This is a genomic window from Bacillota bacterium (assembly GCA_013178415.1).
GTDB lineage: Bacteria > Bacillota > SHA-98 > Ch115 > Ch115 > Ch115.
Genome location: JABLXA010000018.1, coordinates 1 through 57,671 on the forward strand (window position 1 = coordinate 1; position 57,671 = coordinate 57,671).

The 57,671-nt window shown below is 51.1% G+C and carries 49 protein-coding genes, 2 pseudogenes, 2 riboswitches and 1 other annotated feature (1 of these 54 running past the window's edge); of the genes and pseudogenes, 16 read left to right on the top strand and 35 right to left on the bottom strand.

Annotated features, from left to right (window positions below):
* Positions 1-206: 206 nt before the first annotated feature.
* Together HPY52_13120 and HPY52_13125 are read left to right on the top strand one after the other, a co-directional pair.
* Entirely contained in the window at positions 207-926 is a 720-nt protein-coding gene (locus tag HPY52_13120) for a nucleotidyl transferase AbiEii/AbiGii toxin family protein (protein ID NPV81191.1), read from the top strand.
* Complete coding sequence (locus HPY52_13125) at positions 923-1,243, top strand: hypothetical protein (GenBank protein NPV81192.1); 321 nt, start codon at positions 923-925, stop codon at positions 1,241-1,243. The genes HPY52_13120 and HPY52_13125 overlap by 4 nt, the downstream gene beginning before the upstream one ends.
* Before the next feature lie 93 nt (positions 1,244-1,336).
* Here the strand turns inward: HPY52_13125 and HPY52_13130 are convergent, their stop codons facing one another.
* The 11 genes and pseudogenes from HPY52_13130 to HPY52_13180 form a co-directional block, all read right to left on the bottom strand.
* Positions 1,337-2,245 carry a radical SAM protein gene (locus HPY52_13130; protein ID NPV81193.1) on the bottom strand — a complete coding sequence of 303 codons (909 nt, stop codon included), beginning with the start codon at positions 2,243-2,245 and terminating at the stop codon, positions 1,337-1,339.
* Positions 2,246-2,328: 83 nt separating this feature from the next.
* Entirely contained in the window at positions 2,329-3,315 is a 987-nt protein-coding gene (locus tag HPY52_13135; protein ID NPV81194.1) for a radical SAM protein, read from the bottom strand.
* 116 nt (positions 3,316-3,431) lie between these two features.
* Positions 3,432-4,835, bottom strand: coding sequence for an FAD-dependent oxidoreductase (locus HPY52_13140; GenBank protein NPV81195.1), 1,404 nt, complete (start codon positions 4,833-4,835; stop codon positions 3,432-3,434).
* A gap of 319 nt (positions 4,836-5,154) precedes the next feature.
* Positions 5,155-5,949 (bottom strand): annotated as a pseudogene (locus HPY52_13145) (radical SAM protein).
* A gap of 84 nt (positions 5,950-6,033) precedes the next feature.
* Positions 6,034-6,339 (bottom strand): hypothetical protein, encoded by a 306-nt coding sequence (locus HPY52_13150; protein ID NPV81196.1) that lies wholly within the window; start codon positions 6,337-6,339, stop codon positions 6,034-6,036.
* Positions 6,340-6,375: 36 nt separating this feature from the next.
* Positions 6,376-7,929, bottom strand: coding sequence for an aminomethyl-transferring glycine dehydrogenase subunit GcvPB (gene gcvPB, locus HPY52_13155; GenBank protein ID NPV81197.1), 1,554 nt, complete (start codon positions 7,927-7,929; stop codon positions 6,376-6,378).
* Complete coding sequence (gene gcvPA / locus HPY52_13160) at positions 7,926-9,338, bottom strand: aminomethyl-transferring glycine dehydrogenase subunit GcvPA (GenBank protein NPV81198.1); 1,413 nt, start codon at positions 9,336-9,338, stop codon at positions 7,926-7,928. The genes gcvPB and gcvPA overlap by 4 nt, the downstream gene beginning before the upstream one ends.
* 2 nt (positions 9,339-9,340) lie before the next feature.
* Entirely contained in the window at positions 9,341-9,727 is a 387-nt protein-coding gene (gene gcvH, locus HPY52_13165; GenBank protein ID NPV81199.1) for a glycine cleavage system protein GcvH, read from the bottom strand.
* An 85-nt stretch (positions 9,728-9,812) separates the two neighbouring features.
* Positions 9,813-10,946 (bottom strand): glycine cleavage system aminomethyltransferase GcvT, encoded by a 1,134-nt coding sequence (gene gcvT / locus HPY52_13170; protein ID NPV81200.1) that lies wholly within the window; start codon positions 10,944-10,946, stop codon positions 9,813-9,815.
* A 729-nt stretch (positions 10,947-11,675) separates the two neighbouring features.
* Positions 11,676-11,810, bottom strand: a riboswitch (glycine riboswitch).
* A gap of 209 nt (positions 11,811-12,019) precedes the next feature.
* Positions 12,020-13,357: a xanthine permease gene (locus HPY52_13175; GenBank protein NPV81201.1), complete on the bottom strand. Its 1,338-nt coding sequence runs from the start codon at positions 13,355-13,357 to the stop codon at positions 12,020-12,022.
* Positions 13,358-13,621: 264 nt separating this feature from the next.
* A complete protein-coding gene (locus HPY52_13180) occupies positions 13,622-13,843 on the bottom strand; it encodes a hypothetical protein (GenBank protein NPV81202.1) in 222 nt (73 codons plus the stop codon).
* A gap of 300 nt (positions 13,844-14,143) precedes the next feature.
* Between HPY52_13180 and HPY52_13185 the strand changes: the two genes are divergently transcribed.
* The 5 genes from HPY52_13185 to HPY52_13205 all read left to right on the top strand — a co-directional run bounded on the left by HPY52_13185 (position 14,144) and on the right by HPY52_13205 (position 20,490).
* Positions 14,144-16,093, top strand: a complete 1,950-nt coding sequence (locus HPY52_13185) for an ABC transporter substrate-binding protein (protein ID NPV81203.1) — start codon at positions 14,144-14,146, stop codon at positions 16,091-16,093.
* Between the two features lie 114 nt (positions 16,094-16,207).
* Positions 16,208-17,194 carry an ABC transporter permease gene (locus HPY52_13190; protein NPV81204.1) on the top strand — a complete coding sequence of 329 codons (987 nt, stop codon included), beginning with the start codon at positions 16,208-16,210 and terminating at the stop codon, positions 17,192-17,194.
* A gap of 25 nt (positions 17,195-17,219) precedes the next feature.
* Complete coding sequence (locus tag HPY52_13195; GenBank protein ID NPV81205.1) at positions 17,220-18,308, top strand: ABC transporter permease; 1,089 nt, start codon at positions 17,220-17,222, stop codon at positions 18,306-18,308.
* A 37-nt stretch (positions 18,309-18,345) separates the two neighbouring features.
* Positions 18,346-19,386: an ABC transporter ATP-binding protein gene (locus HPY52_13200; GenBank protein ID NPV81206.1), complete on the top strand. Its 1,041-nt coding sequence runs from the start codon at positions 18,346-18,348 to the stop codon at positions 19,384-19,386.
* A gap of 45 nt (positions 19,387-19,431) precedes the next feature.
* Positions 19,432-20,490: an ATP-binding cassette domain-containing protein gene (locus HPY52_13205; protein NPV81207.1), complete on the top strand. Its 1,059-nt coding sequence runs from the start codon at positions 19,432-19,434 to the stop codon at positions 20,488-20,490.
* A gap of 218 nt (positions 20,491-20,708) precedes the next feature.
* Here HPY52_13205 and HPY52_13210 read toward each other — a convergent pair whose 3' ends face one another.
* From HPY52_13210 to HPY52_13240, 7 genes are all read right to left on the bottom strand, one after another.
* Positions 20,709-21,560: a sulfatase-like hydrolase/transferase gene (locus HPY52_13210; GenBank protein ID NPV81208.1), complete on the bottom strand. Its 852-nt coding sequence runs from the start codon at positions 21,558-21,560 to the stop codon at positions 20,709-20,711.
* A gap of 167 nt (positions 21,561-21,727) precedes the next feature.
* On the bottom strand, positions 21,728-23,098 hold the full coding sequence (locus HPY52_13215; GenBank protein NPV81209.1) for a sulfatase: 1,371 nt from the start codon (positions 23,096-23,098) through the stop codon (positions 21,728-21,730).
* A gap of 285 nt (positions 23,099-23,383) precedes the next feature.
* A complete protein-coding gene (locus tag HPY52_13220) occupies positions 23,384-24,781 on the bottom strand; it encodes a sulfatase (GenBank protein ID NPV81210.1) in 1,398 nt (465 codons plus the stop codon).
* A 46-nt stretch (positions 24,782-24,827) separates the two neighbouring features.
* Positions 24,828-26,285 carry a sulfatase gene (locus HPY52_13225; protein ID NPV81211.1) on the bottom strand — a complete coding sequence of 486 codons (1,458 nt, stop codon included), beginning with the start codon at positions 26,283-26,285 and terminating at the stop codon, positions 24,828-24,830.
* 477 nt (positions 26,286-26,762) lie between these two features.
* Entirely contained in the window at positions 26,763-27,029 is a 267-nt protein-coding gene (locus HPY52_13230; protein NPV81212.1) for a type II toxin-antitoxin system HicA family toxin, read from the bottom strand.
* Complete coding sequence (locus tag HPY52_13235) at positions 27,026-27,238, bottom strand: 2-oxoisovalerate dehydrogenase (GenBank protein NPV81213.1); 213 nt, start codon at positions 27,236-27,238, stop codon at positions 27,026-27,028. The genes HPY52_13230 and HPY52_13235 overlap by 4 nt, the downstream gene beginning before the upstream one ends.
* A 235-nt stretch (positions 27,239-27,473) precedes the next feature.
* The gene (locus tag HPY52_13240; GenBank protein NPV81214.1) at positions 27,474-28,679 is read right to left on the bottom strand and encodes an anaerobic sulfatase maturase; all 1,206 of its coding nucleotides are present in this window, start codon (positions 28,677-28,679) and stop codon (positions 27,474-27,476) included.
* Between the two features lie 398 nt (positions 28,680-29,077).
* Between HPY52_13240 and HPY52_13245 the strand changes: the two genes are divergently transcribed.
* On the top strand, positions 29,078-30,178 hold the full coding sequence (locus HPY52_13245; protein NPV81215.1) for a hypothetical protein: 1,101 nt from the start codon (positions 29,078-29,080) through the stop codon (positions 30,176-30,178).
* A 193-nt stretch (positions 30,179-30,371) separates the two neighbouring features.
* On the opposite strand, the gene HPY52_13250 is transcribed toward HPY52_13245, so the two are convergent.
* A complete protein-coding gene (locus HPY52_13250) occupies positions 30,372-31,484 on the bottom strand; it encodes a DUF362 domain-containing protein (GenBank protein NPV81216.1) in 1,113 nt (370 codons plus the stop codon).
* Positions 31,485-31,775: 291 nt separating this feature from the next.
* Here HPY52_13250 and HPY52_13255 point away from each other — a divergent pair, with 291 nt between their 5' ends.
* The 5 genes and pseudogenes from HPY52_13255 (at position 31,776) to thiL (ending at position 36,738) form a co-directional block, all read left to right on the top strand.
* Positions 31,776-32,882, top strand: coding sequence for a DUF763 domain-containing protein (locus HPY52_13255; protein NPV81217.1), 1,107 nt, complete (start codon positions 31,776-31,778; stop codon positions 32,880-32,882).
* A gap of 47 nt (positions 32,883-32,929) precedes the next feature.
* Positions 32,930-33,051: riboswitch (TPP riboswitch) on the top strand.
* 206 nt (positions 33,052-33,257) lie between these two features.
* On the top strand, positions 33,258-34,058 hold the full coding sequence (gene thiD, locus HPY52_13260; GenBank protein ID NPV81218.1) for a bifunctional hydroxymethylpyrimidine kinase/phosphomethylpyrimidine kinase: 801 nt from the start codon (positions 33,258-33,260) through the stop codon (positions 34,056-34,058).
* A gap of 74 nt (positions 34,059-34,132) precedes the next feature.
* Positions 34,133-34,957 (top strand): annotated as a pseudogene (thiM, locus tag HPY52_13265) (hydroxyethylthiazole kinase).
* A 30-nt stretch (positions 34,958-34,987) separates the two neighbouring features.
* Entirely contained in the window at positions 34,988-35,683 is a 696-nt protein-coding gene (thiE, locus tag HPY52_13270; GenBank protein NPV81219.1) for a thiamine phosphate synthase, read from the top strand.
* Entirely contained in the window at positions 35,680-36,738 is a 1,059-nt protein-coding gene (gene thiL / locus HPY52_13275) for a thiamine-phosphate kinase (protein NPV81220.1), read from the top strand. Before thiE ends, thiL begins: the two co-directional genes overlap by 4 nt.
* A gap of 11 nt (positions 36,739-36,749) precedes the next feature.
* Here thiL and HPY52_13280 read toward each other — a convergent pair whose 3' ends face one another.
* The 13 genes from HPY52_13280 to HPY52_13340 form a co-directional block, all read right to left on the bottom strand.
* Positions 36,750-37,304, bottom strand: a complete 555-nt coding sequence (locus HPY52_13280; GenBank protein NPV81221.1) for an amidohydrolase family protein — start codon at positions 37,302-37,304, stop codon at positions 36,750-36,752.
* On the bottom strand, positions 37,193-38,146 hold the full coding sequence (locus tag HPY52_13285; protein NPV81222.1) for an amidohydrolase family protein: 954 nt from the start codon (positions 38,144-38,146) through the stop codon (positions 37,193-37,195). The genes HPY52_13280 and HPY52_13285 overlap by 112 nt, the downstream gene beginning before the upstream one ends.
* 111 nt (positions 38,147-38,257) lie before the next feature.
* Entirely contained in the window at positions 38,258-39,217 is a 960-nt protein-coding gene (locus tag HPY52_13290) for a phosphoglycerate dehydrogenase (GenBank protein ID NPV81223.1), read from the bottom strand.
* The gene (gene nagA / locus HPY52_13295) at positions 39,196-40,485 is read right to left on the bottom strand and encodes an N-acetylglucosamine-6-phosphate deacetylase (GenBank protein NPV81224.1); all 1,290 of its coding nucleotides are present in this window, start codon (positions 40,483-40,485) and stop codon (positions 39,196-39,198) included. Before nagA ends, HPY52_13290 begins: the two co-directional genes overlap by 22 nt.
* Positions 40,486-40,777: 292 nt before the next feature.
* The gene (locus HPY52_13300) at positions 40,778-42,484 is read right to left on the bottom strand and encodes a hypothetical protein (GenBank protein NPV81225.1); all 1,707 of its coding nucleotides are present in this window, start codon (positions 42,482-42,484) and stop codon (positions 40,778-40,780) included.
* Positions 42,481-43,278 (bottom strand): ABC transporter ATP-binding protein, encoded by a 798-nt coding sequence (locus tag HPY52_13305; GenBank protein ID NPV81226.1) that lies wholly within the window; start codon positions 43,276-43,278, stop codon positions 42,481-42,483. The genes HPY52_13300 and HPY52_13305 overlap by 4 nt, the downstream gene beginning before the upstream one ends.
* A gap of 189 nt (positions 43,279-43,467) precedes the next feature.
* On the bottom strand, positions 43,468-44,247 hold the full coding sequence (locus HPY52_13310; GenBank protein ID NPV81227.1) for a glucosamine-6-phosphate deaminase: 780 nt from the start codon (positions 44,245-44,247) through the stop codon (positions 43,468-43,470).
* A 189-nt stretch (positions 44,248-44,436) separates the two neighbouring features.
* Complete coding sequence (locus HPY52_13315; GenBank protein NPV81228.1) at positions 44,437-45,444, bottom strand: DUF4921 family protein; 1,008 nt, start codon at positions 45,442-45,444, stop codon at positions 44,437-44,439.
* 328 nt (positions 45,445-45,772) lie between these two features.
* Positions 45,773-46,441: a DUF554 domain-containing protein gene (locus HPY52_13320; protein NPV81229.1), complete on the bottom strand. Its 669-nt coding sequence runs from the start codon at positions 46,439-46,441 to the stop codon at positions 45,773-45,775.
* 90 nt (positions 46,442-46,531) lie between these two features.
* Positions 46,532-47,518, bottom strand: coding sequence for a tryptophan--tRNA ligase (trpS, locus tag HPY52_13325; GenBank protein NPV81230.1), 987 nt, complete (start codon positions 47,516-47,518; stop codon positions 46,532-46,534).
* Positions 47,519-47,580: 62 nt separating this feature from the next.
* Complete coding sequence (locus HPY52_13330) at positions 47,581-48,114, bottom strand: tryptophan transporter (protein NPV81231.1); 534 nt, start codon at positions 48,112-48,114, stop codon at positions 47,581-47,583.
* A gap of 52 nt (positions 48,115-48,166) precedes the next feature.
* Positions 48,167-48,571: a binding site (T-box leader), on the bottom strand.
* A gap of 219 nt (positions 48,572-48,790) precedes the next feature.
* Positions 48,791-50,122, bottom strand: a complete 1,332-nt coding sequence (gene glnA, locus HPY52_13335; protein NPV81232.1) for a type I glutamate--ammonia ligase — start codon at positions 50,120-50,122, stop codon at positions 48,791-48,793.
* A gap of 18 nt (positions 50,123-50,140) precedes the next feature.
* Positions 50,141-50,590: a MerR family transcriptional regulator gene (locus tag HPY52_13340; GenBank protein NPV81233.1), complete on the bottom strand. Its 450-nt coding sequence runs from the start codon at positions 50,588-50,590 to the stop codon at positions 50,141-50,143.
* Between the two features lie 179 nt (positions 50,591-50,769).
* Between HPY52_13340 and HPY52_13345 the strand changes: the two genes are divergently transcribed.
* The 3 genes from HPY52_13345 (at position 50,770) to HPY52_13355 (ending at position 54,308) form a co-directional block, all read left to right on the top strand.
* Entirely contained in the window at positions 50,770-51,465 is a 696-nt protein-coding gene (locus HPY52_13345; protein ID NPV81234.1) for a response regulator transcription factor, read from the top strand.
* A 6-nt stretch (positions 51,466-51,471) separates the two neighbouring features.
* The gene (gene phoR, locus HPY52_13350) at positions 51,472-53,274 is read left to right on the top strand and encodes a phosphate regulon sensor histidine kinase PhoR (protein ID NPV81235.1); all 1,803 of its coding nucleotides are present in this window, start codon (positions 51,472-51,474) and stop codon (positions 53,272-53,274) included.
* A gap of 203 nt (positions 53,275-53,477) precedes the next feature.
* Entirely contained in the window at positions 53,478-54,308 is an 831-nt protein-coding gene (locus HPY52_13355) for a phosphate ABC transporter ATP-binding protein (GenBank protein ID NPV81236.1), read from the top strand.
* Here the strand turns inward: HPY52_13355 and HPY52_13360 are convergent.
* The 3 genes from HPY52_13360 to HPY52_13370 all read right to left on the bottom strand — a co-directional run.
* Positions 54,289-55,572, bottom strand: coding sequence for an MFS transporter (locus tag HPY52_13360; GenBank protein NPV81237.1), 1,284 nt, complete (start codon positions 55,570-55,572; stop codon positions 54,289-54,291). The two genes, HPY52_13355 and HPY52_13360, sit on opposite strands and share 20 nt — an antisense overlap.
* 164 nt (positions 55,573-55,736) lie before the next feature.
* Entirely contained in the window at positions 55,737-56,936 is a 1,200-nt protein-coding gene (locus tag HPY52_13365) for an anhydro-N-acetylmuramic acid kinase (protein NPV81238.1), read from the bottom strand.
* Positions 56,933-57,671 carry the 3' portion of a serine hydrolase gene (locus HPY52_13370; protein ID NPV81239.1) on the bottom strand. It continues 449 nt past the right edge of the window, so only the last 739 of its 1,188 coding nucleotides appear in the window; the start codon falls outside the window, past its right edge — the gene reads right to left on this strand; it ends in the stop codon at positions 56,933-56,935. Before HPY52_13370 ends, HPY52_13365 begins: the two co-directional genes overlap by 4 nt.

Genomic DNA, 57,671 nt, shown 5'->3' on the forward strand with positions numbered 1-57,671 from the left:
GCTTGCAGGTTTCAGGTCGGATATATATGTGGTCGTCCGACCGAGCCCGTACCAGCGTGAATGAAGAGATAGAAAATGATTCCGAAGAAAAATAAGTAACATCAGGGGCAGGGGTGCGAAATGTAGGCTGGCAATATAACTGGAATGATATAGCTGAAAAGATGCAATTCTCTCGAGAAAAAGGTAGAATATCAGGGGATGGATATATGGAACTGGACAGAATTTTAGGTAGAAACGGCCAATCGATCTGCAAAGCGCTCAGTAATAGTGAGCTTATGGCGGAATTCTATCTCGCGGGCGGGACTGGGTTGGCACTACAGCTTGGGCACCGTAAGTCCTTTGACCTTGATTTTTTCCAAAAGGGCAAGGAAGAGAAAATCCGATTTTCCGAGATCTCCAGGGAGATCAACCGCCTTTTTGGGGTAAAGCGAGCAAGCCTGGAATTCAAACAGATTGATCAGGTCATCTGGAGCATCGACGGCGTGAAAGTGACTTTCCTGGCATATCCTTTCCCTCTTGTTTACCCCCTTGTGCCAGGCGGGTCAATCGCTGGAGAATTGGATGGCATCTTTTTAGCCTCGCAGCAGGAGATCGCTCTTATGAAAGCCTATGCCCTCGGGCGGCTGGCTACATTCAGAGATCACATCGACCTATATTTCCTCCTCCATCATCAGATAATCACTCTCGGCGACATTATCCAGGAGGCTGCCAGCAAATTCATCATCGACGGCGAAAGGGTATTCTCCGGTAGGCTATTCTTGGAACAACTAGCATATACACAAGATGTCGAGGATAAGGAGGCATCAATTAATCTGGTTACCGGGGAAGAGGGCATCTCGCACATAAAGGTGGAGAGATTCCTCAAGACCCAGGTGCAGCACTTTTTAGACCGGCATGTAATGAACAATGGGGGATCTGCTATATGAGACTCCCAGATTTTTTCGCAGACCTTTTCAAAAACTATGACTTCGATACTATTGACGATGAAAAGCACTACAAAATGATAATCAAGACCGTACTGTCCCGCGGGACCTTGGAACAGATTACCTGGTTATTCCAGCATTATGGCAAGGGGAAGGTCCGCGAGGTCTTTAGGGAAGATTATTACGGGTTGCGTACGTTACCCGAAGCTACACGAAGCCTCTGGGAATTGGCATTTATCGAAAAGCCACCGCAGGAAGACAATAGTCGGGCATCTCGATGGCGGTGCCGACGCCTGTCGGGAACGGAGACAGAGATATAGTCAACTTTTATGTAAATTATCTGTCATATGACATTACATTGAGCTGCCATAGGAAGGAATAGCAGACAAGATGAATAACGATCTAGGCCCGCCTCAACGCGCGAAACGATGCAGTCCTGCCTCTTTCGCAAGGCGGATTGCCTCTTCATATTCGCGTCTTGTCACAGGGCGATCGAGGGGAGGATATTCACGCGCACGGTATTCAGGGCGATACTGCGCCATAATATTGATATATGTATCACGTGAGATTTCTTCTGCGATGAATCGGACGATCTCAGAAGTCCCGGCCAGCCCTCCTGGCAGCACAAGGTGACGCACCAAAAGCCCGCGCACCGCAATGCCATCTTCATCGACTACCAGATCACCCACCTGCCTATGCATCTCTTTCAAAGCTGCCTTCACAACCCGTGGATAGTCTCGGGCCTTTGAAAGGCGAAGCCCCTCCTTGGGATCATTATACTTGATGTCCGGCATATAGATATCGACGACGCCATCGAGTATCTTCAGTGCCATGAGGGATTCATAGCCACCACAGTTATATACAAGTGGGAGTTCTAGTCCATCTTTGCAGGCGGTTAAAAGGGCGCTGAGTATATGAGGCATATAGTGTGTCGGAGTAACAAGGTTGATATTATGGCACCCCATCTCCTGGAGCTCGAGCATTATGCTGGCAAGTTTGGCCCCAGAGACCGTATGCCCCATGCGGAGATGGCTGATCTCCCAGTTCTGGCAAAAGACGCATTTCAGGTTACACCCGGTGAAGAATATTGTCCCAGAACCATGAGTGCCCACAAGAGGTTCTTCTTCACCGAAGTGAGGGCCATAACTCGAAATCTGTACGCTGTCATCGGATCTACATACTCCCAATTCCCCGGCAAGGCGATCGACTCCGCACTCGTGAGCGCATAAGTCGCACACCCTTAATCTTTCCCAGGCTTCATCCTTTCGTTTAGCCAGCTCGCCACTTTCCCAGAGTGCCCGATATGAACCTACATGCTTCATAAAACCTTCACCAACGCCGCCGCAGAATCTATGACGCTGTCGCAAGACTCGAAAGACTTATTTCGTGGCCAGGAATTCATGACCTATAGGAATCCCAATCGGTTCAAAGCATCCCTTACCTCTGATTCTGTAAGAGGTCGCGGATAGTTATACATGAATCCGCCTGGCGATTCATTATAATAAGGCCTATTACATCCAGGACATCCTGAGGTTTCAAATGGCTTTCCCGAATATAAAATGGAAACCAGATCCTCATTGGCCATGCCCCAATCGACGATTCTGCCATTTTCATCAAAAATGAACTGCTCTGCTCGCCTCAGATTTTTCACGATGAGCCACCTGGCAACCTGAATTCGCCTGTAAACGCAAGGATCCGGGGGGGACTCGCTCCCAAGGGGAGTTCCGGGCACCGGCGTGAATGCGAAAAGCCCCACAGTCACTCCAAAATCGTGGACCTCCTGAATTGCCTGGACCATTTCTCTTTCGCTTTCCCCGAGCCCTACTATCAGGTGAGTGCCAATCCGCCCCGGATACATACATGCCGCATGCTTCAACAATTCCATCATCTTGGTGCGGCTGCCGCCCTTGATCTCCCGAAAAAGGCTATCAGTAGGACAATCCTCGGCTATTCCAATTCTATCCGCTCCAAGGCTAAATAGCTCATGAATTTCCTCAAGGTTTGCCGGATACCAGGATATCGATACGGGCAATAGATCCGCTAATTCATCGAGAAGATGGCCTATTATCACCCTGCCCCTATTATTCCTGACCGTCTGGATGCAGGCGCGCTGAAACTTCCGAGCCCCACCGGTTTTATTTCCCGGGAAATCATCTAGAGCCTGCTTGATCGCGGCAACCACCTGCTCAACAGGAAATTCTGGCCAGGTTATCCGGGAAAGTAAGTCGCTCCTTCCTGCGCTGGTGCTGGCCTGAGGGCAGAACTTGCATATCCCGTGGCATCCACCAGGGGTCAAAAGGTAGGCCGTTGTAGGAGGCGCATCCATCCGGCCCCTTATAAGTCCAAGGGCGATGGCTGTCCCAAGAGACACACGAATTGAATCCTCCCGCACCAAGGATTCCTCCTGAGATTCTTGGCCCATCCGAGTCTTGTGACCATCGGGATTGATGCTTTGGACGACGCCGCAAGGAATAGCCCCCAAACCCTCCTGTAGTGCCGACATATATTCTACAGATTCGCCCCCTGCTCTTTGAGAATGTTCCTCAATTTGATACCATCTAACTCCCTGGGTTTGATATTTTGATTGACTGACAGGGCAGCTGCAGTTCCGGCAGCCTGGCCCAGGCTATAGCAATTAGGCTGTATCCTGATGGATGATTGTGCCTCAAATGTAGCTGAGATGCACCTGCCAGCCACCAGCAGACCATCTACCCCTTTTGGGACAAGGCACCTGTATGGGATCTCATGGTAATCTCCTTCCGGCACATTGCCATATTCGCAGCCCGTGGCCTCATCCCGCGATGCAGCCTCACTGGTTCTCGCCCTATGGATATCTATAGGATAGGCATTCCGAACGATCGCATCCGGGAACTTCCGTGCTTGCAGGACATCGCTCGCAGTCAATACATATTCACCGATGATGCGTCGAGATTCCCTCACCCCGACCATCGGAGCAACTGCCACAAGGTAAGCCTTTTCGCAGCCAGGGAGATATTTGCGGCAAAAATCGATCAGGCGCTTTATGGCCTTCCGCCCGTTGATTTGAGCCTGGGTCAAATGGAATACATCGGCTCCATTGACTTTGTCGGAAATTCTTGGACAATTGAAGGCAAGCTCTCCCGGGCGCCCGGGGACGGAAAATGCTTGAAAATAATCCCCGTCGCTCTCATCGAGTATTCCATCCTCCACTGCTTTCCGGAATATGGGTTCGAGTGCAGAACCTCTACCCCAGACCATGAATATGTGGAGACTGCCGCTAGATTGCGGTTCTCCGCCAATTGAAGTCCAGAATTCCGATAGCCTTGCTAAATTCACATTTCCCATTAGGAAACGGAGCGACATGGCCTGATTGGTCCCATGCGGAGGCCTGCCTGATTCAAAGGGAACTCCAGATTTGACGGCTATATCAGCATCACCGGTGGCATCTACCGTAACCTTACCATAGACAACCTGGCGACCCGACTTATTCTCCAGGATCAGCCCAACGAGATCGCAATTCTCAAGCACAACATCGGCAACGAAAGTATGGTAAAGAATTTCCACCCCTGATTCAAGAGCAAGTTCCTCTAGAACGAATTTCAGCATCTCGGGGTCGAACCAGTTCGGATCGGCAATCCCTCGTTCATCATTGGCCTCGTTCAGGCTTGATGCGAGCCTACCCTTAACCTCATCCAAGATTCCCCTATTCAAATCATCTGATCCTGCCCTGTTGAGCATGAGAGGTGTTACGAGGCTGCCACTGGCAGATCCGCCAAGAAACCCCAGCTGTTCGATGAGAAATGTCTTTGCGCCGTTCCTTGCCGCTGCCACAGCCGCCGCTACTCCCGCGGGCCCGCCCCCTCCTATGAGCACATCATATTTTCCAATAACAGGAATGCTCTTCCCCTTGTCTGAAAACAACTCGAATCCCATCTCCCAATCCCTCCCCCTCAAGAAATATCCCCCTACCCCTTGAAAAACGTGTAGAAGGTATGGGTCACCAAGCCCGAATTAAGTCTATGAGTTGACCATACGAGGTACGCCTGGTAACGGCGCGCTGGCGATGTTATTTCCCAACTCCAGACTTGGCCATCAGTAGATCCCATCGTGGTCCCCACTGCCTCATGAGGAATCCGGGTCCCATCCCACTCCCCGCTACTTCACTTCACGAGGGATTCCGGTCCCATTATACGGACCTATCTTGCTCCGTCATGAATTCAGACGAGGCCTCAGTCTCCGCCGCATCAGGAGGAAGAACGCAACATTCATCCCCCCAAATCACCCTGAGGCCCTGCTTTTCAGCCAGCATAACCGCCTCCAGGGCCGGGGCCACAATCCTGCTCACTCCCAACCGGACCGCGGCTTGATCTATCTCCGCGCGATATCTGCCTCTGGGTCTCATGCATCCCAGATATACTGGCGTCCCGGGCATCGCTTTCATGGCATATTGCATGACCTCAACAACTTCATTAACCGGTGGCGGAGAAATACCTGAGTATTTTGTTCCTAGGGTTGGGATGAGAACGAGAAAGACGATGGCCTCCGCGCCAAGCTGGCATAAAGCGTCAATAGCCGCATATTCACCCGAAACCTTGCCCCCGAGTAGTCCGACACAAATATGCGGTATAACACGCGCGGATTTTCTCAGCATTTGATAGGTCTGAATATAGTCATCGCCTGAACGCTGGATTCCATAGACCTCGCGAATCGTGGCGTCGTCCACAACAAAATCGAATGAAATGACAGAGGCCATAAGCGCTATCTCGCGCGCCTCCTCCCCGGTCACTAGGCCGACATGAAAGTTCAAGGAGAAATTTCTGGAGAGCTCAAGTAATTCCTGCTTATGCGACAAGACGGGAACACGCCCGGAAGGGTCACACCCGCCGCTTATTAGGCAGCTCTTGATGATTGTCGGATCTAGGGTATGCCAGAGGCCCGGGGGCAGCATGTGACGAAGATAATGCCCGCCACAATGAGCACAATTCAGGGAACACGCCCGGCCCGTGACACTAAGACTCGCTGTCTTTTTAGGATTTACGAACATCATGCCATTCATAGACTATACCACGGCGGAAATCCCCGCTTTCCGACATAGGGGAGAGCCGCCCCTCCTTTCAATTCGGTCGCGCTCCTATTTAATACCATCTATGAGCCCAAGACCCTGGCCACCTGTCCACTCTTTGGGCACTTTACGCATGGGGTTGTCCACTTTGTGGACAGACGCCCATCCCGCTGCGGCAGCACCATTAGAAGGATGAAAATGGCAGCGACCTATTTTCGGGGTAGCCCCCCATGCCGCCACGGCGCCACCATCAGTTTGGACGGGTCCACTGAGCAGCCTCGCAGCAAGGCTGCGTCCGGCGGAAGGGATATCGTCGCAACCCATTGCAGCAAGGTCGCATCCATCGGAAGGAACACTACTGACCCACTGCCGCATCCGACGGGACGGAGCCCGCATCTCCGCCGCCGGAACTCAGCTCTCCGGTCCTGCTTCCCTCTTCCATCTCAATTTCGGTCTCCTGGCAGCAGTCACTTCATCAAGCCGCCCGACAACCGTTGTATGGGGGGCGCTGCGTAGATACCCTGGATCATTCTTTGCTTTCTCCGCGATCTCCTTCATGGCGTCGCAAAATGCGTCCAGGGTCTCCATGCTCTCTGTCTCCGTAGGTTCTATCATCATAGCTTCCTTCACGATGAGCGGGAAATAGATAGTGGGAGCATGGAAACCGTAATCAAGAAGCGCCTTGGCAATATCAGAAGCATGAATCCCATGTTCCATCTGATTTTTCGCTGAAATCACAAACTCATGTTTACAATATCTATTATAAGGAAGGTGATAATGATCTTTCAGCTTTTTCTGTAAATAATTGGCATTCAAAACCGCAGCGTAGCTTGCATTCCTCAACCCGTCTGCCCCAAGGGCTCGAATATAAGCGTATGCCTTGACCATCACACTGAAATTCCCATAGAAGGATCTTACTCTACCCACACTGAGAGGGCGGTTAAAATCGAGATAATATGCCGGATCTCCATCCCCGGAGGAACTATCTTTTTCAACTGTGGGCACGGGAAGGAACGGTATCAGATCTTTCTTGACCCCTACTGGGCCACTGCCGGGTCCCCCGCCCCCGTGCGGAGTGGAGAATGTCTTATGCAGGTTGAAGTGCAAGACATCAAACCCCATGTCGCCAGGCCTCGTTATTCCCATAATGGCGTTCATATTGGCACCATCATAGTAGAGAAGGCCCCCTCTTTCATGAACGATCCTGGCAATCTCGGCGATATTCTCGTCGAAAAGGCCCAGCGTATTTGGGTTTGTCAGCATCAAGGCCGCCACAGAATCGTCCATCACTGAGCGCAATTCATTTACATCCACGCCCCCTCGTTCGTCTGACTTTACTTCAACGACCTGATACCCACAGAATGCTGCACTTGCAGGGTTGGTGCCATGGGCGGAATCCGGCACAATTACTTTTATCCGCTTGCCGCCCTCGCCTCTATGCTCATGGTAAGCGCGGATCATTAGAAGCCCCGTCAATTCACCATGCGCACCTGCCGCAGGCTGCAAAGTCACCGCATCCATCCCGCCGATTTCACATAGATATTGTTGCAGTTCATACATGAGCCGCAGCGCGCCCTGAACCAAATCAGCAGGTTCGTAAGGGTGAAGTGTGGTGAACCCCGGGAGGGAGGCTAGATATTCATTGACCTTCGGATTGTATTTCATTGTACATGACCCAAGCGGGTAAAATCCCACATCAACTCCATGATTCCTCTGGGAAAGGCGCACAAAGTGACGCACCACGTCAATCTCAGATACTTCCGGCAGGTCAGGCTCGCCCCTTCTCAGATAGTCCACTGGAATAAGTTCTTCTACTGCAGCGTCGTCAACATCGCACGGGGGAAGAGAATATCCCTTGCGCCCTGGAGTCGAAAGCTCGAAGATCACGGGTTCCCAGGACCTGCTTGTGTCCTGCTTACCAGCGAGGCATCCTTCCGGACTACTATTATTTTCAATTATACTCATGCCTGGTCCCCCTTTTCGCGCCCCTGAATGCTTTTATGCCTGGCCCCTTGTTCGTCCTCAAGAGCAAGTGCCCTAAGCTCCTCCGCAAGGCGGTCAATCTCATCTTTGGTGCGCTTCTCAGTTACCGCGATCATCAAGCCGTCCTGTAGTTCCTCCATTTCCGAGAATATACTGCCTAGATCGAGGCCGGCAAGTATACCATGTTCCTTGAGCCTGGTTACGACCGAGGACGGCGACATGGGACAGGAGACCACAAATTCCTTGAAAAATGGCGCATGATATTTGATGGAAAAACCAGAAATCGAGTCTATGGCCTTTGCTGCATAATGCGACTTCTGGACACAGAGACGTCCTATCTCCTTTATGCCGCTCTTCCCAAGGAGGGAAAGATATACAGTGGCAGCCAGAGCACACAAGGCCTCATTAGAGCAGATATTTGAAGTGGCCCTCTCCCGCCTGATATGCTGCTCACGAGCCTGGAGGGTCAAGACATAACCCCGCCGGCCTAGATTGTCTGTGGTCTCTCCGACTACCCGCCCTGGCATATTACGTATGAATTCGTTTCTGCACGTCAGAAAACCCAGATATGGTCCACCGAAATTGAGCGGATTTCCAAGGCCCTGGCCCTCACCGACAGCTATATCCGCGCCATATTCTCCAGGTGGGGATAGGATCCCAAGGGAGACAGGGTCTACACATGCTACGAATAGGGCCCCAGCCCGGTGGGCGATTTCCGACGCCGCTGCCATGGGTTCTATATAGCCGAGAAAATTCGGATTTTGTAATATCAAACATGCTGTCTCATTAGTTATGTGATCTCTGATGGCATCAAGGTCTGTCTGCCCTTCCTGAAAATCTATTTCCTTTATTGTCAACCCGAGGGCATGGGCATAAGTCCTGAGGACCGCGCGATACTCAGGGTGGACAGCCTTGGATACCATGATCTGGCCGCGCCGTGTTTGTCTGACTGACATTGTTGCAGCCTCAGCCATAGCCGTTGCTCCATCATACATGGAGGCATTACTTATTTCCATATCCGTTAACTCACACATAAGAGACTGATATTCGAATATCGACTGCAAGATGCCCTGGCTTACCTCAGCCTGGTATGGAGTATAAGCGGTATAAAATTCGGAGCGTCCAAGGATTTCAAAAACTGCCCGAGGAATGAAATGATCATACGAGCCTCCGCCCAGAAAACATACATAGTCATCCGCCCCATGGTTAAGTGCTGCAAGCCCCTGGACGTGTTTTATCACCTCATACTCCGACATTCCTGCCGGCAAGTTGAGTTCCCGGTTCAGCCAGAGAGCCGGGGAGATGTCAGAGAAAAGGTCCTCTATCGACTCCACGCCGATCTCGGAGAGCATCCGCTGCCGCTCCCTCTCTGTATTGGGAATATAGTTCAATTTCAGCTCTCCCCTCTCTTGACAAATACCTCATATTCAGTTGCACTCATGAGAGAGTTGAGTTCATCTTCGTTGGACATCTCGATGACCGCTATCCACCCCTCCCCGTATGGATCGTCGTTGACCAATTCTGGATGATTTTCTAATTTCTTGTTAGTCTCCACTACCTTACCACTCACAGGGGCGTAGACTATATCGGCTGTTTTCATCGAATCAATGTCCGCCAGGGTATCCCCTGCGCTCACCTGAATGCCTGTCGCTGGAAGGCCAAGGCCTACTACCGCGCCCAACTGATCTTGTGCGTGGCTCGTGATACCGATCGTCGCCCTATTCCCTTCCTTCCTTACCCATTCATGCCTCTTTGTATATTTCAAATCTTCAGGATACATATGACATGCATCTCCTCTCTTTTTCCTTGTATACGGCGGCTTCGGCCCGCCCACCGGTCCCCTGCCACCTGAATGTTCCTTGAAATTACCGCCTCACATTATGTTTCACAAAAGGCATCTTCACAATCTTGGCACCCACTGCTTTGTTCCTTATCATCACATATACTTCATTGCCCAATTGGGCTTCACCGATATCTACATACCCCATTCCTATTCCAATTTGGAGAGAAGGTGAAAATGTCCCACTTGTGAGGTGCCCTATCTTGACAGAATCCTTCATGATCTCGCAACCAGCTCTTGGCACTCCGCGCTCCATCAGCTGTATCCCTACAAGTCTCCGTGACAGCCCTTTCTCTTTCGCTGCGGCCAAAGATTCACGTCCCATGAATTCCCCCTTATCGAGTTTCACAACCCAGCCTAACCCCGCCTCATAGGGAATGGTAGACCCACTGATTTCATGACCATATAGAGGATAAGCGGCCTCGATGCGCAAGCTATCCCTTGCCCCAAGACCCGCAGGCATAAGTCCGAGCGATCCGCCTGCTCTCATTAGCGTTTCCCACAATCCCTCAGCATAGTGTCCATCAATATAGATTTCAAATCCATCTTCCCCAGTATAGCCAGTCCGGGAGATGATACACTTTACTTCATCTTTCGAGAAAGTTTCACGTGGAACATTTATTGTGGTTCGAATGCAATGATAGTACCTTACGGCAGATAGGTCTGCAGATACAATTTCACTCAGAATCCCTTGAGATAGCGGCCCTTGTATAGCTATTAATGCGGTGTCGGTCGAAACATCACGAATCTCTATATCCCCTGCAGCATGCGCTCTAATCCATTCCAGATCCTTCAGGGTATTGGCTGCATTGACAACTAGCATATAATGGTCCTCCAGCCGGTAGACCAAAAGATCATCTACTACTCCTCCATCGGGGTATAGCATCAGGGTATATTGAACTCCCCCCACATCGAGCAAAGATGCATCATTAGTTGTCAGGTTCTGAATGATCTTAAGGCCATCCTTCCCCCACACCTCGATCTCTCCCATATGACTCAGGTCAAAGATCCCAGCTTTTTGCCTGACATTTAGGTGCTCTTGCACTATATCTGTATACGATAGCGGCATCTCCCATCCTGCAAACTCAACCATCCTGGCGCCGGAACGAAGGTGTAGATCATATAGTGGAGTACGCTTAACCTCATTATCATGTCCCATAATATCGCCGCAAAATTAGAATCTGTGGGCTGATTGATACCCGGCAATGATGCCACGAACCGGGTTTCAATGTAGTCGATTATGTCGCTCACTGGGCGGCACAAGCGAAGTATGAAGACGGCGCCCGGCCATTCTCAAAGTAGACACCCACGCCGCCGTAGCGGCACCATCAGAATGATGAAAATCGCAGCGTACATTCTTCCACGTAGCTGGCCATATCGAGCGCGGGTCAGCATCATTGAAAGGATAAAAGTGGAATAGATCAGCCCTGCCAGCAGTAGGAACAGATTACGGCTTCTCCCCTTTCTTAGAAATTATGCTAATCTTTACAAATACTGAATGCATAGCCCCATATCCCATATATTCATGGCCGGGTCTGGGATTCGGGGGCGCGCTGTTTCGCGGTCACCAGCGCTCCAAAACGAACTAGATGCGCTCTCATGCCACCATAAGAGTTTCTATGACCATGACATAATATGTCAGGAACAAGTGCCTGGTCCAACCGGCTAAACCCGAACAATTACGTTAGGAATAGAAAAATGGGACAGAAAAGCAAGCAAAAATATCTACTGCCTGCTCCTCTGTCCCATAGCCTGAGAGATTCTGACAGTCTGGGGCGCGCATAATATTCAAAAAACTTTGTGCGCTAATTATGCGACCCAGACAGATTTCCCCGTCGGCGTCCTTGACTGCGTATCATCCAAAAGCCAAGGATTCTCTCCAGAGAATCATCCATCCCAGGTGTTTTTGCCTGAGAGTTTCAGGCGGCTGTGGCATAGCACAAACCCGCCCTTGCTCCTTCGGCGCCTGCTCGACCCGCGCCGCTTCGCGCACGGTCCTGCAGGACTCTCCCTCGGACTTCATCTGATTGAGCCCTATATTCACGATCCCATCATATATTATGCATCTCTTTCCCGATTCCTGCAATGCTCCGCTTCTCTGCCGCCATGATTCTCTGCCGCGCTTGTTCTCCGCAATCTCAACAAACACCTCGATCGTCGACTCTCACCGCTGAGTTGTTGTAAGTTGTTGCAGGATCCCGGGCAGATTTTCCGCTCGCCCCAACAAGCATCTCAATCAGCGACTCTCACCGTTGCCACAGGGATATGTGATTTTACTGGGAACCATTCAAATATCAGATTGAGAACTATTCCAAAGACAGCCGCAGTGGCGATGGCAGGCAGCCTCAGATTGCCTATCATAATCATGCCATTGGGCATGGCCGCGCCGCCAAGGCCAATGATGAGGATTGTAGCGACGACAGCCAGGTTTCTCGCGGAGAACAGGTCGAGCCTTTCCGAAATCATGATGGCCACGCCCTGTGCGCCGATTACTCCGAACAAATAAACCGACACTCCTCCAATGACCGCCCTCGGGATTGTGTTGACTATGCCGGCGATATGCCCAAAAAAGCCCATGATGATTGCAATGATAGCCGCGGTCATTAGCACAGGAACGGAGAAATTATTTGTGATGGCCATGAGTGAGTTGTTCTCACCATAATTTGTTCCCGCTGGTCCTCCAACAAACCCGGCGATCATGTCTCCCATTCCGTCACCTATCAGATTATCGCCAAGAAGCGACCTGATCTTGTATTCCTTTTTGCGTCCAAGGCGTTTGGCAAGGTTGTTAACGTAAAGGTCGATCTGGAATAGATGAGCCGTAGATTCTGGAATTGTCGCGATGGCCACGGGAGCGATGGCTGCGATAGCCATGAGCCCATAAGAATTCAAGGCTGGCAAAGTAAAGTGGGGGATTGAAAAGAATTTCGCCGCTGTAAACGGGGTGAAATCAACTTGCCCCATTAGGAGCGCTACGACATACCCTAGCATGACACCGAAGAGGACAGGGAGCTGCCCAAGAGTCCCCCTGAGATACACCGAAAATAAGATGGTAGATATGAGAGTTGCGCCGGAAATGATCCAGTTTTTAGATGCATCACCCATTGCCGCAGATGCAAGAGAAAGACCAATAATAATGGCGACCGGACCGGTGACAGATGGCGGGAGTATGCGCTTGATCATCTCCGGGCCTCCCTTCTTGATTAGGAACCCTGCAATTACACTCACCAGACCTGATGCCACGATACCGGTCTGCGCGGCCTGAATGCCTGCCACTTTGCTGCCAGTCAAGCCGGCTACAACGCCGACCACCCCTGAAACAGCCGCAATATAGGAAAAACTCGAGCCATAATAGAGGGGAATACGACGTCCCGTAATCAAGAGGAATCCCAAGGTTGCCATACCGCTAGCTGCAATGGTGACACCAACATCGAAACCGGTGATGATAGCTACGAGGACTGTCGCGGGGAACATCACTATGATCTGCTGGAGGGCGAAGATGATCATCTTACCAAAAGGTGGAGTATCATCCGGCAAATATCCCATTGCCTTTTGAGGTTCTTTTGACATTGAATCTGACCTCCTTGATAGGCTTGTCCGTAGTCCGCTATCGCCCAGAGGTCCACCGTCGCACAAAAAAACTTCCTGCCCGCCGGCAAGAAGTAGTTGCTGAAGTTGCGGTTTTGTGACTACTCTTGCTGGACTCGCTGGACCAGCCTTAAAAAGTATTCTCCCAAACAGAAATATTACACCTTTCCATAGTAGGCTGTCAAAGGAAAAGCGAACCAGTGGGAAGATGAACCAATTCTTCCAGCGCAAGCTGGCGAAGATCTCTTACTCCCGTCCGGAATGATCACGCATCCCAAACAGCTTTGCCAGAGCCTCTAGCTCGGCACGATGCTCAAACAATGCGCAGGCAGAATGCGTATTTGCGGCAGTGTTCGTCGCAGCGAAACCGTAGCAAGCCCCCGCTTCCCTGAGAAGTCCAAAGGCACGTAGGGCAGCATTATGCGCGCCAGGCCGGCGCCTCTCGTCCGTTTCAACAAGATCCGTCAAGATGGCCGCTCAGATAGATTATATTTACCATTGGAGAATGTGTGTTGTCGGCAGATAGCCGAATAAAAGAGGAAATAGAAAAGTAGATTTCTATAACCCATTATGAGACATTGTGAGATCATTTACCGCTAGAGGGGATGGTTACCTTTAAAATGGTGCGCAGGTATTGGGGGTGATACTTGGCAAGGAATAGGAGACCGGCAATCTTGTCGGACCACCACGGATCCTGTCCCTTTGAGTCTAACCCAACCCTTTGAGCAAACAAGGAAAAAGTAGCATCGTCAAGGAGGCATAGAGTATATGAAGGTGATGAATAACAGTCTGAGGGGCGCGATATGGAAGGCATTATTGTATGCCGCTGTACTAGCTTTGTTCATCCCCTTCCCGACACAGGCTAGCTCTTACAAAGAGGCGCCAGCCTTATCACAGCTTGTCAATCAGGGAAAACTTCCTCCAGTCGACAAAAGACTACCGGAAAAACCGATGATCATAAAGCCGCTTGAGAAGGTCGGAGAATATGGCGGGACACTTAGAATGGGGACCATTGTCGCCAACAGCATCCATGGCCCACATGTGATATTCATGGGAGAAGGCATCTTGCGTTTCGACAGTGACTATAAGAGCATAATCCCAAATGTTGCGGAATCCTATAACCTGTCCAAAGACGGGAAAATCCTTACCATCAAACTGCGAAAAGGCATAAAGTGGTCTGATGGCGTACCATTCACTGCTGATGATATTCTCTTTTGGTGGGAAGACATAGCGCTAAACACAGAGTTGTCGCCAGCAGGCCCGGATAGGCGAGCCTGGTGCCCCGGCGGCAAACCTATGAAATTGAAGAAGATAGATGACTATACCATAGAGCTGCAATTCGAGGTCTCCCACCCGCTGATATTAAACAGGCTCGCGCATGGCTATGGCATGGGCATGGTTGACTACCCGAAGCACTACCTCAAGCAATTCCACCCCAAGTATACGTCGATGGATAAAATCAAGAAGATGGTGAAGGAGAGCAAGGCCTTTGATTACTGGTACCAACTATTCTGGGACAAAGCAAGAATGAATTTCGGTGTTGCAATGAACCCCGAATGCCCGTCACTGGAAGCGTTTGTTTTGAAACATCAGGAGCCTGGCCGGCTTGTATTTGACAGGAATCCATATTATTGGAAGACCGATACGGCCGGGAACCAGTTGCCGTATATCGATCGCATAGAGATTAAGAAAGCCTCAGATATCACCGCAGTAAATTCCTGGATCATAACGGGGCAAGTGGACTTCGACGGTTTCCATACCACGCTACAAAGGCTTGCAACCTACAAACAATCCGAGGGGAAGGGCGATTACAGGATTCTTCTTTACAAGGGAACGTTCGGCACTGAGGTATTGATTCAATTCAACCAGACAATAGGAGACCCCGTGCTCCGGAAGATCTTCCAGGATCTCAGATTCCGCAAAGCTATGTCCCTGGCCATTAACAGGGACGAAATCAACAAAGTCCTGTACCATGGACTTGGCGAACCGCGCAATGCCACGGTCCTTCCAATCTGCAACGCATATGAAGAGGCATTCGCGAAGGCGTATGCTCAATACGATCCTAAAGAAGCCAATAGGCTCCTAGATGAGATGGGGTTGAACAAGAAGGATGCCAGTGGGTTTAGGCTGCGCCCTGATGGCAAGAGGCTCTCTCTCATAATAGAGTATTGCGAATCAGATACTCCGAAGACCCCTACCTTGGAACTAGTTAAAGAATATTGGAACGCCGTTGGAGTCCAGACTGATTTGAAGCTCATTAGCAATACACTCGAATCTCAACGGGCCATGGCAAACCAGATTCAGGTCGGCATTCACCATGCTGATAGATCTACAGATCCTCTATTCTTTCACGAACCCTTCTGGTATGCCCCCATCAATCATGGATGGGAACAGAATACCTGGGTCTTATGGGCACAGTGGTATGTGACTGGGGGGAAAGCCGGAGAGAAACCACCTGAGCATGTGATGAAGCTGATAGACGCTTATGATAAGATGCAGCGTACCACCAATGAACGCGAAAGAATCGAGCTAGCGAAATTCTTGCTAAAGCAGCAGGCGGAAAATCTATGGGTCCTGGGTACCGTAGGGAATGCTCCTTACGTTTTGATCGTCAAGAACAATCTGCGCAATGTGCCGGAGAAAGGTTATTGGGGCTGGGATGGGTACTTCGGGTACCCGTATTACCCAGAGCAGTTCTATTTTGAGACGTCTAGATGACGTTACTCCGGGATTCGCCAGAGCTACCGGCCGCGATGAAGCGCTCATCCGAGAGATATCGGGAGGGTCTGGCTTCAACGGACCCTCCTGAACTCAGGAAAGGAGGGAATCCCTATGACGACATACATAATCCGCCGGCTCATTTATATGATCGTCCTTCTCTTTGGCATCTCTGTCATATCATTTATCGTAATTCAGCTTCCTCCTGGGGACTACCTGACGACCTATATCCTCCAGCTCCAATCCCGTGGAACTGTAGTAGATGAATCCCTTATTGCAAGTCTCAAAGCATACTATGGGCTGGACCAGCCCATGCTGTACCAGTATGCTAAGTGGATCAGGAACATCCTCATATATGGAGATTTTGGAAGATCGTTTGAATGGAATAAATCCGTTGGTTTCTTGCTGGCTCAGAGACTCCCCTTGACTCTGGTAGTTTCCATAAGCAGCCTCATCTTTACCTATCTTCTCGCGGTTCCAATAGGGGTTTTCTCAGCGGTAAGACGATACTCAGCCTGGGACTATGTATTCACATTTTTGGGATTTGTCGGCTTGTCAGTTCCCAGCTTCTTGTTGGCGCTTATTCTCATGTTTGTATTCTATAACGCCTTTGGAATCACAGTGGGAGGCCTGTTCTCCCAGCAATTCATAGATGCCCCCTGGAGCTGGGCCAAAGTTGTAGACCTTATAAATCATCTCTGGGTTCCAATGATAGTGCTGGGCCTTGGAGGCACGGCAGGCATCATTAGGGTTCTCAGAGCCACCATGCTAGATGAGTTGAATAAAGACTATGTTAAGGTAGCCCGTTCAAAGGGTCTGCCTGAGTGGAAAGTCATATTAAGGCACCCAGTGAGAATAGCTATCAATCCGATAATAAGCACAATAGGATGGACGTTGCCCGATATATTCTCAGGAGCCACAATTGTATCAGTAGTGCTAAACTTGCCCACAACTGGACCATTATTGTTGCAGGCATTACTTTCCCAGGATATGTTTTTGGCGGGAAGCTTCATATTGATTCTGTCAATTCTTACAGTCATTGGCACATTCATTTCAGACATCCTCCTGGCATGGTTGGATCCGAGAATCAGGTATGAGTAGAGGTGGTCGAGAAGTGGCCAAGACTATGAATAAGAGTCGCTCGCTGTCTCAGTCGCAACTCATGTGGATACGGTTTAGAAAACACAGGCTGGCCATGGTTGGCCTATGGATCATGGCTGCGCTCTATATATTGGCTATTTTTGCTGAATTTTGGGCCCCTTACAGCCCCTTGCAACGCTTTTCTGAGTATGTATACTGTCCACCCCAGCGGTTTCACTTTATTGATGAGAAGGGCAGATTTCATCTCCGGCCATTCATATATGGGTTGAAGTCAGAGTTTGACCTGGAGAAATTTGCCACAATTTATAAGGAGGATAAAAGCAAGAAATATTTCCTTCGATTCTTTACGCAAGGAAGCGAGTATAAGCTAATTGGTCTCTTCAAGACGAATATACATTTCCTCGGAGTCGATAATGGAGGGACGATGTTTCTCCTCGGCACCGATGATCTTGGGCGCGATCTCCTATCAAGGATCATACATGGAGCGCGCATTTCTCTATCTATTGGGCTTGTCGGCGTCTTCCTCAGTTTGATTATTGGTCTTATCCTTGGGGGAATTTCCGGGTTGTTGGGGGGTATTACTGACGACATCATTCAAAGGATAATAGAACTTCTGAGATCTATCCCCCATATTCCTCTTTGGATGGGAATAAGTGCTGCCCTGCCTGCGAACTGGTCTCCTCTCAGAATTTATTTTGGAATCACCATCATCTTATCATTTCTGGGTTGGACTGGAATCGCTCGGGTAGTCCGGAGCAAATTCTTCTCCCTCAGAGAAGAAGATTTTGTGCTGGCTGCCTATGCGGCCGGAGCTAGCGAATGGCGCATCATCACGAAACATCTTATCCCTTCATTCATAAGTTATGTCATCGTAAATGTGACGATATCAATACCTGGGATGATCCTGGGAGAGACCTCACTAAGTTTTTTAGGGCTGGGACTCCGGCCTCCAGTGGTCAGCTGGGGCGTACTCCTGCAGCAGGCCCAGAATATCTCAGCCATCAATACCTACCCATGGCTACTTTCCCCGGCTGCCTTTGTCGTCATAAGCGTGTTGGCATTTAATTTTATAGGTGATGGCCTGAGAGACGCCGCCGACCCATACAGCCATTAAAGCTGGGCACCCATGTTAAGCAAGGGGGTACGACCTGATGCGCGATTTTCAAGAACAAATCAAGCCCCGGGATACCTTGCTCGATATCCAGGATCTTAAGACTTATTTCAGAACCGAGTACGGGCTAGTTAAGGCAGTTGACGGAGCGAGTTTGACTATCAAGAAAGGGAAAGCCCTTGGGGTCGTTGGAGAGAGTGGATGCGGCAAAAGCGTGACCGCGCTGTCTATAATGCAGTTGATATCCCCGCCCGGGAAGATTGTTGATGGACATATTTACTATTACAAGAGTGACAATGGGCCGATAGATATTGTCCCATTGCTGCCAAATGGAGCCAAGATGCGCGGCATCCGTGGCAAGGAAATCTCCATGATATTCCAGGAACCCATGACATCGTTAAACCCATTATACACGATAGGAGAGCAAATCGTTGAAAGCCTGCTGGTGGACAACATGACCAGGGAGCAAGCCCGCAAAAATGCTATAAAAATGCTGGATCTAGTCGGCATTCCTTCACCAGAGCAAAGGGTAGATGAATATCCGCACCAGCTGAGTGGAGGAATGCGGCAGCGCGCGATGATAGCCATGGCACTTTGCCGCTATCCAAAACTCCTCATAGCAGATGAACCAACAACCGCCCTTGACGTTACCTTACAGGCGCAGATCCTTATTCTTATGCGGGAGCTCCAGGAAGAGCTTGGCATGTCGATTATGATAATTACACATGATCTTGGTGTGGTGGCGGAAATAGCTGATGAAGTCGTGGTCATGTATATGGGCAAGGATGTGGAATTTGGAACAGTAAGACAGATATTCCAGAATCCGAAGCATCCATATACCATAGGACTTCTAAATTCTATTCCCATCATCGGACCAGAAATAAAGAAATGGCTGGAACCGATTCAAGGACTTCCGCCAAGCCCATATGAATTGCCTGAGGGCTGCTATTTTGGCCCCAGATGTTCATATGCAACCCCGCAGTGCAAAATCGAGCCTCACAAGGTAGAAATCGAAACTAACCATTATGTCAAGTGTTGGCTCTACACTCAGGATGGTAAAGAAACCGGGGACGCCCCATAAAGTGCCGCGGTTTCACTGGCTCCATGATCAGGAAGGTGGGGAATCATGAAAGAGATCGAGAGGGATCCGAACATCCTATTGGAAATAGAAAATCTGAAGAAGCATTTCCCAATTAAAAAGGGCCTATTGAGAAGGACCGTCGGCTATGTAAGGGCTGTCGACGGGGTGAGTCTTTCAATCAAGTCTGGCGAGTGCCTGGGACTCGTTGGGGAAAGCGGATGCGGCAAAACCACCTTAGGCCGCTGCGTGATTCGCCTGCTTGATCCAACGGAGGGGCACATCTACTTCCGAACTAAAGAAGGGCAGGTCATAGATCTAGCCCCGCTTACCAGGCGGGAGATGAAGCCTTTCCGGAAAGATATTCAGATTATCTTCCAGGACCCATTTTCTTCGCTGAATTCCCGGATGAGAATTGAGGAGGTTATTGCTGAACCATTAATAGTCAATGGGATAGGCAATCGAGACCAGAGAAGAGAGAGGGTTCGCGAACTGCTTGAGGCAGTAGGGCTCTTACCAGAATATATGGAGCGTTATCCACATGAATTCAGTGGTGGACAGCGCCAGCGTATAGGAATAGCGCGCGCCCTCGCGCTGGAACCGCGTCTAGTCATATGTGATGAACCGGTCTCGGCGTTGGATGTTTCCATCAGAGCCCAGGTCATCAATTTGCTCAGGGCCCTTCAGCTAGAAAAGAAGCTCACTTACCTGTTTATCGCGCACGATCTCAGTGTTATCGAGCATATAAGCGATAGGGTGGCGGTCATGTACCTGGGAAAAATCCTTGAAACAGCTGATGCTGAAACCCTTTACCAGCGCCCAAGGCATCCATACACTGAGGCGCTAATGTCAGTGATACCAATGCCGAACCCGCAGAGGAGACTCAAAAAGGAAATGCTCCTATGGGGAGACGTTCCTACCCCCATAGACCCACCGAGCGGATGCTATTTCCATACCAGGTGTAGATATGTCAAGGAAATCTGCAAGGTCGAAGAACCTGCCCTCCGGGCCCTGGAAGGCCCCGAAGGTGAGCACTTTGTGGCATGTCACAGGGCAGACGAACTCGAACTCTCCTCAGCTGGGACCCTCACAAACTATGCGAGCTGAGAAGCCTATTAGCTGAGCAAGGGCGCAGGGAGAGGCGAAGTATCGTCTAGCGAAAGTCCGTCGTCTTTCCTGGCTCATCTGGGGCGCAAGGAAGGGCACGATGAGACCTTCCCCGCGCCCGCGCGAACATATTCCGCTTTCGGGGTAGCCCCCATGCCGCCCTTAGCCGGCACCAACGAAGGATGAAAACCGTAGCGCACATTTTTCAGAGTGGGTTTCTATTCGAGCGGCGGAAGCGCGAATTCATCTCCTGTAGCATGGACCCATTCCTCAAGGCGATCTTGAAGCCTTTTCCGTTCATGGCGAAACCGGGTATTGTGGGCCAAATTTACCTGCTCATAGGGGTCTTCGTTCAGGTTGAACATCAGCCAGGGCTGCCCTTCCAGCACGATGTATTTCCATCCATCATGCGTCACTATGCCACGCCAAACGCGATCGACGCTATCCCCGTGCCATGTAGGCACACATAGCTGAAGATATGCGGAATCTGGTTCTTCTGGGACAGCGCGCCCTCGCGTCACATAACCCGAATAATCTTGGCCCTGCATCCAAGCAGGTTTATCGATGCCGCACAAACCAAGGGTCGTAGGCGCGATATCAACATGGTTTAGTGGGATAGGATGCCGACCGCGCTTCATATAATAAAACGGCCGTCCCCCTCCGATGATGAAAGGTATGCTGATTGCCTCTTCCCACGGGGCTGTCTTACGGAATTGGCCATGAGATCCATGAAGGTCGCCATGATCGCTGAAAAAGACTATGTAGGTATTCCATGACAATCCTTCCTCCTCGAGCGCCTGGCGAATACGCCCCAGATTCCAATCCAGATTCTCTATCATCGAATAATAGCCTGCCAGCTCGCGCCGAGCCTGTTCAACTACCCAAGGTACATTGGGAACATTAGGGCGCAATATCACTTGACCAGGCGTATGACGTGCCATCCATTCCGGCGGCGCCACGTAGGGATCATGAGGGGGCTGCACAGAAAGAACCGCGAAAAAGGGCTTCCCGGTCCCTTTCCTGGACTCCTCTCCCCGTTCTCTAAGGTATTTGATGAAGATATCCGTCAAGGCATTAGTCTCATAGCCTGGCAGACGGTAATGAACGGCTTAATAAAGTTCGAGGCCCTATTACCCGAGGGCCGGGAACCGCTAAGTAATCCCTCATCTCGCTGGTCATGCCGCGTCTACCACACGCCAGGAATATGAAGTCGCACATGTTCAAGAAGAAACTGCATTTATCCTTCGAAGTACGCTTCCCGCGGCAAATTCCCGAGAGCCCGTTCCTCTTCCCATCCAGGCGCCTCCTGCCCCCGGATATGCCCTGAGAGCAGCGGATCATCAGTCTGGCGCATCCATTGCTCAAGAACCTGCCGGAGTTCCTGCACAGTCTCCTGGTAGGCGGGATCGCCGATGAGATTCTCCATCTCAAGTGGATCCTTGTCCAGATCATATAGCTCTTCCTGGACATATGGCCTGCTATAGAATTCCTGGCGCACGGCCCGGCCTGAAAGTCCCTGGTGAATGTCCAAGGGGATATAGATGCCACAGGCCTGAGTGAAATGTCTTATGAACTTGTAGCGCCGGGTTCTTATACCCCTCATTGGGCGATAAAGATCATGCCATGTGAGTTCGCAGAAAAGGCGCTCCCGGCCTGCGTATGGAAGTCCCCTGAGGAGCGGCAAGAAGGAACGTCCGTCGAGATTTTCCGGGGCTCGAATGCAGGCTATATCCAGGAGAGTAGGAAGGAGGTCTATGTTGCATAGAAGCTCTCGATATACGCTACCAGGCCTTATATTCCCCGGCCATCGCATGAGAAGCGCTGTCTCGAGCCCGGGATCATAAAGCGTACCCTTCGCCCGCGGGAACGCAATCCCGTGGTCGGTGGTATAAATGACAAGGGTATTTTCAGCGAGTTCCCTCGTGTCCAATGCCTCCAATATGAGTCCAACACCGTCATCCGCCGCCCGCACGGTTCCTTGAAATTCAGCGATATCCCGGCGTATGTCAGGCAGATCCGGCAAATATGGCGGGACTTCCACGCGATCCGGGTCATCCGAAGTATACCATGGCCTGTCAAAAGGACGATGTGTCTCAGTGAAGCCCACCATGGCAAAGAAGGGGGTTTCTTTCCTCCAGTTTCTTAGGAAATCGACTACCTGCGGCGCTACAGTCTGAGCCCGGTGGTCCCATTTGACCTGCGCTATGTGATCATACCCCAATGAAGCGGGATCCTGGGCTTCATGCTGGAAACCAAATAGGTATGTATCATATCCTGCCTCTCTGAGAAACATGGGTAGTGTCTTCTCTCCCGGATTGAGGCCGAAGCCCAGGTGCGCGAGTCCCATGAGCCCATTTATATGTGGATATCGTCCGGTGAGGATGCTCCCCCGACTTGGACTACACTGCGGAGCAGGGCAGAAATATGAATCAAAACGCGCCCCCTCCTCTGCCAACCTATCGAGGTTGGGGGTATCTACTTTCCTCCCATAACATCCAAGATGCCGGCCTGTATCATGAGTTATTATCATCAATATGTTTGGAAGCTGATGATTTGATTGACTTGACGTCAAGGACCTTTCCTCCTTACCCCAAGAATGAGTCGCCATTATTTTCACCCTCCCAATGTCGCCGCCATGGCGGCATGGGAGTCTAGCTCGGAAATGGACTGCCGCTGTGATGACACCGCCGAGAGGACGGCATGGAGGTCTCACCTAAAAGGCGGCATGGATGACTACCTCGGCATATTCTTTCTATAAGTTCCTCGGCAAAGCGCCTGAGGGTGAGTTCAAGTAGGTCAGCTATATCTCTATATTCTAAAATCAGATTCTGCTTTTCAGCCCGGATTTTCTTCTGGCCATGGAGCTCACCCTCTCGGATCGATGAGCATATCGTCAATCAAGATAAGGGGTGCATCCAGGCTTAGTCCTATAGTTGGCGAATTCTAAAGGGATTTCCCCGCCCGCGTCTTCAATGGCGCGGTCCAACATCCTCCGGCAGATGTCGGGGCATTCAGCGGCAAGGTTGAGCTGCAGATTTGGATCATCATTATAAGCGTATAATAGCGCCCCCTCTCCCCATATGTTGGCGTTGAACCACCATTGATCATCTATGACAGTTATGAGCGGACCCCAAGCTATAGTCACATAGTAGCGAGTGGGAACTTCAGAGGAGAGGACCGCTGGCCAAAAATCAATCCCGTCCATTTTTTGATCCGGCTCAACTCCTACCATTTTCAATAAGGTAGTCGTCAGGTCATAGTTATAGACCAATTTGTCACAGGTGGTGCCGGCCCCTTCACCTTTGGGGTGCCGGACCATCAGCACCAAATCAGCTACTGCTTTTGTCATGGGATGGCCCTGTTTGCTAATTAGCCCCTTGTCGCCCGGGTCATGCCCGAGGTTATGGCCATGATCGCTGATGACTGCCACGACCGTGTCCTCAAGACGACCTGTCAGTCTAAGAGTCTCCATGAAATAACCAAACCAGCGATCAACCAGGGTTACCTCGCCGGCGTAATTGGCCTGGAGGCGCTTGACCTCCCTGGGCGAAAGACGGCCCTTCCAAGGGGCATAGAGGGATTGTATAACATCCGCAACATCGTCGTCGGGGTCGTAAAGTCGCCGATAAGCTGGCGGAGGATCCCATGGCTCGTGAGGGTCAAAAGAGTCAACCACTAGCAAGAATTTCTCAGCATCCTGATTATCGACCAACCACCGGGATGCTTCCATAAACACCCGGGCAGGATAGTAATCGGTTTCAGTTATCCGATATGCATTGTTGGTAAGGTACTTTCTTAGGAACCGCGCCAACCTGGGGTCATCGTCAAGCGGGTGGTTCATATGACAGCTAATCTCCGCATCCGCCACCCGCGGACCGGTCTTGTAAGGATCCGTCTCCTGGCCACGGACCCATATCCATTCATCAAATCCTCGATGGAAATTCTTCGACGGCTTGAATTGATGATAGGTGTCAGTGATGAAGGCTGAACGGTAACCATGTTGGCTCAGGATCTCAGCCAGGGTATCTTGCTCTTCAGGAATCGGTCCCCAGCCGGGCGCTCCGCTGAAATCTCCCTTGTAATCCCTATGGCCGCGAAATGGATAAGTCCGCTTTCCCGTATGCAGGGCCCTACGCACTGGCAAGGTAGGCAATGACTCAGGATAGGCCCTGGTGAACACAGTAGCTTCTCTCGCAAATGCGTCCAGATTCGGTGTCTGAATCCAATCATTGCCATAGGCCCCGACGTGATCCTTACGTAGCGTATCGAAGATTACAAGTATGATATTCATCTTTGATGCTCCTCCCGGTTTCAATGATCCCGGTAACTCTGGAATGTTATCTGGTCCCCCCATATTGACTCTCTAATTTATCCGCATGATACCCCCGCCCGGTCTCCCGCAGCCTCTTGCAATATTCCGCAAGAAAATTCCCCCGCACATGGTAAGGCCCTCCCTCGCGGATCACAGTCCACATGGGATCTTGTTGGACCTCAGAGCTGGCCATCATGTCACCATGCCAAAGCTCCAGATATGCCAAGCCCTGGTTGACGATATCTGGACGCTCTCCAGCTAGATTTTGCGTCTCATGGGGATCTTCCTCAACATTGAAAAGCATAAGCGGCGGGAAATCCTTTAGTCCATCGTGGTATGTTCTTATCAAGATCCATGGGCCAAAGCGGACTCCTCTCTGGCAGCTCCACGCGCACTGGCTGACCACGAGGTAGTCCCGTCCATTCTCTTCGCCGGTTCGCAGGCTCGAAGCAAAGCTCCTTCCATCCCACAACGTGGGAGCAGTTCCACCTAATAATTCTATGAGAGTGGGCGCAAGGTCCAGCTGATAGTGAAGCGCAGAATCAACCCCGCCTTTTGTCAGGCCAGGCCACCGAATTATGAGAGGAACACGACAGGTGATATAATCCGCTGTCTGGTGATCGCCATAGACATTAAGCTCACCCAGATTTTCGCCGTGGTCAGAACTGACAATGATAATGGTTTCATCTAATACCCCTTGCTCGTCAAGAGCCTGCAGGATCTTTCCTACATATTCGTCTGCGTATCGAATTCCCGTGTCATAACCGTCGATACATCGCTTAAAATCCTGAATAGAGGTTATTTCAGGGACCTCACGCGGCAATAGCTGCCTGCTGCCCCATCCCCTTACCTCATGAGCGCTCATCGGCCCATAGCTGTTGTACTGCTGGCGAATCACTTCTTCGGTGAGCCAGCTGGGAGGTGGGTCCTTCTCGAAGGGATTCCCATATTCTAGGGGCGTTCGATAAGGGGTATGCGGATCCCACATGTTTACATGAAGAAACCAGTTGTCTTTACGGCCGTTATTCTTGATCCATTCCAACGCTATGGGAGCCACTTCATCCGCTCGCTCTCCTCCCCTCTTGCCCGTGTTATGCATCTCATTGAATCCCTGATAAAAATGCCATGCCGCATGCCTTTCAGCAAACGGACTGACCGATACGGTGTAGAAACCGAGTTTCCTGAGCGCCATAGCTAATGAGATGCGGTCCTCCGACACTCCGAAACCTCTTGATTCTCCCTGAAGGATCAAGTCCGCGGCTGTGCCGCCGTGTCCGACGACACCAGTATGAATACCAAAACGCCCTGTCGAGAAAAATGCTGTGCGAGAAGGCAAACACGGAACATCTGAAGCGTAACAATTGGTAAAACGGATCCCTTCGGAGGCTATAAGATCGATATTTGGGGAAGTATTGCGCGGATAGCCATAGCAGCCTAAATGGTCCGGTCTTAAGGTGTCTATATCAATGTAAAGAATGCGCACTCCGACAACACGTCTCCTTTCTACCTTTCGGATGGCTGTCGCTAAAATCACAAACCAAGCTTCTGATCCCCCCTCTTCCCCGAACCCGAGGTAAACCCGAGATTAATTGGTTCATCGCATAAATATATTCTACCTGACTTGCAGATCTCCTCCCGAGTGAATTCACAAATCCCTGACAATGTGAAAAATCGAACGCCTCACATAAGGGAATCAAAGTGCCCCAACTCCATAGAAAAGATAAAAGCCCGCCCTTACTGTATACGAATTCCTCAAGCTAAGTCCCTCATTCATGGAGCAACATGGTTGAAGAAGAGCTTATACCCGGCGCAGAGGTAGTTCAGTCTCCTACTCCCACCATCTGCCTACGTAAAGCGGTCCTTGTTTCCTGGATGCCGTAGCTAATGAGATGCGGTCTTTTGAGATCCCGAAACCTCTCCAACCTCGCGCTGGCGCGCAGGACTATAGAAGTAGTGGGGTCTATTTCTTGGATGAAGCTTGGTAACCCTTGAACAACTCTCTAACAAGTTCTTCTTTACTCACTTTTAGATGCACGGCAACATCACTGAGGACTCCGCTGAGGGTGCCAATTCGTAAAGGATTATGGCGAGGAATGGTGACGTGATGCTCTCCTCTAAGGATAGTGGTGAGGCGCATGTGACTCCCGGTTTGCCGCGTGATTCGATAGCCATATAGGGTAAGGAGTTGGGCCAGTTGCTCCCCCGATACATTTCTAGGAATTTTCATACAGCAATGACTTCTTCCTTCACAAAGTGCAAACGAATTATGCGAGGTAGGTTTTTTTCGTCAAAATGACAGCGGACGGCATCGCGCACTGCCTCCCTGAGGTCCTCTAGAGTGTCGCCTGCGGTGAAAATGGAGTAACCCAGTGCCCGAGCCTCATAGCCTCCTTCAGCCGATTCCTCCACTAAGAAGAATACCTCTCTATCCTCCATCAGACTCTACCTCCTTAGATTCTAATGAAATGATGCCTTTAACCTTCTTGCAATGCCGTTTCTGGTTGCTGCCGGACGCCTGTAATACAATGATAGGTTTAGCTAGTTCTATAGTACCACATCAGGGACCTTTTTAAAGAGGTCCTGCATTGAATTCGAGTCTTTGTGTTTCATCGATATGAGCCACCACTATTTTCATCATTCTAATGGTGCACGTGTCGGCATGGGCGCCTACTTACGATAAACGAATTTCTCTGGCCAAGTCCCTCATTCGCGGCGCAATATGGTTGAAAAAGAGCTTATACCCGGCACAAAGGTAGTTCAGCCCCTCACTCCCATCTTCTGACTGCGCAAAGCGATCCTTCAAGCACCCGCCGTTACAGGCAAACCGGACTGCACATTCAAGACAGCATCGAGGCAAGGCTTTCTTTTTAGCGAGGCCAAAAGCCGCCTGACGATCAGAGTTGACCAGACGCCTGAGAGGAGTCTTCAGAATATTCCCAAGTTTATATTGTGGATATACGAAGTGATCGCATGAGAAGAGATCCCCATTATGCTCCAGCACAAGGGCGCGACCGCATGTTTCGGCGTGAACACACAATGTTGACCCCAGACCGAGCCAGATTCCGAGAGCCACTTCAAAAATCTGCACGAAATATCTGCCCACATCGTGGCTTACCCACTCATCAAATATCTCGCATAGGAAACGACCATATTGAACAGGATCCACTGATTCAGGAGTTACCTCGCCATCCTTTTTCGAGTGAACTCGCCTTGTGGAAACCGTGACACTGACTGATGGGATATGGCCTCTGGTTTCATTTTGAAACTCTCCTGCTGTAGCCCCTTTGGTCCAGGGTATCCTCCTCACTATGGGGATGAATTGCATGAATTTCACGCCCTGATCCTTGAGAAAATGATAAACTTCTAGGGGGTGATCAGCGTTTATACGATTCACGGCTACAAGGGCGTTAAATTCCACTTGGTGCCTCTTCAAGACCTCGAGGCCGTGCATTACCCGGTCGAAACTAGGGGCACCCGATCTACCTACACGGAGGGAATCATGCAAATGCTGCGGGCCATCTATGCTGATGCCCACAAGAAAGTTGTGCCTCTTCAGGAATTTCCCCCATTCATCATCTAATAGAAGCCCGTTCGTCTGAAAAGCATTATGGATTATCTTCCCCTCAGGACAGTATTTGCGCTCCAGTTCCACGGCCTTTTCAAAGAACTCTACTCCAAGCAGGGTAGGCTCACCGCCCTGCCAGGCAAAATTGATCTCCGGTATATCATCTTGAGCCTCGATGTATTGCTTGATGAAGGATTCAAGGACCTCCGGCGACATTCGGAAATCCCCGACCTTAGGATATAACCCCTCTTTCTCGCGATAATAGCAATATACGCAATCTAGATTACAGATTGGACCTATCGGCTTTGCCATTACGTTGAAGCCCAGGTCCCTGGAAGCATATCTGATGCTCGTTTCTTATCCCTCACCTCTGCTTAGCTTCGCCATAGAGCCAACTCACAGGCCCGCCTAATTTAATTGATTCATCGCCCATGCAAATGTATTCAACTTTATCCGCCAAACTCCTTCCATGGACACCCACCTTTCCAAACGCCCATGCTGCCGGGGTGGGGCCATGCACGGATTTTGGCAACTATTGCAGGAAAATCCACTGCCTCGCCGAAACAAATGGATGATAATGATCTCACAGCTGAGGCCAAGTTGGAGAGTCGACATTGCCGTGGACAGGTCAATTGCCAGCGGCCAACCGGTGGGAATCAAGGAGTTGCCGGAGGGAATCTCTTGACCTTTTATTCTAAGGGGGAGAATCAATGCCAGCAAAAGGCCATGAATTTAGCTTTCAAGAGATGAATCTTGCGATTTTTCGGGGGGATGAGCCCGGGAAAGTCCTCTGGCAGCCGAGGCTGGAGTTTTGGTATCAAGTCAACAAGAAGCGCGGGACACTGCCCGACCACCTGAAGGATCTCGATCTTATTGAAGTGTATGATTACTGCCACGCGTCGATACGATATTTCTGCAACGGTCTTCGCGTCCGACATAAGAATGTCAAGGTGACGAGCAAATGGGAGGATGAAAAGAACCTCCGGCGTTTCTGGGAGACGCCTGTAGGCACACTGACGGAAGTCATCCACTACGATGAATGGCAGTTGTCAGCATACAACGTGGAATATAAGCTCAAACGACCCGAGGATTTCCGGGTGATGGAATTCATCCTCCAAGATGAAGAATGGTATTGGGATCAGACATCTTATGAAAAGGACCTGGCGCGCGTCGGCTCGCGTGGAGCGCCACAGTTCTATTTTCGTCGTTCTCCCATCCAGGGCTTATTCATTGAGAATATGGGGTTTGAGAACACAATCTATATGATGGCCGACCACCCCGATGTGATAGAACACTATGTCGGGGTGGCAACCGAGGCAGATGACATGATGTATAAGATATTGCGGGAATGCCCCACCATGATCCTAAATTTTGGAGAGAATATCGACGCGCACATGGATCCCCCATCAATCTGGCAGAGGCATCTCATTCCTTATTATCGCATGCGGACAAATGAACTACATGCCGCGGGCAAGTTCGTCCATATTCACATCGATGGTGCAATGAAGCCTCTCCTCCCGTATTTGCGTGACTGTCCCTGGGATGGAATCGAGGCTGCAACCCCAGAACCCCAAGGGGATGTGACTATTGATGAAATCAAGAATGCGATGGGAGACATGGTGCTGCTCGATGGCGTCCCGGCAGTCTATTTCCTGCCCTCCTATCCGGTGGAAGATCTCATCGCTCATGTGAAGCGAACCGTAGATCTCTTTTATCCTCGTCTTGTTCTGGGAATCTCAGATGAAATCCCGCCCAATGGAGATATCGAGCGGGTTCGCCTGGTCGGGGAACTGGTAGGGGAATTAGTGTAGCCAGATATGTTGAATATAGCCGGACTGCCCGCCATGCGCGCCACGCATCCAGCGACCGCGCTGACATGGTGGTGTCCTCCCAACTCCGGACTTGACCATCTCTGCTAGTTTTAAAATAGGCGACCGCCATTTTCATTCTTTCTTTGATGGTGCCACCTTGGCGGCGCGGGGGACCACCTTGATGGCGCAGCATCTACCTTACCTCGATGAGCCTGTATTGTCTCGTGCCAAGGCCTATTTTCTCGCCGTGAGCCAACTGAATACTCCAATCAACGCCTCTATGGATGGAACCGAATTTATCCCGGCTATCCAAGGAATCGCCAAGCCTGCTGTCAGGCATGCCCGGCGCTGAATTGACCAGGTCCACGCTGGCCTGGTCAATAGCAACTGGATCAGTGGATGCCAGGACTCCCAGGTTGGGGACTATGGGCGTATCGTTCCATGGAGCGCAATCGCAGTCTGGAGAGACATTCATGACGAAATTCATAAACCCGCACTTCTCTTTCTTTGTGCTTACCACGGCATAAGCATACTCCGCCATGCGCTCCTGAAAACCACCAACCTCGGCATCCGTCCAGTTCACCCCTATGGCCTCATCCAGACAGCTAATGGTACACTCGGCGCAGCCGATGCACTTGGAATGATCAATCCTGGCGGGATGCCCGGGCTCAAAAGATATCGCCCCTGCAGGGCACCACCTGACACAGCGCCCGCACATCCGGCATTTAGCCACATCAACCTCCGGCTTCACGCTCGAGTGCTGCTCCTGTTTGCCGGCGCGAGATGCGGAACCCATTCCCGTATTCTTTATCGCACCGCCGAACCCAGCTGCTTCATGTCCTTTGAAATGGCTCAAGACTATCATTGCATCAGCCTCGGCAATGGCGGCGCCGATGCGAGCCTCTTTCACCCTGGGCGCATTTATCGGTACCTTGACAGTGCTGTGACCGTGCAGCCCGTCCGCAACCACAAATGGGGCGCCCACCGTGGCGAAACTGAATCCATTCTGGATGGCAGATATCGCATGGTCAACGGCGTTGGAACGGCATCCTACATAAAGCGTGTTTGCATCTGTAAGAAAAGGCTTGCCCCCGCTTGCCTTCACTTTTTCCACAATCACGCGGACTACCGGAGGCTGAATGTAAGCCAGATTACCCGGCTCGCCCACATGGATCTTTATGGCGACAAAATCTCCTTTCTCAATGAGCTTCCCGAATCCAGCCCGATCATATAACGTGCTTACCTTATCCAGCAGATTTCTGCCGCTTCGAGTGCGCATATTCGAGAAATATACATCGCTGGTCAATTTCAATCGCCTGGTCCGGGGAGGATCATAGGCAACCAAATCGGCCTGTTCCCCGGCCAGACTTTCGCTCCCTTCCACATTAGGTTGATTTCCTTCTGAACTCTGGTTTATTCGCTATTCCCCAATGAGACTCCTGCAAGCCCTTATCCCAGGCTTTACACGCCCTATACACGCAGGTCACCCATCTTCTCAGTCAACCAATTGAAAGTAGAGACTGCTTATACTGTTGCCACCTTGCTCCCAGATCCATCTTGTGCTACGCTCAGTAATAGAAGAAAGAAGGGATCCTGTGTGCGAAGCGGCGTAGCTAATCTCCCGTTGCATTCCGGCAAGTGCCCGGCCTGGCTCTTCTCGCGAATGAAAGCGCTGGGGGCCGCTATAATTGAAATCATCGTGGAGGAATTCGGCCCGCAGGAGGTCCTCCGGCGTCTTTCCGATCCAATTTGGTTCCAAGCGTTCGGATGCGTCCTTGGCTTTGATTGGCATTCATCTGGCATCACGACCACTGTGTGCGGAGCCCTGAAGGAAGGGCTGCGCCCCCGCGAAGGCCATCTTGGCATCTTCTTCGCAGGCGGCAAAGGCGCAACCTCCCGGAAAACGCCGGCGGAGATTGCGGAAGCATGTGAGAAACATGGCCTGCCCTCGGAATTCATCAATCTCCAATATGCCAGTAGAATGGCGGCTAAGGTAGATTCTGCGGCCCTGCAGGACGGATATGACATATATCATCATCTGTTCGTTTTCACAACGGACGGCGGATGGGCTGTAATTCAGCAAGGCATGAATGATGCCACCGGCTGGGCAAGGCGCTATCACTGGATCGGCAGGATCTCCACTGATTTCGACTTCGTTCGCGAGCCCCACGCGGGCATTTCGTGTGACCATATAGGGGAAGCGCTCAATATGGTGGCCCTTGAAAGTGAAAGGGCTCGCCAGGCGTCAACGTCGATCGCTAAGGAAGAAACGAGAGTCGTCATCCAGGAGGTGAAAAAGGTATTGACTCTTCCTTCAGACCATGCGATCCCAGGGACGACCCGGCTCGAGAAGACCCTCAGATTGGCCTACGAACATCAACCCGAAGATTTTGAAACCTTGCTGTCACTACCTGGAGTCGGGCCGGCAACCATCAGGGCACTGGCAATGGTTGCCGAGGTGACTTATGGGGCGAAGGCAAGTCGCAGGGACCCTGTCAGGTATTCCTTCGCGCATGGAGGTAAAGACGGACATCCCTTCCCTGTCAATAAAACTGACTACGACCGGTCTATTCATGTCCTTGAGGATGCGCTGAGGAAAGCTAAGCTGGGACAAACCGACAAGCTGAAAGCGCTCAAGAGACTTGCAGCATGGCAGGGAGGAACCGTGGAAAACCACGGGAATGCACCTATGACCGTTGACTAGAGTATGACCTCACGCTAAAATGGAAATCAAGGATCAGCAGATAGACAATTGAACCATTGGGGCGCTTTGCCTGGCCATGAGGGCCCGGCTGGCTGAGACGGGCATCTGCCCGGACCCATTGAACCTGATTTGGGTAATGCCAACGTAGGGAAGCGGTTGCATATATTTGGAGATTTCTTCGAGGTTTCTGGATCTCTGCCATCTCGCCGGCGGTTTACGGCGGCGTGATCTTTGATCCAGGAGACGAAGGCTTTTCCGGCCGTGGGCTCTACGCTCCACGGCTTTTATTTATGGCCAGCTTCCTGAAAAGGTCTATCCCAGGAGGCGATTCTCTTGAAATATGAAATCACCGAATTCGACAGGACTGAGCGTGAAGTGGCGCCTGTGGCGCTGACGATTGCCGGCTCAGATAGTGGGGGAGGCGCGGGCATCCAGGCTGATATCAAAACGTTCACATCCCTCGGGGTCTTTGGAACCTCAGCGCTCACTGCCATAACCGCCCAGAATACGGTAGGTGTCCCTGGCATCCATGTCCTTGAGCCATCGTTTGTGACGGCTCAGATAGATGCCGTAGCCACAGATTTCTCTCTGTCAGCCGCCAAGACTGGAATGCTGGCAAATGCAGATATTATCCATGCGGTTGCGCAAGCCATAAGGCAACATTCTATACCTAAGTTGGTGATAGATCCTGTAATGGTCAGTAAGACTAGAGTTTCCTTATTAGAGCCACAGGCCAAGGAGGCCCTTGTCAAACAACTATTTCCTCTTGCTACTGTAGTTACTCCAAACATTCCTGAAGCCGAGGAGATCACAGGATTCCGCATTGTCGCACCGGCTGATATGCGGCGGGCAGCCATGCAAATCAAGGATCTAGGCCCCCAATGGGTCGTGGTAAAGGGTGGTCACATGGAGGGGGAAGCCATCGACCTGGCCTATAATGGGGAGGAATTCATTGAAATCTCGAGCCGAAGATATCAGACTAAGAATACCCACGGCACGGGCTGTACTTTCTCTGCGGCGATCACGGCATATCTTGCACTTGGCGCAACAGTGGTAGATGCCCTTCTAAAAGCGAAGGAATTCATCACCTGGGCGATAGCAAATTCTTTGTCGCTAGGACATGGTCATGGACCTGTAAATCATTTCTATTACCGGAGGCCTACAAACAGCGTTTGATACATGGCGAATTGGCCGATGCCCGCCCATTTCGAACAATGTATGGGCGAGTGAACGATATTGGAGGGATCGCGATGCCTACAGTCAATTTCCGATCTATAGACGATTTCCGATCTATAAATGACCTGGCCCCTCAGATTCTTGAAAGGGTCAGAAATGAAGTTCCGCTGATACACCATATGACCAACCTCGTGGTGACCAATGTCACGGCAAATGTCACCCTTGCTATAGGAGCCTCCCCGGTCATGGCTGATGCAGCAGAAGAAGTCCAAGATATGGCTGCTGCCGCCAGAGCATTGGTCCTAAATATTGGAACCCTCACGCCGGGACAAGTAGATGCCATGATTCTGGCAGGCAAGGCAGCCAACGCAAAGGGAATCCCCGTAATTCTAGATCCAGTAGGTGCCGGTGCTACTCCTCTTAGAACAAAGAGCGTGGATAAGATTCTCTCTGAGGTGAAAATATCTATCCTTAGAGGAAACGAGGCAGAGGTATCACAAGTTGGCGGATTCGGCGGGATCATAAGGGGCGTGGATTCAGTCGAGGGACATCGCGATAAAAGGATTCTTGCCACGGAGACTGCGCGGAAATTGGGATGCGTTGTGGCCGTCACTGGGCCTGAGGATTACATAAGCGATGGCAAGCGCGTGGCCATTGTAAGAAATGGGCACCCGATGCTACGACTCGTGACTGGGACCGGATGCATGGCCACCTCAGTTGTAGCAGCATTTGCCGCCGTTGAAAAGGATATGCTCCTTGCCGCCGCGGCTGCCCTCGCTTGCTATGGATATGCAGCAGAGGAAGCGGCTTCGCGAAGCTTCGGCCCCGGTACATTCCAGGCCGCGCTCTTTGATAGCATTTACAACCTTGACTCTGCCACGTTATCCCGAGGAATCCGGGCGACGCTCGAACACGATACATCGGCCCGGGTGAGGCGCCAACTCAGACTGTATGTCGTAACCGATCATGAGCTTGCCCGGGGCAGGAGTGAAGAGGAAGTAGTAAGATCAGCCATAGCTGGAGGCGCTACAGCGATACAATTCAGAGCAAAGGACTGGGACACAAGCCGGATGATCGAGGTGGGTTCAAGACTCAGGGAGATCACCGCAGCCGCGGACGTTCTTTTCATTGTAAATGATCGTGTGGATGTAGCTATAGCTGTCAACGCCGATGGCGCGCACATCGGACAAGAGGACATTCCAATAGAAATCGCGCGACAGATTCTCGGTCCAAGCAAGATCCTGGGGGTAACTATCTATAATGTGGAGCAGGCGCAGGCCGCCCAGGAGAAGGGGGCGGATTACCTGGGCACATCAGCGGTATTTCCCACCGGAACCAAGAAATATATCTCAGTGCCTCCGCTAGGCTTGGAGGGGCTTTCTCGCATAGTGAAAAGCACTTCCCTCCCCGTGGTGGCCATAGGCGGCATATCAAAGGATAATGCAGAACAGGTATTGAATACAGGAGTTACAGGAATCGCGGTGGTTTCTGCCGTAGTGGCCGCTGATGACATAGAAGGCGCTGCAAGGGACCTCCGCGCAATTGTAGATAGAATCACAAAATCCACGTGGGAAGGCTCACCAGCTTTAACCGTGGGGGATGTCAGGGGGGATAGGACTCCATGAAAATCGCAGGCGGCGAGTTTGAGCTGATCAAGCGTATAAAGGCCCAGGTGAAACCCAATCATCCAAGAGCCATCCTTGGTATTGGTGACGACGCAGCAATCTTGCCCCGGCCTTCAGGGACTCTCCTGGCATGTATTGATATGCTTGTTGAAGATATCCATTTTATATCTGGTATTATCTCGCCATGGCAGCTCGGATGGAAGGCACTGGCGGTCAATATAAGCGACATCGCCGCCATGGGTGGAACCCCCCTTTATGCTCTTGTTTCGATAGGACTCAATTCAAAAGCTGATGACGCATATATTCATGAGATCTATGAGGGTCTCACAACGATAGGAAACCGTTTTGGCGTCGAAATAGTGGGCGGCGACACAGTGAGATCCCCCGAGGCCACGGTGATTGATGTGGCCGTCATCGGAGAGGCAAAAAATCCTATAACCCGTTCCGGCGCAAAAGAAGGGGATCTTATCGCCGTCACCGGACATGTAGGTTCATCTGCGGCAGGCCTTGCCTGGCTTTTGAGCAAATCCAGAGAAGAATCCCGCGAAAAACCGGCTTTGGAAGTGGCGTATGGCGAACCTGAGTCCGACCGGGTGCAACCTCCATGGGCCGAGGAATTGATCAAGGCCCATCTTGAACCAATCCCGCAGGTGGAAGCCGGCCAACTCCTGGCCAGCACAGGAATGGTCACAGCTATGATTGATATAAGCGATGGCGTGGCCAGTGAGGTCAACCATATAGCTGAGGAAAGTGGAAAAGGTGCTATAGTGCGCGCGAATTCTCTCCCCATCAGCCAGGCCGCCCTTAGAGCCGGAGCGGTGCTCGGCCGCGACCCTCTTGATTGGGCGCTTTTCGGCGGCGAGGATTATGAACTCATATTCACCTTTCGCGAATCCGGAATAGAAAAGGTGAAACAGGCCCTTGAGGTCGCAAAGAAGGAGTTACTGGTAATCGGCAGGATCTGTGAAAAGAGTAAGGGTGTGGCACTACTGGATAGAGACGGCACATACAGAGAACTGCCGCCTGCAGGCTACAACCATTTTGCAAATAGATAATGGGTAAGACATTAATCCGCCCCAGGTGAGCTATGATCAAAATGGGGGAATGACCCTCGAACAAAATCCATCTGTACGCCTGCCCTTTCATATATCCGGCGGCAGGCCGCTTCGCCGCGCCTTATGACTTCCCGTTCATCTACGGTAAGGATTCTGCCTCCTGAAACGACGAGCCGTCCTGCCACAAAAACCATATCGACATCTCTTTCTGACCCACAGTAAACCAGATTGGCTTCAACGTCCACCAGCGGGGTCCAGCGAGCGCTTTGCGTATCTATTAACACCAGGTCCGCCTGTCGCCCTGGGGCGATCATCCCGAGCCTGTCAGATTGCAGAATCGCCCGTGAATTAGTCACAGTCGCCATACGAAGAGCCTGGCCTGCGCTGAGCGCCCCTGGATCCTCCTCCAACAGGTTCTGAACAGCCACAGCCATCCTCAATTCCTCGAGCATATTCATATCATCGTTATTTGAAGCGCAATCCGTGCCGAGGCCGACCCTGACCCCCTTTCTAATGAGGTGCGAAGCCCTGCAGGCTTTTCCAGTATTTGCAGGACGGTCGGGCAAAATATGGCAGTAGCGCCCCGGTCGGAAAGGATGTCGATATCATGCTCTGAAAGGTAAATGCAGTGAGCGGCAACAGTGCCTGGTCTGAGGATGCCGCATGAATCTGCCTGTTCTACAGGGGTCCTTCCGTAGCGCTCCCGCACCGCCTCTACTTCCCTACGGGACTGTGCCAGGTGAAGATGAATGCCCACGCCGAGCTTCTCCGCTGCCTCTCCCAGTTTTCGGAGATGTTCCGGCCACACGGTATCCGGCGCGTGCGGGGCGAACCAGGGAGTTATCAAAGGGTGTCTATTCCTCCATCTTTCAACAAAATCGAATGCCCTTTCGAATTCTTCATCCCCTGTAAATGGCCCATCTGAATTCATCACCGTATGCCCCAGAACTCCGCGGATACCGCCATCGATACACGCCTGGGCTATCTGTTCCATAAAAAAGTAGTGATCCACAAGACAAGTGGTGCCTGCTTTAAGACTTTCCACCACCCCAAGCATGGCAAGGTCGTAAATGTCCTCTTCTCTCAATGCCTTCTCTACCGGCCACATAATATTGTAGATCACATCAGGCGCGCCATGTGTTATGCCCCTCATTGTGGCCATGGCCATGTGGGAGTGTGCGTTGATGAGGCCCGGCATCAGGACCTTTCCCCTACCATCTATGATCTGCTTCGCGGAAAACCGGCTCCCCACCTCGCTATCAGGACCGGTGAAGACGATTTCATCCCCCTTGATTGCTACAGCGCCAGGGCGATAAACCGTGCCCTTTGGATCAAGGGTGAGAACTATTGCGCCGGTTATAAGGTAATCAACAACCTCATCAGCAGGGACTCTGGTTGAGGGCCGCATCTTACAAATCGCCTCCAGACTTTTACAGATCCCCACATTTGTACATGGGATAACCGACTGGATTTTTGAAAAGACACAAAAACCCCTTCTATGGTCAGGATCACCTAACGCTTAAGATACGACAGTTGCCTCCGGCCTTTCCCCTCTGAGGGCGGCAACTAGATTGCGGGAAGCCATGATACTCATATTGATGATGGATTCAGCTGTATGCGCGCCCATGTGGGGGGCAAGGACTACATTCTCAAGCCCCAAAATCTTTGAGCCTGTTGGAGGCTCTTGTTGAAATACATCCAGCCCAGCTCCCGCGATCTTCCCACTGATAAGGGCCTGGTAGAGTGCTTCCTCATCTACAAGCTCTCCACGCGCTGTATTGATAAGGTAAGCCGTCTTTTTCATGATAGAAAGCTCGTCAGCCCCAATAAAATTCTGCGTCCTCTCGGTAAGGGGAATATGCAGGGTTACATAGTCAGACTGGCGAAAGAGTTCGTCTAGCTGCACATATTCGACATGGTATGCCGAGATCAGCGCTGGATCTTCTTGTTCATCATGACACAAGATTCTCATGTCAAATCCCGAAGCTCTCCTGACCACGGCTCGCCCAATGCGGCCGGTGCCTATCACGCCCAAAGTCTTGCCCCAGACTGAGGAACCCGTGATCTTCTGCCACTGCCCAGACCGGACCTTTCGATCAGCTAGTGGTATGTTCCGGGCGCAGGCCAGCATCAAACCGAAGGCCAGATCCGCCACTGCCTCAGTATTTGCGCCAGGCGTATATGTAACAATGATCCCTCTCGCCTTTGCCGCCTCAAGATCAACATTATCCAGTCCGACTCCATATTTTGATATGACTTTGAGCCTCTTCCCCGAGGTGATCACTTTTTCTGATACCGGATCGAGTCCTACAATCATTCCATCGCATTCTCCGACCAGAGAAGCAAGCTCTTCTTCCTGCAGTAGGCGCCCTTGAGGCTTCATCCTGATGACTTCACACCCTGCGTCTTCCATAATCCGGATAGGCTCGTCAGAACCTTCGCCAAAGGATCTAGGTGTCACGAGCACCTTGTAGCGCATAGCGTTCTGCCCCTTTCGATTTCATCACAAATATGCACCATGTTGCCCTCTACCATCGTCATTTTGACGTTGATGTTCTCATCGAACAAAACTATATCTGCGTCCATCCCCACCGCGATTTTCCCTTTCCGGTCAGATATGCCAAGGATTCTGGCAGGCGTCGAAGTCATCATCGTTATTGCATCCCTGAGAGGAATCTCCGCCATTTCAACCATTGTCCTTACCAGCCGATCTGTAGTGGCTACACTCCCTGCAAAAGCACTTCGATCGGGAAGCTTAGCTACGCCGTCCTCCACAACCACTTTCTGACCATCCTTGAGGCTACCAAGTATATAGACGCCCTCCGGCATCCCTGCTGCCCTCATGGCATCGGTAACTAAGGCCAGCCGATCGGGCCCCTTGCATTTATATGCCAACTGCAAAAGGGAAGCAGGAAGGTGCTTGCCATCGGCGATAACCTCCACAGTCAGTTCGTCAATGAGCAAGGCTGCCTCCACCACTCCCGCATATCGAAATGCATCGATCCGCCGGACGGTGGACATTCCTGAATAAAGGTGCGTCACATGGCTATAACCTGATTCTACGGCCTCGAGAACCTGATCAAAGATAGCGTCAGAATGCCCGATTGAGGCAAGAATACCCCTCCTGCGAAGCTCCCGGCCGAGATCGAGGGCATTGGGAAGCTCAGGCGCAGCTGAAACCCGCACTATATTATCGGAATAATCAAGGATCCGCATATATTCCTCGGCAACTGGATTCTTTATGTAGCGTGGATCCTGGGCCCCACACATCTCAAGGGAAAAATATGGGCCCTCAAGGTGCACACCTAGGATTCTCGCCCCGGGATAGTCTTTGCCTGGCTGGAGGCGGCACGCCTTTTTCATGTTATCCAGCGTTTCAAAGAGATCTTCCATTGAACTAGTAAGGGTGGTGGGCACAAGGGCAGTCGTCCCGAAGCGCGCATGGCTCGCCGCCATAGTGAGAATGGCGTCTGCTGTGCCGTCCATTAGGTCTACCCCACCGCCCCCATGAACATGCATATCAATGAAGCCAGGCGCGGCATATAACCCATGGCAATCGATGATTTCAACCTTATCCCCGGGCCCTATGTTGGATTCAATATTATTCAATCCTAACTGGCGTCCAACCTCATCGGTCGCGCCTACATACTGGATCTTCCCACCATCTATCCATATCGCCCCGTCCTTTATCAAACGTTCTGGAGTAATGGCTACCGTGTTTATTAAACATATAGGCTTCTCCGCCATCGCGAACCCCCCACTAGGTAAGTCATTTAGATTCCGCGCCCACCCAAGTCCCGGGCATTCTTTCGCCCTATCAACAATATCCTAGACTAGGCGACCTGGTCAAGCTAACCTCATCGAGACTGTTGAACTTCCTCAGCAGCTGCTAGTCTGGCTGAGGGCGACGGCAGTTTACGCGATTCAACCAGGCTGCGTTGACAGAACGTGGGAAATATTAGCAGTCTCCTCATTCTTAACTTTCTTTTTAAATCATATAAAGCTATTCTCCACTCAATGGTAGACTCCTGCCTGGCGATCAAAACCGTGTGATACCTGCATCCCAGACATGGTCGGCAATCATGCCGGTAATCCTTAGTGTCAAAGCCGATAGGGCAACGACAACTGACATTACTGCCACCACCACTGCCCAACCCGGGAACCCCGCATCGAAAGCCTCTATCGCCGCAAACCCCAAAATCGCGGCAATGACAAGACCCATCAGCATCCCCAGGATTGTATTGAGGTTCGACTTCACCGCCTTCTGGGGATCGTTCCAATTTAACATTGGACGGACCATGTCTATAATTACGCCCCACAAACAGAAACTAAATGACGCCAACATGCCAATGAGAGTACCTACCAATAAAGACCATAGAGGAAGTCTGAGAACATACTCAATAGCGACAACTCCAGGCAGGACACCCGGAATGATCATCCACTCTGCTCCGAGCGCCTTGCCCAGCGCGACCATCCTGCCGCTCAGGGGCAAGCTCATTGGAATCCATATATTCCTCATTCCTTCCCGCGAAAATGTCGTAACCGGGATGGAAGACATAGCCGCCATGACAAGAAAATAGGCCCCGACTACGAGCGCGCCCACCGCCCCTATATCAGGAACAGAATATAATATCTTCCAAAGCTGCTCGAGCCCAGATTTGCCCACCGTAGCCGCCATAACCATCATCACCGGAAATATTACAAAACCAGCGAAACCATTGAGCACAAAGACCGGTGTCCTGAGGAATAGCCGGGCCTCGGTGATCGCGAGGGCTATACATGGGGAATGCTCGCGATATCTTGCAGCAGAAATTCCATCGACGGCGGTCTTCCCTTTTCTTCGAACTCCGGCCTCAAGGCCGCTGAGGACCCCCTCATAGAAGACCTTGTTTCCTATCGCGAGAAGAACTGCAATTCCCAATACTGATATCCCGAGGAAAAGAATGAGGTAGGAAAGGCCAGATAATGTCCCTGCCGCTGCGATAGCCTTCGTCGCCCATATACTTGGCGGGAATTGTCTCCCTACGATGTCCACGAGGTTATTGGCCGCTGAAAATACCCTTCTCATGAACTCGCTTTCTTCACCGGGGGCCGGAGCCGTTGTCTGAATGAAAATCTGGAACCCGACTACAAGGATAATGAATAGAAAGCCGCCAGTCATGACGAGAGCGTCTTTTCTTCGAGAGAGGTTTGTAAACCGCATCAGGAGTATCGCCGGGATGGCGGCAATGGCCAGTGGAATTATGGGAAGCGAGAGAAAAATCGCTATTGCCGTTGACCAATATGCAAACGTGTTCGTACCAGCCTTGGCACTATAGGCAATGAATAAGGGGATGAGAAATACTGCAAGTCCAACATATTCATTTGCGAGGATCACCGAAAACTTTCCCAATAGCACCTCCGCTGGCGTGAAGGGAAGAGGGATCAAAACAGGCAGATCATTCGAGAAATAGAAAACTGCTATAACCAGGACAAAGCCTAAGATCAACACTATAACCTGAGATAGCAGAATGCCGAGCATAAGGGTCAGGCCCTCCTGCCCTAGGGCAGCGGCCGCATCATAATACATGGACGCAAATACGAAGATCCCAATGGCCAACAAGGTGGCAAGGATACCGATAGAAAGCGCAATGAGGATTGGTTCCCATAGGCGTTCGCGCTTTTTCAGGTAATAATAACGTGAATGCGATATACCGAAATTCATGTTTAGTTGTGTTAGAATCAAGGATAAAAGGCGCTTTCTCATCCGCTTTGGCCCCTTTTCCCCGCTTCAGGCAGCCTAAGTCCACCATCTAGCGTCACTTCTTCCGTTAATTCAAGAAAAATCTCCTCGAGGGACTTATTTGTTTTGTGCATGGCGCGAAGCTCTTCCATTGTGCCGGAAGCAATAAGGCGCCCTTTGTTGATGATGCCCACTCTATCACATAGCCTTTCTGCAACCTCGAGTATATGGGTGGAAAAGAATACTGCATTCCCACGATCGCAGTGCTTCCGCATAAGCTCTTTGAATAGGTGAGAAGACCGCGGATCAAGGCCTACCATGGGTTCGTCCAGGATTAAGAGGCGGGGGTCATGAATCAGGGCGCCCATGAGAGCCAATTTCTGTTTCATACCATGTGAATAGCTCTGAATTATATCAGTAATTGCCTCGCTCAATTCAAACATATCCGCGAGATCCTGGATTCGTCGCCTTCTTTCGTCTTTTGAAACGCCAAACACATCCGCAATGAAGTTGAGATATTCGATACCAGTTAGCCTGTCATATAGGTCCGGATTATCGGGGACATATCCGATCTGGCGTTTAGCCCGAATCGAATCCTCCGCGACGTCAAGACCGTCCAGAGTGATTCGCCCCTTATCAGGCCTCAGGAGTCCCACAATCATCTTTATAGTAGTGGTTTTCCCAGCACCATTAGGGCCAAGAAAGCCGAAGATCTCGCCTGGTCTAACTCCAAGGTTAAGGCTATCAACCGCAGGTCGCGCGCCTCCGCGATAGGTCTTGGTAACCCCCTGTAGATTTAATAAAAAAGCCTGACTCACTCTGTTGACCCCCTCACAAATCTCGCGTTTCAAATAGATGCGACGCGATAGCGCATAAGGCCGGATCACAGGGCGACATGCAGCAAAGTCGCGTCCGACGGGACGGTAGCACCATCCCCGGCTACGCTGCGTCCGCCGGGAGGAGTGCCCATCCCCACCGCCGCCCCAAATCACCGGGCGCCCTATTTCCTAGACCAGAGCTGCAGCGGCTGCGTCAAGGAAGAGGGTGGCCTTCTGGTGCTTACGTAGCGCGGTCGCTGGACATTCTGTAGATATCGGGCCATGCAAAGTGCGCTCCACCGCCTCTGTTTTGGTCGGCCCAGGCACCATGCAATAGATTTCCTTGCAAGACATTAACGCAGGTACAGTAAGCGTCAAGGCATGGGTCGGAACATCTTCGAGCCGCGGAAAACAGCCATCATGAACCTGCTGCATACGGCATCGCTCTTCCAGCTGGACTATCTTCATTATTTTAGGATCATTAAAATCGGCCACGGGTGGGTCATTAAATGCAATATGCCCATTTTCTCCGATCCCCAGACAGCCTATATCTATAGGATTTTTCCGTATGAGCTCTGCATACCTTTCACATTCTTCCTCAGGGTTGGCGGCATTACCATCTATGAAATAGACTTTGCCAATTTTTACGCGGTTAAATATATGCTCTCGGAGATAAGTGGAAAAAAGCTGGGGAGCCCCCGCTGGCAATCCCACATACTCATCCATATGAAACGCGACTACCTTGGGCCAGTCAATGCCTGGGAAGGAACAAAGCGCATCCAGAAATTCATTTTGCGATGGCGCTGCAGCGAATACCATGGTACAAGATCCTTTCAGGCTGAGGTACTTCTTTATACCCTCGGCCACGGCCAGCGCAGCAGCATGCCCCATCTCTTGACGAGTCTCGTAACTTTTAACGTTCAACTTATCTACGATAAATTCTTTCAAGGCCTGCGGATTCAATTGCATATGAGACCTACCTCCTAACAGTAATCTACCAAACAGAAGATTCGCCCACAGGTAAGATGTTTCCTGCCTAAGACAATGGGAGCGCATGAATCCATTGCTTCTCTGAACCCCCCACCCCCATTGTCATCTACATGAATCCCTAGCGCGCCCGAGCTAGATTTCACTCGCGACTGCTGCTACCTTCTGGTTTCACAGGGAATTCCTCAAAAATTCCGCAGTTTCCTCGGGACGCGCCACATTTATATACATCCCCGTCCCGATCTCAAACCCAGCCTGTATTGTCAATTTCGGCAAGATTTCGATATGCCAGTGAAAGAAATGATCTCCATGACATGGAGAGGTGTGCAGAACATAATTGTATGCTGGATCCCCAAGAGAAATAGACAGCGCCTTTAGCGCTTCCGTCATGACCCGCGAGAGTCCTTCCAGGGATGGATCATCTTCGAGTTCGAACCTGGACTGATGATTTATGGGAATCACCCATGTCTCAAAAGGAACACGTGACGCGAAAGGCTGAAAGGCCACATAGCCATCCTGAACCGCCAGGAGTCGTGACCCAGTTTCTACCTCTTCATGTATCATATCGCAATAAACGCATTTGCCGTTCGCCTCGTAATATAATTGGGTTCCTTGCAGTTCCTTTGCGATCACCGGCGGGATCAATCCTAAGGCTGATATCTGCGAGTGTGGATGCTCAAGCGACGCCCCGGCAGGACGTCCATGGTTGCGGAAGATGAGTATATATTCGAGGCGCGGATCATCTTCCATGATCATCCGATACCGTTGGCGATAAGCTTTCAAGACCATGTGAAATTCAGCCGCTGCCATGAGACCGGGGCTTATATCATGACGGGGGGTCTCAATTATAACATCATGCACGCCAGTTGCGCTCTTGATAGAATAAATGCCCGACCGCGACTCTGAGTATTTTCCCTGCGAAAACGCAGGAAATTTGTTTGGAACTACACGTACCTTCCAGCCTCCGGAATCTGCTGGCGCAGAGGCATCTCTATAAGCGAAAACCTCTGGCGGAGTCTCTCGTTCATTGCCCGGACAGAATGGGCAATCAGGTTTGAACGATGGTTTTGACTGGATGGCCTCGAAATTCTTCGATGTGAAATTCTGCGGCCTTCTGGCGCGTTCCGTGGCAATGACTGTCCAGTCCCCAGTGATGATATCTTGACGTAATTCTGGCATCTCACAACCTCCTGGCTAGAATAGTAATACAAACTTAAAGGTAATCAGTAGATTTCCCGGGAAATGATGACACACAATAGCGGATTCGTCGATATAATATTGTGAGTCTAATTATGGAGCAGGGGTGCTACTCCTGAGAGGAGCCGGAAGGGGGTAAAGATAAAATGTTCGAACTCCTGGAGCGCCTCCTAAGTCCTATCCTCAAGCGGCAAAAGAAGACGTGCATCCTCATAATCAAGAAGAATCGGGCTTGAGACTGTAATAAATGACATTGCTTGCTATGGCTTTATGGGCCCGTGGACGTTCATCTGCCGAAAGCCTACGGGCTCTATAGCATGCCCAGAAACACCGCCACCAGGATGGCTGGCAACATATTTTCGACCTTTAATTTGGCCAGGCCAAGCATATTGATTCCAATCCCCAGGATCATTATCCCTCCCACCGCTGTCATAGCTGTAATTACGGGATCTGTAAGAAGAGGTCGGACCAGGGAAGCGGCAAGGGAAATGCCGCCCTGAAAAAGGAGGATTACAAGCGCGGAGAAGGGAACGCCTATTCCCAAGGTTGAGGCGAAGGCTATTGAGCACACCCCATCCATAATTGATTTAGTAAGAAGTATTTGATAATTCCCATATAGACCATCCTGGATTGACCCAACGACTGCCATGGGGCCGACGCAAAAGAGGAGACTAGCGGCAATGAACCCCTTATTGAATCCATCCCTGGCCGCAAACCTCGATTCAAACCAGCTCCCCAGAGAGTCCAACTTTACATCGATCCGCAAAAGCTCTCCCAGAACCCCTCCGATGACGAGGCTGAATAACACGACTAGTGGGCTTTTCCCCTGTTGAGCCATGTTGACGCCAAGCACCATCGTAAAAAGACCTACCCCCTGAACCACAGGAATGGTGAGCCGCTCTGGGATCCTCTGTTTAAGTGAAAGTCCAATTATACTGCCTAGCACAACAGTTGCTACGTTTGTCAGAGTACCTATCACTCCGCGGCCCCCCATCCCATCTCCCCGGAAACTCACATGAGGAATTTAACATAAACAAGGTGTTTATGCAATGCCATTAATTGGATTAAACTACCACAGCTTCATGGCCTCGCGACATTCGTTGAGAGTGGCCTCAGCGATTACCTGTGCTCGAGATGCTCCCTCCGCGAGGATGTTACGTACAAAGTCGGGATCCTTGGCATATTCCTCGCGGCGCTCGCGTAAAGGCGCAATAAACGCTTCCAGCAGGTCAAAGAGCCGCCTCTTGCACTGGACACACCCGACTTTTGCGTTCCGGCATTCCTCAGACACTCCCGCCGCCGTCTCTTGTGCTATAGCCTCGTAAAATTTATAGGCAATACAGACATCCGGGTGACCGGGGTCTGTCCGGTGGATTCTCTCAGGATCGGTTACTAGATTCATGACTTTGTTCCGTATCTCATCCGAAGAGGCAGTCATAGCAATCTCATTTCCATAGCTTTTTGACATCTTCCGCCCATCAACGCCCGGCAGGAGCTTTACGTGGGTCAATAGAGTCTCCGGCTCTGGGAATATAGGTCCAAAAAAGTGGTTGAACCTACGAGCTATTTCCCTTGTAAGCTCTACATGCGGCACCTGGTCTTCCCCTACCGGAACCCCCTCGGCCTTATATGCCAGGATATCGGCGGCCTGGAGAACTGGATAACCCAGGAATCCATATGTGGCAATCTCACGGCCCGCCAACTCGCGAAGCTGTTCCTTATAGGTTGGCACTCTTTCTACCCAGCCGAGCGGTGTGACCATTGATAGGAGTAAATGGAGCTCCGCGTGTTGCTTCACGTGGGACTGCACAAATATTATGCTTCGCTCTGGATCAAGTCCCGCCGCGAGCCAGTCAAGCACCATTTCATAGACGTTTTCCCTTATGCCGCTCGTATCCTCATAGCCTGTGGTCAGTGCATGCCAATCAACTACAGCATACACACACTGGTAAGTATCCTGGAGACGTACCCAGTTGCTAAGAGCGCCGAAATAGTTACCCAGATGAAGCTTCCCCGTAGGTCTCATGCCGCTAAAGATTCGCTTCTTTGTCTCCATTATTTCACTTTCCTCCCCATCGGGCGCAGGGCGAGATCAACTACATGTCGAACCATCCGGCTTTATTTGCCTATTGCGGGTTGATGATTCTTGCCCCTGACCGCCCGCTCACTCATGATAACCAATGGATAGAGCACAACCAGTGCGATAGTATTGACTAGAGCAGCCGGCAACACAACCGTGGTGAATAGAACCTTAAATGGCCCAGGAAGCCCAGCTATCAATGCCGCTGATCCCAGGAAAATAGTGCCGCTTATTATTGTTCCCAGCACTCCAATCACGACTACGGTCACCTTCTCTCCCACCGCCGGCTTTAACAGACGAATAAGGCCCATAACGATGAATGTGGTCAGTATCTTGTCGATGACGTTCGGGAGCTGGCCACCAGGAAAGGTAGTCGTAAGAGCCGTCAATATCCCGCCTATTATACCAGCTTCCACGGTAAGCCTCGGATCCGTCTCCATGAGCAAAACAATGAAAAGCATGCTCAGCAGCAGATCGGGCTTCATCCCCAGCATAATAGGAGGAACCACATAGTGCAAGACCAGACCAATGGCCATAAGAAGGGCAACCTGAATGAACCTGTTGAGTTTCATTTTCTCTCACTCTCCCTTTTTTCCTTCCTGTGATACAAAAAACCCCGTCCTATATAAGGACGGGGCAATTCCCGTGGTGCCACCCTAATTGACCCACTCAGATCACCTGGTAAACCCATGATACCACCTGGTGACAACAGGTCATGCGCAAAATGCCACTAAATCCATGATAAGTAAAATCTACCAGATGAAATCGTTGCAGGTCCGCTCACTTCTCAAGACACAGGCCAGACAAAACTAGCCGATGTCCTTCCCTTTTAACGGCGGGTCCCGTCTCCGCCTACTCGCAGGGCCCCCCTGCATGTCCACCGGGAGATATTTCCCGGGAAAACATCGGCCCGGCTTTTGGGGAGAGACTCCCGGGCCCATTCATTGCGCCGCAGGCGCTGACTCTCAGCAATCGTCAGCTCTCTGTGGCCTGAGTCACGCAATTACTATTCCCGCTCATCATCTTCTCAGGCTATGTCATGCAAGATCAGATATTTGTATTTACAGTATAACTCGTCGACCATCCCCATGAAACCCCTATTTCCTCCCAGAAGTCAGCAAATTTGATCTTAAATCCACATGACGAATTACTGGCGAGTATATTGCTCAAAAATTCTGCCATTCGCTGTGAAAAACTCAATCTCCGATCGGATATTCCTTCCGATAGCGGTGGCTCCCTTCGCTTCTGCTAAAATACCGTCAGATACTGATCTATCTCCCACTTGTGAACCTGGGTCCTGTAGATATCCCATTCCAACTGCTTAGCCTCTATGAAGCGCTGGGAGATATGCGGGCCAAGGGCGCTCATTATGACTTCATCCTTCTGCAACTCTTCAAGCGCCTCTGCAAGCGAGCCGGGGAGACTGTCTATCCCCATTTCCTTTCTCTCGGCGGGGGACAAGGCATATATGTTCTTGTTGACGGGTTCAGGAGGAAGTATCTTGTTCTTTATGCCATCGAGGCCTGCCTTCAGCATCACTGCCAGGGCAAGATAGGGATTACATGATGGATCAGGGCTCCTGAGTTCCAGCCGGGTCTTCTTGCCGCGGGCGGCTGGCACCCTCACAAGCGGGCTCCTGTTTCGCTCAGACCAGGCAATGTATACGGGGGCTTCATATCCTGGCACCAGACGCTTGTATGAATTTACGGTGGGGTTGGTTACGGCCGTGAAGGCTCTGGCGTGCTTCATGAGCCCCCCAATATACCACAGGGCCACGTCACTCAACTGGTATTTCCCATTTGGATCGAAGAAAGCGTTCTCATCACCGGCAAACAGAGACTGATGTGTGTGCATTCCGGAACCATTTACACCAAACACAGGCTTGGGCATAAATGTGGCGTTCAAACCATGCCTCTGCGCGACGACCCGCACCACGAACTTAAAGGTTGCGATGTTATCAGCCGTCTTAAGACCATCGGCATATCGAAAATCTATTTCATGCTGCGCCGGCGCAACCTCGTGATGGGAAGCTTCTATCTCGAACCCCATGCTCTGAAGGGCGATCACCATATCACGGCGGGCCTCCTCCCCGAGGTCTATCGGCGAGAGGTCGAAGTAACCTGCCTGGTCACAGGTGCTAGTTGTCGGACGTCCTCCTTCATCTCTGTTGAACAGGAAAAATTCTGGCTCAGGCCCAGCCATCATGGCAAATCCCATATCAGCTGCTTCCTTCAGCACGGCTTTCAATGCATTTCTGGGACATCCTTCGAAAGGAGTGCCATCAGGGCTATAGATGTCACACATCAGCCGGGCTATGGTGCCATTTCCTATTGTCCATGGAAATACCGTAAATGTGGAGGGATCAGGACGAAGATACATGTCGGACTCTTCGATTCGGACAAACCCCTCTATTGATGATCCATCAAACATAATATCTCCATTAAGGGCCGCTTCAAGCTGTTCAACAGGGATGGCAACGTTCTTGAGAACACCGGTGATATCAGTAAACTGCATATGGATGAATTTCACGTCAAGCTCCTTGGCCTTTCGCATTACATCTTCTTTTGTAAACTCTGGCATCTTTATTTCTCCTCTCCATCAATCGTTTCTTATTTTATCAAGCGCCTTCATCAGCGCCGCTTGATCAGACACCGGATATAGAGAATGTAGAATGACTGGCCTTTCGTCGTCACCTTCAAGAGGGGCAGCTCCCCTGACAGAGGCAGCCCTGGAACCTTCCCGCAGACTGACCCTGCTCTCGCGGGCTTTTCTCTCCTCAAACCTCTCTTTGACTTCCTTCACGCGAAATCCCTGTTCCATCATCCCCTTTACCTGCTTGAGTATCAGGATGTCCTTTCCAGAATACATCCTGGTGCCGCCCTTTGTCCTATAAGGAACAACCAGGCCCATCTTGTCATAATACCTTATCTGGCGCTCGGTCAGGCCTACAAGCCTTTTGACTACCCCGATAGGAAATACTGGTGTATCAAGATCTGGCTCCAATTTCCCCACCTCCCGGCTTGCCTCAGGGCGGACCCATTGATTCATGTGTGGTGTGATTGGCTTATGTGTGATTATATTTGTTAGAAAATCCGACGTCAAGCAATATGTTAGAAAATCTGACATATTGGGAATATGGTCCGCTATGGTATAATAAAAAAGCAGAGGGTGGCATCGAATCTCCTGAACAATGGTGAACAATCAGCTGGGGAGGGATGAAAGCGGCCATGAAAGAGACGAAAGTGCTCGTGGTGGATGATGAACCTTCCATTGTAGAGCTCATCCGTTTCAACCTGGTGCGTGAAGGATTCAAAGTAACCGCCGCCTATTCCGGAGGAGGCCTTCTCGACAGGATAAGGGCTGAAAGGCCGGATCTTGTGATCCTTGACATCATGTTGCCAGGAGAAGACGGTCTTACTATCTGCAGGGAAATCAGAAAGGAAAGTAACCTCCCGATAATCATGCTTACCGCGAAGGATTCAGAAACTGATAAAGTCCTGGGCCTTGAGCTCGGGGCAGATGATTATATAACCAAGCCCTTCAGTCCAAGGGAATTAATTGCGAGAGTGAGAGCGGTCCTCAGGCGCTCGTCTGGCGAAGAATCCGCGGAGACGAAGAAGCAGGTCTTGAAAGTCAGAGATCTGATGCTGGATAGTGAAAAGCACCTTGTTACATTGAATGGTCGTGAATTAGATCTCCCGCCCAAGGAATTCGAGCTTCTCCGGATACTCATGGAGAATCTAGGGAGGGTCTTGACGCGTGAATATCTCCTGGAAACTATCTGGGGGTACGAGTATATTGGGGAGACTAGAACTGTTGATGTGCATATCCGTCGTCTGCGACAAAAGATTGAGCCCGACCCCTCCCAGCCCGTGTATATCGAGACAGTGCATGGGTTCGGGTATAGGATCAGGGGTGATTAGCAAACCATGAAATTCGGAATCCTTACAAAACTTTCGATCGCATTTTTCATTATAGTATTCCTGATCACCGGAATTACAGCCTTATCCTTGGACCAGGCTTTCCAAGTCCATTTTGTCTCGACATTTGAATCTACACTTGAGGCAAATGCAAAAATCGCCTCTGAACTCATCATGAGCCAGGGTTTGGCGGAATTGACATCAGCAGATTCAGGCATCCTTCATGATATGGTCTCGCGAATTTCGGAAGACACGAATGCCCGCACCATCATAACCCTGCCAGATGGTACAGTTCTCGCCGATTCATGGGGAAATTCGGATTGGGTGAAAAATCCTTCCAAGAATCCGAAAAACCAGCCATCCATTTCTACCCATCCCGAAACCATCCCGTCAAGTAGGAACTACGCCACCATAGGCCAGGGGCAATGGATCCAGGCCACTGCGCCTTTGAGATCCGGCGATCGCATCCTAGGGATGGTCAAACTCTCGAAGCCCATTGGCGAGATAAGGCAAATAAAGGTAAACATACAAAGCAAGGTAATGCTGGCCGCCCTCGTCTCCATTTTCCTGGCTGGCGGTATCGCTTATCTCATAGCATTGAACATGGCAAGACCTCTCAGGGAAATGACCAATATTGCCTCGAAAATATCAAATGGGGATCTTTCCCGAAGGGTCAGAATTACCTCGGGAGATGAGATGGGGCGCCTGGCAGATGCTCTGAACTACATGGCTGACAGACTGTCCGTCACGATCTATCAAACATCCGAAGAACGAAACAAAATGCGGGCCATACTAGCTAGCATGGTGGATGGGGTCGTGGCTGTGGACAGCAACAACAGGATAATCTTGATGAATCCGGCTGCAGAAGAAATGTTCGGAGTTTCAGAAGAAATGGCCCTTGGGAGGAAGTTCCTCGAAGCGATTCGCAACTATGGTCTTGTTGAAGCTATTTCCAACGCCACCAGGGGCGAGGTGCGCACGGCGGAATTCAAGGTATTTACCCCGGATGAAAGGACCCTGCGGGTCAGCGTTACTTGTATCGAGAAAGCAGGCGGTGGAGAGGCGGGTGTAGTGGCAGTAATACAGGACGTAACTGAACTCAGGCGACTCGAGCAGGTTAGAACCGAATTCGTAAGCAATGTCTCTCATGAACTCCGCACTCCCTTGACCTCGATCAAAGGCTTCATAGAAACGCTTCTAGATGGCGCGATGGAGGATCCAGATACAGCTAGAAGATTCCTTCAGATAATCCAGAAGGAGGCCAATCGCCTGGAAAGACTCATTTCCGACTTGCTCGACCTATCAAGAATAGAGTCCGGACATATCGAGTTGAAGAAAAGGCCAACCAATCTGGCGAGGTTGGCGGAGAGCGTTCATACCGTCCTGAAGCGGCAGTCAGACGCAAAAGGGCTCACAGTAGAAGTGACTATTCCCGAGGAATTTCCCGAAGTGATGGCGGATGCTGACCTTCTGCGACAAGTGTTCATGAACCTGATTGATAATTCCATAAAGTATACGCCTTCTGGTGGCAAGATCACCATCGGAGCCAGTATGGGAAATGAGGCAGTTGAGGTCTTTGTGGAAGATACGGGCATCGGCATCCCGAAAGCCCACCTCTCCCGCTTATTTGAACGTTTCTATAGAGTAGATAAAGCACGCTCGAGGGAAGTGGGCGGCACCGGCCTTGGGCTTGCCATAGTAAAGCACATAGTGGAACGCCACGGCGGCAAGGCTTGGATCGACAGCGAGGTGGGGAAAGGAACGCGCGTTACATTCACAATTCCCCATTCCTCAGCGCAGAGGGTTCTCTAACTATGGAGGCGGCGATGACCTCGCACCGGCGGCGCAAGCGTCTCCTTAACAATAAGTTAACATTTCAGAAACCGCAGATTAACTGCGCCCCCTTATACTTGTGGCTGAAATAGCAGGCGGCTGTGTGCATCCCAACACTCGATCAGCAGTGCCGTCCTGTCCTGGAGGCGAAACGATTGGAACTTGCGTATGATCAGCTTAGCGTGGGTGGTTTCCATCTTTCAACAACTTATACCGCCGCTAGGAGCGATGAGAAATCTGAATCCACCCTCGCATCTCCTAAGCCGAAAATAATCGCTCGTGACCTCAATGTCTATTACGGTGATGTAAAAGCCATTTCAGACGTGACCATAGAGATTCCCGAAAAGAGCGTGACGGCATTGATTGGTCCGTCGGGCTGCGGAAAATCTACATTTCTACGAACTCTGAATCGGATGAACGATCTCATAGACGGGGCGAGGATAGAAGGAACGGTTTTATTGGATGGCCAAGATATTTATTCTCCAAACATCGATGTGGTCGAAATGCGGAAAAGGGTGGGCATGGTCTTCCAAAAGCCCAACCCCTTCCCGATGACTATCTTTGATAATATCGCTTATGGTCCCCGGATTCACGGTTTGAAGAACCGGAAGAGACTCCAGGAATTGGTTGAACAAAGCCTCAGAGCTGCAGCCCTTTGGGACGAGGTAAAAGACCGTCTTCATGCCCCTGCCCTTGGCCTTTCAGGCGGGCAGCAGCAGCGCCTATGTATTGCGAGACTTCTTGCTGTTGAGCCCGAAGTCCTGCTTATGGACGAACCATGCTCCGCTCTCGATCCTATCTCAACCTCCAGAATAGAGGACCTGATACATGAGCTCAAATCTAGCTATACTATAATAATCGTGACCCATAACATGCAGCAAGCAGGCCGCGTGTCCGATGTCACAGGGTTTTTCTTAAATGGTGAGCTCATAGAGTTCGGCAAGACCCCCGAGCTATTTGAGAGACCTAGGGATCGACGGACCGAGGCATATATTACCGGGCGATTTGGTTGATGGCATGGGCTTCACGGGCCCTTCCGGCCCTCTCATACATCAGCAGCGCCACAAAAAGCATGGTCGATATGGCGGCTATGATGCCGGATCCCAAAAATGTGGCGCGAAGTCCCATTGCGTCAAAAAGACGGCCGGCAAAGATAGAGCCAAATATCCCGGCCAAACCCTCAGTAGCTGCGGCCAGCAGGCCCTGACCGCTAGTCCGCAGGTGCGCAGGCACGCGCCCTGTGATGATGGCTACGGCCCCGACAGTAAATGCTCCATAGGTCATGCTGTGGAGGAGTTGAAGGGCCAGGGCGCCGGTCAAACTCGAAACAGAGGCGAATAGGAACCACCTGATGGCTGTGCCGATCATCCCGGCCAGGAAGACACCTTCTGCGCCTATCCAGCTTATCAACCTGCCAGACGCAAAGAACAAGATTATCTCGCTGGTAACGGCCAACCCCCACGCGAGACCGATAAGAGATTCCGAGGCCCCGAGTCCATCGAGATGTATCGACAAAAACGTATAATAAGGGGCGGAACTCATCCGCGCCAGAAACGCGATGAAGAGAAAGGCTATCAGAGACTTATTCGAGCGGATCTCCGGCGGAAAGCTCAGCATATTTATCAGTGGCGTGCGGGTCGAGATTGCACGGGCCGAGGGCATCCGAACGGTCTCTGATCCTTTTGATCCAACCTTTGCTTCATCTGATTCTTTCTTCCCGGGAGCCATAGAGCCTGGGAGGAGAATCCAGGCAAGGATAGCGCTTCCTCCGCCAAACAACGCATAGAGCGGGAACATGACACCCAACCCAAACTTATCGATAACCCTACCCAACAGAACAACTCCTGCAGCAAATCCAACGGATCCCCAAACCCGTACGCCCCCATATGCCGCACCCTTCCCGCCGAGGAAATCAAGGACGATGGAATCAACAAGCGACCGGCAGGGAGCAAGAGCTATGGCGAAAATCAGCATGATAACGAAAATGTACCAGAAAGTTGGCAGTATCGTGAGGCCTAGGAAACATACCACACTACCCAACAAAAGAAGTCCCAGGATCCTGTTTTTCGCCAAAGCTCGATCGGCCAGTATCCCTACGATGGGCGCGAAAACCAGAATTGATAGCGGAGTCAAGGCCCCCAGGATTCCGATCTGCTCGCCCGAAAGCCCACCCCGCCTGAAATATAAATTAAGATACGGGCTATAGACACTGAAGCCCAGCAAATAAACAAAATAGAAAACTCTGAGCGACAGAAGTTGCTTTTGTCTTTTGTTCACTCCGATTGCGGCGTCCGCCCCTCCGGCCCGGCTACCGGGGGATTGCCGCAGCCTCCCTCCCATATTCCTTTGATCAAATGACCCGCGGCTAGAGTGGGACATAAGGAAATCCATCATAGGTTAAATTTCTCAGCAATCAGGATTGGGTTCGTGGCCGACAATAATCAAAGGTCGATCTTTCCAAGAATGACTCTATCACGCGCTCCTGTAGCTGATGGAACATTCGACGGAAGCCCGCAGAGCGTCTCATTTGCAAGTATTGCAAAGGCGATTGCTTCCTTCGCGTCACTCGATATTCCAAAATCCTCATGAGTCAAAACAGGAATCGGGGCCAGACGTTTCCTCAACATCGTCGTAAGGGAAGGGTTGTAACTCCCGCCTCCCCCAAGGATCACTTCATCCACCCGATAGCGGGGAAAGATGAATTTCTCATAATTGGAGACTATTGATTCCGCGGTGAAGGCTGTGACTGTCGCCACTAGGTCCTCATCAGAAAGCCCGATGACCTTCCCTTCATGGAAAACCTTTTGCGCGAAGTCGATTCCAAATTCCTCCCTCCCGGTAGTCTTCGGGGGGTGTCTTGAAATGAATGGATGCCGCATCAAACGTTCAAGAAGGGTGTCTGAAACTCTGCCAGCAGCGGCAAGCCGACCATCCACATCGAAATTCAACCGGCCTCCGGTGGCTATACTTACAATCCCGTCTATAAGCATATTCCCAGGCCCAGTATCAAATGCTATGATGTCTTCAAAGCGTACGCAGCCCCCGACCAGGGTAAGATTGGCTATCCCACCTATATTCTGGATCAGCCTTGTGCGGTTAGAGGAGGCCCCGAACAGCACATAATCTGCATACGCCACCAGGGGAGCCCCCTGCCCGCCGCAAGCCATGTCCCTCGCTCGAAAATCAGATACGGTGATGAGCCCTGTACGCTGCGCTATGACAGCTGATTCACCGATCTGAAGGGTCGAGCGGATCTTATACCCTCCATCATCTACTGGGTTCGGCATATGGTAAATAGTCTGGCCATGAGAGCCGACAGCATCCACATCTTCTGGCGTTAACCCGGCCTTCTCGATAATGCGAAGGGCGGCTTCGGCGAACAATTCCCCGAGATAGAAATTCATGTGGCAGATTTTGTCTACGGTAGATGTCCGTGGATGGAAGAGCTCAAAGATCTTCTCTCGGACAACGGGGTCATATTTATAATTCTCAAAGGCCAGACATTGGATCCTCGTCTTCTCGCCACTGCCCTCGACCTCCACCAATGCTGCGTCGATCCCGTCACATGAGGTCCCGGACATAAGGCCCACTATCCGTCGTCGTTTTTTGTTCTGGATATCATTCAAGGTTTTGGCCTTCATGGCTCGATCGCCGCCACTACCGCGTTTACAAATCGCGGCCGCAATTCCATCAGTCTCTCATTTGTCCTTGATGGATGCACTCTATTCGTCAGGAGAATGACGATAAGGTCAAGTACCGGATCTATCCAGAGGCCGGTCCCTGTAAATCCCGTGTGACCATAGGCCTGAGCTGACATCAGATTGCCGAAAGAAGATGAGGCCCCCGGTGTCTTGAGCTGCCAGCCGATCCCCCGATTCTCGCCCAGGCCTATAGTGTGATTGTGTGTGGCAAGGGATATTGTGGAAGGGGAAAAAATCATCTTTCCATCCATGGCCCCGGAATTCCGATACATCAAGGCGAAACGCCCGATGTCCGCAGCGGTGCTGAATAATCCCGCATTTCCGCTGATGCCACCCATGGCAAGCGCGTTCTCATCGTGGACAGCGCCACAAGCGATGCCATTCGAGCTGTGGCGATCGAGGAATTTGCCACTGCGCTTCATCCATTCCAGGATTCCCGCACCATTGCTGCCCCCACCACGCTTTTCCGTCGGGGCAATCCGGCTTCTATCATGGCACTCCTCCACTGTGAAAAATCCCGTCTCCGTCATGCCTAGCGGCTCGAATACTTCCTGGCGGACGAAGGTCCCAAGATCGCTCCCGGTCACCTTCTCAATTATGAGACCCAAAATGATAAATCCCATACAGCTGTATAAGACCCTCTCGCCGGGACGATGAATAAGGTGCAGTGAGAAA

What these genes read in the sequence shown, in the direction of transcription:
- HPY52_13200 (NPV81206.1), top strand. Translation starts at nt 18,346, where the DNA reads ATGCGCGATTTTCAAGAACAAATCAAGCCCCGGGATACCTTGCTCGAT.
- HPY52_13120 (NPV81191.1), top strand. Translation starts at nt 207, where the DNA reads ATGGAACTGGACAGAATTTTAGGTAGAAACGGCCAATCGATCTGCAAA.
- HPY52_13140 (NPV81195.1), bottom strand. Translation starts at nt 4,835, where the DNA reads ATGGGATTCGAGTTGTTTTCAGACAAGGGGAAGAGCATTCCTGTTATT.
- HPY52_13205 (NPV81207.1), top strand. Translation starts at nt 19,432, where the DNA reads ATGAAAGAGATCGAGAGGGATCCGAACATCCTATTGGAAATAGAAAAT.
- HPY52_13130 (NPV81193.1), bottom strand. Translation starts at nt 2,245, where the DNA reads ATGAAGCATGTAGGTTCATATCGGGCACTCTGGGAAAGTGGCGAGCTG.
- glnA (NPV81232.1), bottom strand. Translation starts at nt 50,122, where the DNA reads ATGCCAGAGTTTACAAAAGAAGATGTAATGCGAAAGGCCAAGGAGCTT.
- HPY52_13235 (NPV81213.1), bottom strand. Translation starts at nt 27,238, where the DNA reads ATGGAGGATAGAGAGGTATTCTTCTTAGTGGAGGAATCGGCTGAAGGA.
- HPY52_13315 (NPV81228.1), bottom strand. Translation starts at nt 45,444, where the DNA reads ATGCCAGAATTACGTCAAGATATCATCACTGGGGACTGGACAGTCATT.
- HPY52_13185 (NPV81203.1), top strand. Translation starts at nt 14,144, where the DNA reads ATGAAGGTGATGAATAACAGTCTGAGGGGCGCGATATGGAAGGCATTA.
- trpS (NPV81230.1), bottom strand. Translation starts at nt 47,518, where the DNA reads ATGGAGACAAAGAAGCGAATCTTTAGCGGCATGAGACCTACGGGGAAG.
- gcvH (NPV81199.1), bottom strand. Translation starts at nt 9,727, where the DNA reads ATGTATCCTGAAGATTTGAAATATACAAAGAGGCATGAATGGGTAAGG.
- gcvPB (NPV81197.1), bottom strand. Translation starts at nt 7,929, where the DNA reads ATGAGTATAATTGAAAATAATAGTAGTCCGGAAGGATGCCTCGCTGGT.
- HPY52_13215 (NPV81209.1), bottom strand. Translation starts at nt 23,098, where the DNA reads ATGGCGACTCATTCTTGGGGTAAGGAGGAAAGGTCCTTGACGTCAAGT.
- nagA (NPV81224.1), bottom strand. Translation starts at nt 40,485, where the DNA reads ATGGCGGAGAAGCCTATATGTTTAATAAACACGGTAGCCATTACTCCA.
- HPY52_13220 (NPV81210.1), bottom strand. Translation starts at nt 24,781, where the DNA reads ATGAATATCATACTTGTAATCTTCGATACGCTACGTAAGGATCACGTC.
- HPY52_13290 (NPV81223.1), bottom strand. Translation starts at nt 39,217, where the DNA reads ATGCGCTACAAGGTGCTCGTGACACCTAGATCCTTTGGCGAAGGTTCT.
- HPY52_13330 (NPV81231.1), bottom strand. Translation starts at nt 48,114, where the DNA reads ATGAAACTCAACAGGTTCATTCAGGTTGCCCTTCTTATGGCCATTGGT.
- HPY52_13285 (NPV81222.1), bottom strand. Translation starts at nt 38,146, where the DNA reads ATGCGGCCCTCAACCAGAGTCCCTGCTGATGAGGTTGTTGATTACCTT.
- HPY52_13230 (NPV81212.1), bottom strand. Translation starts at nt 27,029, where the DNA reads ATGAAAATTCCTAGAAATGTATCGGGGGAGCAACTGGCCCAACTCCTT.
- HPY52_13150 (NPV81196.1), bottom strand. Translation starts at nt 6,339, where the DNA reads ATGCGGCAGTGGGTCAGTAGTGTTCCTTCCGATGGATGCGACCTTGCT.
- HPY52_13365 (NPV81238.1), bottom strand. Translation starts at nt 56,936, where the DNA reads ATGAAGGCCAAAACCTTGAATGATATCCAGAACAAAAAACGACGACGG.
- HPY52_13190 (NPV81204.1), top strand. Translation starts at nt 16,208, where the DNA reads ATGACGACATACATAATCCGCCGGCTCATTTATATGATCGTCCTTCTC.
- HPY52_13125 (NPV81192.1), top strand. Translation starts at nt 923, where the DNA reads ATGAGACTCCCAGATTTTTTCGCAGACCTTTTCAAAAACTATGACTTC.
- phoR (NPV81235.1), top strand. Translation starts at nt 51,472, where the DNA reads ATGAAATTCGGAATCCTTACAAAACTTTCGATCGCATTTTTCATTATA.
- HPY52_13300 (NPV81225.1), bottom strand. Translation starts at nt 42,484, where the DNA reads ATGAGAAAGCGCCTTTTATCCTTGATTCTAACACAACTAAACATGAAT.
- HPY52_13175 (NPV81201.1), bottom strand. Translation starts at nt 13,357, where the DNA reads ATGTCAAAAGAACCTCAAAAGGCAATGGGATATTTGCCGGATGATACT.
- HPY52_13245 (NPV81215.1), top strand. Translation starts at nt 29,078, where the DNA reads ATGCCAGCAAAAGGCCATGAATTTAGCTTTCAAGAGATGAATCTTGCG.
- HPY52_13240 (NPV81214.1), bottom strand. Translation starts at nt 28,679, where the DNA reads ATGGCAAAGCCGATAGGTCCAATCTGTAATCTAGATTGCGTATATTGC.
- HPY52_13195 (NPV81205.1), top strand. Translation starts at nt 17,220, where the DNA reads ATGAATAAGAGTCGCTCGCTGTCTCAGTCGCAACTCATGTGGATACGG.
- thiL (NPV81220.1), top strand. Translation starts at nt 35,680, where the DNA reads ATGAAAATCGCAGGCGGCGAGTTTGAGCTGATCAAGCGTATAAAGGCC.
- HPY52_13340 (NPV81233.1), bottom strand. Translation starts at nt 50,590, where the DNA reads ATGAATCAATGGGTCCGCCCTGAGGCAAGCCGGGAGGTGGGGAAATTG.
- gcvT (NPV81200.1), bottom strand. Translation starts at nt 10,946, where the DNA reads ATGGGACATGATAATGAGGTTAAGCGTACTCCACTATATGATCTACAC.
- HPY52_13310 (NPV81227.1), bottom strand. Translation starts at nt 44,247, where the DNA reads ATGCAATTGAATCCGCAGGCCTTGAAAGAATTTATCGTAGATAAGTTG.
- HPY52_13345 (NPV81234.1), top strand. Translation starts at nt 50,770, where the DNA reads ATGAAAGAGACGAAAGTGCTCGTGGTGGATGATGAACCTTCCATTGTA.